Genomic DNA, 54509 nt, shown 5'->3' with positions numbered 1-54509 from the left:
GCGATGTCGGGGTGGACGAGAAACTGCGCAGCCGCCTGGGCCAGAGCTTTTTCCAGACCGCCGACTGGATGCGCAACCGCTGACAAGGCCCGCTCCCCCGCGATGCCTGCGCGGGTGGGTGCTGATCCCCGCGCTGTGGCGGCGAGCCCGCAGCCCAATACCTGATTTCTTGACATCTGTCATGCAGAAGGTTCACAAAATGCAACGGCCACCCTGGTTTGCATTCCCTATTGGGGCCCGGCGACGCTTTGGCCCATAATCAGGCCACTAAAAACAATGAGGGTGGATGAGGGTTATGAATACCAATTTGATGGTGGTCTCGGCGCTGGCCGCCGCCGTGCTGATCTGGGGCGTGCTGGTCTACAACCGCTTGATGACCTTGCGCAACCGCACCAGCAATGCGCTGGCGCAGATCGATGTGCAGCTCAAGCGGCGCTATGACCTGGTGCCCAACCTGGTGGCGGTGGCCAAGAAATACCTGGAGCACGAGTCCCAGACCTTGGAGGCGGTGATCCGCGCGCGCGGCCAGGCCCAGGCAGCGGCCAGTGCGCTGCGTGCCGCGCCCGGCAAGCCCGAGGTGGCCGAGGCGATGGTGGCTGCGGAGGGCGCGCTGGGGGGCGCGCTGGGCCGGCTGATGGTGCTGACCGAGAGCTATCCCGATCTGAAGGCCGATGACACGATGCGCTCGCTGAGCGAAGAGCTGGGCAGCACCGAAAACCGCATCGGCTATGCGCGCCAGGCCTATAACGACCAGGTGCTGGAATTCAACAACGCCTCCCGTGCCTTCCCGGCGATTGTCGTGGCCTCGATCCTCGGCTTCCATGCGATGCCGATGCTGCAGTCGACGCAAAGCGCCCAGGAACGCGAAGCCGTTCGTGTGCAGTTCTAAGGGCCATGGCCCGGTGCGCTGCCAAGCCGTAGCCGCCACCGCATGAAATTCTGGGATTTCCAAACCAGCGCAAGGCGCCGCACCTGGGGCCTGCTGGCCGCCTTTGCGCTGCTGGTGCTGGGCATTGCCGTGGGTGTGCACCTGGTGCTGGCGCTGGTGTTCTGGACGCCTGCGCTGGTGGCGGTGGCTTTCAGCCCACTGCGGCTGGAGCAGGTGGCGGTGCACTACCCGGCCGGTTTTCTGGCCACCAATATCGGCATTGTCACGTTGATGGTACTGGGCGGCGCCTGGATCAAGCGCAGCAACCTGCGCCAGGGCGGGCTGCACCTGGCCAGGCAACTGGGCGCGCGGGCGCTGCGCCCCTCGGTATCGCATGCCGAGCAGCAGTACCAGAACATCATTGACGAGCTTTGCATTGCCGCCGGCGCCCGGCGTCCCCAGGCCATGGTGCTGCCGCGTGACCTGTCATTGAACGCCTTTGCCGCCGCCTGGGAGGCCGAGGATGCGGTGATCGTCGTGTCGATGGGCGCGCTGGAGTACCTCAGCCGCGATGAGCTTCAGGCGGTAGTGGCGCATGAGCTGTCCCATCTGCACGAGGGCGATACCCGGCTCAACATGGAGTTGGCCGGCTATGTGTTCGGGCTGGAGATGCTGTTCAACTACGGGCGCGATTGGGTCGAGCGCGGCGTGTCGCTGTTTGGCAGGCCGTTGATGGCCGTAGGCTGGCTGGGCTGGTTGGCGGCGCAGGCGCTCAAGGCGGCGGTATCGCGCCAGCGCGAGTACCTGGCCGATGCCCGGGCCGTGCAGTGGACGCGCAACCCCGATGGCCTGGGCCGCGTACTGCGCAAGGCGCTGTGGCAGCAGGACTACCCGATGCAGGCCGGTGCGCTGCAATCCCGGGGCGGGGCAGCCGGCGCCTATGCGCCGCTGGTGGAGCACATGCTGCTGGTGGAGGTGCACAGCACCGAAGAGATGCACGACTTCTGGCACCTGGGCGGCGCGCGCTGGCTGGCCAGCCATCCCCGCCTGGAAGAGCGCATCGCCCGCATCTATGGCGAAGAAGATGCGCGCGAGGCGCTGCCGCTGCAGGACCCGGACAAGCGCTGGGTGAACCCCTTCACGGCCCCTTTGCCGCTGGGCAAGCCCGAGGCATCCTGAAAACGCGCGGTCAGCGCTTGGGCTTGGCGCTGCGGTACTGCGCCGCCCAGGATGCCACCTGCTGGGCCACCGGGTCGGGGGCGGGCACGGCGGCGGCCTGCCCGGCCAGCGCCTGCATCTCCAGCAGCGCATCGGCCACGTTGACGGCACTGGCCGTCATCGTGGCGGCACGCAGCAGCACCACCAGTGCGCCGGCGCCGCCTTCGGCCGGGCGCGCCTGCACAAAGGCCAGCACCTCGTTTTTTTGCACCAGCCAGCTGTGCACCCGGCCTTTGAGCACCGGCATGCGCCCGGGCGAGCCCAGGCCCTTGCCATGCACCACGCGCACGCAGCGCAGCCCCTGGCGTTGGGACTGGCGTATAAACGTACCCAGCGCCTGGCGCGCCTCGTCGGTGCGCAGACCATGCAGATCGATCTGGCGCTGGATGGTCCAGTGCCCGGCACGCAGCTTGTGGACCACATCGCGGCCAATGCCTTTGCGTCTGAAGCTCAGCTGGTCATCGGTATCGAGCAGGGTGCTGGCGTCGAACTCGTCGCTCATCGCTTCGAGCAGCACGCGTTTTTCATCAGCCCAGTGCTGCAGCGGCAGCGGATCGGGCAGCGCCATCTCGGCGTGGATCTGGCCACTGCTGGGCAGCGGGCGCACGGCGCCCACGGTCTGCCGGAACAGCAGGCGGTCGCGTTCGGTCTGGCGCAGCGCCTGTTGGCGGGCGGCTTCCTGCAACTGGCGCTGGGCCGCCTGCTCGGCCTGCAAGGCCGTTAGCGCCTTGCGCAGCTGCTTGAGCTCGCGCAACGATGAAGCGCCTCGGGCTTTGTCCTGTTTACTCACATCTCACCTTCCTCGGCCATCGACAGTGCAGCCCCGGGGCCCACAATGATATGGTCCAGCACACGCACATCGACCAGGGACAGGGCGGCCCGCAGGCTCTGCGTCAGTTGCCTGTCCGCCTGGCTGGGTGTGACCTGGCCGCTGGGGTGATTGTGCGCCAATATGACGGCGCCAGCGTGGTGGTGCAACGCCCGTATGACCACTTCGCGGGGGTAGACGCAGGCCTGGCCCAGGGTGCCCCGGAACAATTCCTCCAGCGCAATCAGCTGGTGCTGGCTGTCGAGAAACAGCACGGCAAACACCTCATGCTGCTTGTGGGCCAGGTGCAGCTGCACATAGGCTTTGACGGTGGCGGCACTGTCCAGCAGCCGGCGTTGTTGCAACTGCTGGGCCATCGCGCGGCGGGCCAGCTCCAGCACCGCGATCAGTTCAGCGCGCTTGGCAGGTCCCAGGCCCTTGACCTGGGAGAGCTCGGCGCTGCTGGCCTGCAGCAGGCCATTGATGCCGCCAAAGCTGCCAACACTGCCAAGAGCATCGGGCTGGCGCGGCGCCAGCAGCTCGGCCGCCCATTGCAGCACGCTTTTGCCGGCCATGCCGGTGCGCAGCAGGATGGCCAGCAGCTCGGCATCGGTGAGCGTGCCGGCACCTTTGGCGAGCAGTTTCTCGCGCGGCTGGCAGTCGGCGGGGAGGTCTTTGAGGGGCATGCAGTCCTTTCAATCGGGCTGGCCTGGCCCCGGGGGCGCGCCAGACGGGCGGGGCAGGGGTGGGGCATGCCATGCGCAGGCAGGGGCAAGGCAGCAACGATGGGTGTTCATGGGCACTCCTGGCGGTTCGCTGTCGGCCGGTGGCCTTTTGTCCGGGCAAAACTCCCCATTGGGTCGGGTTCTGCCGGGCATCTTTTGATATAGGTTGCATGCAGGGGTTTCACCCTACAACCTACAATACACCCCAGTTTATAGGGATTTGCATGACTACTCCGATGGCCCCCGTGACGCCGCTGCCTGTTGATGCGCCAGTGGTACAACCCGGATCGTTTCTGACCTTGCACTACCGCCTGGCTGGCCCGGCGGGCGATGTGATCAACACCTTTGAAGGCAAGCCCGCGACCCTGTCGCTGGGCATGGGCGAGCTCTCGCCTGCGGTCGAAAACCTGCTGCTGGGTCTGCCCGAGGGCACGCATGCGACTTTCCACGTGCCCGCTGGCGAGGCCTTTGGCGAGCGCAACCCCGAGATGGTGCAATGGGTGGCACGGCGCCTGCTCAATGAGCTGGGCGATCCGATGGAGCAGTACACGCTGGGCGATGTGGTGCAGTTCCCCACGCCTGATGGTGCCAGCACCTACGCCGGTGTGGCGATGCAGGTGCGCGACGATGGCGCCGTGCAATTCGACTTCAACCACCCGCTGGCCAGCCAGCCGGTGACCTTTGAAGTCCAGCTGATCGGAGTGCTCTGAGCATGTTGCGGCCCCAGGAAATCGTATTGGCTGAGCCGCGCGGCTTTTGCGCCGGTGTGGACCGGGCGATCGAGATCGTCGAGCGCGCGATCGAAAAGTTTGGCGCGCCCATCTATGTGCGCCACGAGATCGTGCACAACACCTATGTGGTCAACGACCTCAAGTCCAAGGGTGCGATCTTCATCGAAGAGCTCGATGATGTGCCCCCGGGCGCGACCTTGATCTTCTCGGCCCATGGCGTGAGCAAGGCCGTGCAGCTGGAGGCCGAGCGCCGCGGTTTCAGCATCTTCGATGCCACCTGCCCGCTGGTGACCAAGGTCCATGTGGAAGTGGCCAAGCTGGCCAAGGAGGGTTATGAGTTCATCATGATCGGCCACAAGGGGCATCCCGAGGTCGAGGGCACGATGGGCCAGCTGTCCGAAGGTATCCACCTGGTCGAAGAAGTCGGCGATGTGGCCCATGTCAACCCCGGCCAGACCGACAAACTGGCGGTGGTGACGCAGACCACGCTGAGTGTGGACGATGCCGCCGAGATCACTGCGGCCGTCAAGCGGCGCTTTCCGCAGATCCGCGAGCCCAAGCAGCAGGACATTTGCTACGCGACGCAGAACCGCCAGGATGCCGTCAAGGTGATGAGCAGCCAGGTGGATCTCGTCATCGTCGTGGGCAGCCCCACCAGCTCCAACAGCAACCGCCTGCGCGAGCTGGCCGTCAAGCTGGGCACGCCGGGCTATATGGTGGACAACGCCGACGAGCTCAAGCCCGAATGGTTTGACGGCATCGCCCGCGTGGGCCTGACTGCAGGCGCCTCGGCCCCCGAGGTGCTGGTCAAGCAGGTGATCGAGCGCATCAAGGTGCTGGGTGCCACATCAGTGCGCAAGATGGATGGCATCGAGGAGACGGTGAAATTTCCGCTGCCCAAGGGCTTGAAAATCGATGTCGGCGGGCTGGAGATTTCTGCACGATCTCCGGAGACGGGTCGCTGAACAAGGCCTGGTGGCCTGGCGGCTCGTCCACTTCCCTTTGATCGCGGTGGGCGGCGCCCACCTCACCCCCCTTTCATGGGCAGGCCTCGGCGCTGCCCCACCCCAAGAGGTTATTCATGCTTGATATTTTGTTGCTTCGCAAAGACCTGGATTCGGTCATCGCCCGCTTGCAGACCCGCAAGAGCCCCCAGCAGTTTCTGAATGTCGAGGCCTTCAAGGCGCTGGAAGCCGAGCGCAAGACCATCCAGACCCGCACCGAAGAGCTGCAGGCCAAGCGCAACCAGCTGTCCAAGCAAATCGGCATGCTGATGGGCAAGGGCGAGAAGGACGCTGCCGAAGCCGCCAAGGCCGATGTGGCCGCGATGAAGACCGAGCTGGAGCAGTCGGCCACGCGCCTGGATGAACTGCAGGCCGAGCTGCAGGCGATGCTGGTGGCCGTGCCCAACCTGCCGCACGAGAGCGTGCCGGTGGGTGAGGACGAATCGGCCAATGTTGAAGTGCGCCGCTGGGGCACGCCCCGCAGCTTTGATTTCGAGATCAAGGACCATGTCGATGTGGGCACGCCACTGGGTCTGGACTTTGAGGCCGGTGTCAAGCTGACCGGCTCGCGCTTCACGGTGATGAAGGGCCCGATCGCCCGCCTGCACCGCGCGCTGGCGCAGTTCATGATCGACCTGCAGACCGAGCAGCATGGCTACACCGAGTGCTATGTGCCCTATATCGTCAACAGCGACTCGCTCAAGGGCACGGGCCAGCTGCCCAAGTTCGAGCAGGACCTGTTCGCCGCCAACAAGGGCGGCCAGGATGCCGAGCCGGTGCCCGACACCGCAGCGCTCTACCTGATCCCGACCTCGGAAGTGCCGCTCACCAACCTGGTGCGCGACGAAGTGCTGAGCGAAGACCAGCTGCCGATCAAGCTGACGGCCCACAGCCCCTGCTTCCGCTCGGAAGCGGGCTCGGCCGGCCGCGACACGCGCGGTCTGATCCGCCAGCACCAGTTCGACAAGGTCGAGATGGTGCAGGTGGTGCACCCGGACAAGAGCTACGAGGCGCTGGAAGAGATGACGCGCCATGCCGAAGATGTGCTGCAGCGCCTGGGCTTGCCGTACCGCGTGCTGGCACTGTCGACCGGTGACATGGGCTTTGGCGCTGCCAAGACCTATGACCTCGAAGTCTGGCTGCCCGCGCAGAACACCTACCGCGAAATCAGCTCGGTCAGCAACTGCGAAGCCTTCCAGGCCCGCCGCATGCAGGCCCGCTTCAAGAACGCGCAAGGCAAAAACGAGCTGGTCCACACCTTGAACGGCTCGGGCCTGGCCGTGGGCCGCACCTTGGTGGCCGTGCTGGAAAACTACCAGAACGCCGACGGCTCGGTGACCGTGCCCGAAGCGCTGCAACCCTACCTGGGCGGCGTGGCCGTGCTGAAGGTCTAAGCGTTCAGGCCCTGCGTTCTACCAAGCCGGTGCAGCGATGCACCGGCTTTTTTGTTGCTGCCGCCTCATGCCAGCGCCAGGCGCGCCTCTCCCCAGACGGGCAGGTAGAACAGGCGTGGGCGCGGCAGCTGGGCCGTCCAGGCGCTGTAGGTGCGCGCGGCGATCTGGTGCAGCTGGCGGATATGCCAGGGCAATTGCGCCAGGATCTGCGCCCGGCTTTGCACGGCAGGGCCTGCAGCGCTGCGCAGCTCGGGCGCGCCTTCATCGCACCAGTCGCGCACGCTCTGGGCGGTGACCTCCAGATGGCCCTGGAAAGCCCAGTGCGGCCCATGCAAAAAGCCCTTGTTCAGGCAGTGGCGGCCGTACATGCTGCGGCTGGCGCCGTGCGGAATCTCAAAGCTGTCGTAGTGCCAGTTGAAGAGGGTGGCCTCGGCGGGCAGGTCCATGCAGGCCTGCGCGTCGGGGGTGATCCAGACACGGCTCCAGCCGATATTGGCGCAGGGGTTGCGCCATACGCGGGCCCCCATCGCGCGGGCCAGCATCTGCGCGCCAAAGCAGTGGCCGAGCACGGGCACCTCCGCCGCCAGGGCGCTTTGCAGCAGGCAGCGTTCCTGCTCGATCCAGCGCAACTGCTCATTGGCACAGTGGTTGCTGCCGAGCACGACGATGCCCCGGTAGTCGCGCGCCCGCATGGCCGCGATGCCCTTGTCGCAGGGCGTGATCAATGCATAGGGGATGCCTTGCTGCTGCAGGTGCGCGAGCAGCACGCCCGGGCCCTGCGAGGTTTCATGCTGGAGGATGGCGACAGGTTTCATGGAGGCTGGCTTGCGCTTCAAGCCCTGGGTGGAGAGGCCCCCACTGTAGAAAGCCCGGCATTGAGCGCATGTCTAGACTGTGCGGCCCGCCATCAAGATGGCATCAAGCTGCTGCCAACCTGCGTTGTGGTCTTTCACGGCGCCGCTGCAGTGCGCCGGGCTCCTCTCTATGATCGGCAGCAGGTGGCCCCCAGCACGCGCCAGCACCCTGCCGGGCCGCAGCGATGGGCCCCAGCCATGTACAGAAAGCTGAGGTAAAGCATGTCGGATCAACCGTACCAACCGCCCAAGGTCTGGACCTGGGACAAAGGCAATGGAGGCGCCTTCGCCCATATCAACCGCCCCGAAGCGGGCGCCACGCACGACAAGGTACTGCCGGTGGGTGAGCACCCCTTGCAGCTGTATTCGCTGGGAACGCCCAATGGCGTCAAGGTGACGATCATGCTCGAAGAGCTGCTGGAGCTGGGCATTGCCGAGGCCGAGTACGACGCCTGGCTGATCAATATCGGCGAGGGCGACCAGTTTGGCAGCGGCTTTGTCGAGGTCAACCCGAACTCCAAGATCCCCGCGCTGCTGGACCGCAGTGGCAGCACGCCCGTGCGGGTGTTCGAGTCGGGCTCCATCCTGCTGCACCTGGCCGAGAAGTTTGGCCAGTTCCTGCCCAAGGAGGCAGCGGCCCGCACCGAGGTGCTGAACTGGCTGTTCTGGCAGGTGGGCAGCGCGGCATTTCTGGGCGGCGGCTTTGGCCACTTCTATGCCTATGCGCCCGAGAAGATGGCCTACCCGATCAACCGCTATGCGATGGAAGTCAAGCGCCAGCTCGATGTGCTCGACCGCCAGCTCGCCGAGCACCGCTTTATCGCTGGACAGGTCTACAGCATTGCCGACATGGCTGCCTGGCCCTGGTATGGCGCGCTGCTGAACAACGAGGTCTACAACGCGGCCGAGTTCCTGGATGTCCAGTCCTACCAGCATGTGCGCCGCTGGACCGATGAGATCGCGCAGCGCCCTGCGGTGCAACGCGGCAAGCGGGTCAACAAGGTGCGCGGCAGCTCGCCGATGCCTGAGCGGCACAGCGCGGCGGATTTTCTGCGCTGATCACCCTGCTGGCGGGCTGGGCCGATCAGGCCCGCCAGAAATACCAACCCGCCAGCACCAGGACCAGCACCACCACGAAGACCGCCGTCCAGGCACCCGAGCTTTGCACCCGGCCGGGCTCATGGCCGGGTTCCATCCAGGCGGCCGCATCCGCGGGTGCGGATGCTGGATGGCTGGGGCTATTGGAGGTGTCGGGGGTGTGGGGCAAACGGGCTTCCACCTGCCACTGCTGCGGGTCGCCGGATTCAATGCGGTCCTTGGCGTCCTTCAGGCCGATGCCGGTCGCATCCTTGAGCAGCTTGATGGCGACGATCTTGTCGCCCCGGGCCAAGGCCGTCTCGATGGAGGTGCGCAGCGCCTCCCCCTCGCGTGGCGGCTCCAGCCCATCGTCGCCATCCAGCTGTGATTCCAGCGCCTGCTTGGCTTCTGCCAGGCCCATGCCGGTTTCTTCGCGCAGGCGCTTGATCGCGGCAATCTTGTCGTTGTTGCGCCAGAGCGACGCGATATGGGCAGGGATGGGAGCGGACATGGGCAAGGCTGCGAATGGTGAAGCAGCAGCCTTTGTACCCCGTTTGCGCCGCTGTGCTTATAGGACGGAGGCTGACATTACAGCCTCCCGGACCAGTGACTCAACCCGGTGTCCAACCCTTGGGCACGCGCGGCTTGTCAATGCCCGCCAGGCCGCAGAGCACATCGGCCATGCCGGAGAAATCGAGGCCGCCGTGCTGGCTGGCGCGGGCGAGGCTGTACGACTCATGCACCGCAGCGGCCACCGGCATCGGCACCTTGCTCGCATGGGCGGCGGCGATGACCAGCGACATGTCCTTGTGGGCCAGGTCGATCGTGAAGCCCGGCGTGGTGTCGCCCAGCAGCACCTTGTTGGCAAAGTTCATGCGCAGCTGGCCATTGGTGGCTGAGGTGCCCAGCAGCACCTGCAAGGTCTTGCCGATGTCCAGGCCAAAGCGCTGCGACAACGCCAGCGCCTCGGCATTCACCTGGGTCAGGGTGACGGCCAGGTAGTTGTTGACCAGCTTGGTGCGCCCGCCCGTGCCCACCGGGCCGCAGTGGTGGGTGGTGGTGCCCATCGCGTTCAGCAGGGGTTGCACGCGGGCCAGGTCGGCATCGCTGGCGCCGACCATGAAGAGCGATTCGCCCCGGTCGGCATGTTCGGCCAGCCGGCCCACCGGCGCATCCACCATCGACAGGCCCTTGGCAGCGGCCTGCTGCGCCAGCCGGTCGGTGGCCAGCGGATCGATGGTGCTCATGTCCATCAGGATGCTGCCGGGCTGGGCATGTGCAAAGATGCCGCCCTCGCCCAGCGCCGTTTGCTCCACCTCCACCGACGAGGGCAGCATCGTGACGATGATGCTGCAGTCGCGCGCCAGTTCGGGCACCTGGGCACTTTGCGCACCCATCGCGACCAGGTCCTTGACGGCCGTCTGGTTCAGGTCATGGACGACCAGTGCGAAACCCTTCTTGACGAGGTTGGCAGCCATGGGCTTGCCCATGCGGCCCAGGCCGATAAAACCGATCTTGTCTGCCATGCATGTCTCCTTGTTGGTATCCATCCATGATGGCAGGCGCGGGGCCCTGGCCCCTGTCAAACACAGGACATCAGCCCGGCAGCGCAAAGGCGGCCAGCACCGCCAGCACCGCAGCGGCTGCCGGGTTGTGGCTGCCATCGCGGCGGTGGGCCACGGCCATCGGGCGCATCAGGCGGGGCCAGAGATGGCGCACCTGCACGCCGGGCAGCTGCAGCTGGTCTTCGACCTCTTCGAGCGGCAGGATGACCGCGCTCTGGCTGGCGGCGGCCAGGCTTTTGAGGGCGCCGGGGTAGCTCAGGGTCAGAAAAGGCCGGGGGTGGTGGCCGGCCTGCCCGAACCAGCCGGCGATCAGCCCATGCATTTGTGTGGCTGGTGCAAACGAGGCCCAGCGCTTGCCGGCCAGCCAGTCCGGCGTTACCCGCTTGGGCGCTTTCCAGGATGCCGGCAGCAGCACCACCATCGGGTCATTGCGCCAAGGTGTCAGTACAATCTCGGCGCTGCTGGGCTGGGGGCTGGCCACAATGGCCACATCCAGCGAGCCGGCACGCAGGCGCTGCATCGCATCGGCCGAGCCCACCGCTTCGAGCTTGACTTCCACCCCCGGGCTGCGGCTGCTCAGTTGCTCCAGCATCATCGGCAGCAAGCGGGTGCTGACCCCTGCCGACACGCCCACCTTGACCAGGCCTTCGCGGCCGCTGGCGCGGCGCTGCACCAGGTCGATCAGCTCATCGCTGGCGTCGAGCAGCTTGCGGCCATGGGCCACCAGCAGCTCGCCCGCTGCTGTGAGCACCGCCTGGCGCCGGCCGCGCACCAGCAAGGCCGTGTCCATGCGCGTTTCCAGCTCCTTGATATGAAGGCTGATGGCCGGTGGCGACAGGTGCAGCGCCTGCGCTGCCGCCGCAAAGGTGCCCAGGTCGGCAATGGCGACCAGGGTCTGCACCTGGTCGAGGTTGAGGTTGCGCATCAGTTTTTCTGAAGTGAATGCATAGGAAATTCAACTTTACAGAAGTCTGGCCGGCGCCGAGCATCGGTGGCCATGCAAAACCCTCGACCACTGCCTGAACCCTTGCCCCATCCGCCACCGCCAGCGGCCCCGCTGCCGCGCAGCTGGCTGGCCCGGCGCTGGCATGGCTGGCTGAATCTATGCCATCGCGCCGAGCGCCGCATCAGCGAGAACTTCCGGGTACCACCAGGCGGAGGCTAGGACTGCGTACCGCTTCTCCATGGCGCCAACTCCCAGCGGTCACCGTCGAATGCCAGCCGGTGCGTCAAGGCCAGCGCATCGAGCAGCGCCTCATCGTGCGAGACGACGACCAGGCAGCCAGGGTAGCTGCGCAGCATCTGCTCCAGCGCTTGCAGCGCCGGCAGGTCCAGGTGGTTGTCGGGCTCGTCCAGCAGCAGCAGCTGCGCGGGCGCATCGCGGTACAGCGCGCAGGCCATGGCGGCTTTGAGCTGCTCGCCGCCGCTCAGCTCGCCGCTGGGCTGCAGAATGCAGCGCGCATCCAGCCCCAGCTGCGCCAGGCGCATGCGCAGTACGCCTTCCGGCGTCTGCTGGTTGCCTTGCTGCAGCTGGGCCAGCAGGCTGCGCGCGGGGTCGAGCAGGCTTTGCTGCTGGTCCAGCATGGCCCAGGGCACATGCAGCTGGCGCTGGCCTGCATTTGGCGCCAGCTGGCCGGCGAGGATCTGCAGCAGGCTGCTTTTGCCGCAGCCGTTGGGCCCGGTGATGGCCAGGCGCTGGCCTGCACGCAGCTGCAGGTTCAGCGGCTGCCTGCCCGCCAGGCGGGGGGACTGCAGGTCCTGCAGCTCGGCGACGAGGGCATCGCTGCTGCGGCCTTGCTCAAAGGCCTCGGGCGGCAGCTGCCAGTGGATGGGGCCGGCCTGCCAGTCGATCGCCTGCGCCGCTTCGCTGACGCGGGCGTTCAAGGCATCGCGGGCAGCGGCATGCTGGGCTACGAGCTTGCCCGAGCTGGCCTCGGCGCGCTGCTTGGCACGGCCCAGCAGGATCTTGGCCTGGTTGGCCTGCTTGCCCTGTTGGTGGCCTCTGGCCTGTTTGCGTTGCTGGCGCTCCTGCTGGCCCTGCAGCGCATGCTCGCTGCGCTTGCGCTCCTGCTTGCTGCGGGCCAGCGCATCCGCCGCATGCTGCGCGCGCTGCTGCTGCGCCTGCTGGTAGCCGCCAAAGGAGCCGCTGTACATGCGCAGCCCCTGGCTGCTCAGCTCGGCGATCACCTCCATCTGGGCGAGCAGACGCCGGTCATGGCTGATCAGCAGCAGGCCGCCGGGCCAGTGCTGCAGGCGCTGCGCCAGTGCGGCGCGGCCAGCGGCATCCAGGTGGTTGCTGGGCTCGTCCAGAATCAGAAAATCGGCCTGGGCCAGTTGCGCGCCCAACAGCGCCACGCGCATCGCCTGGCCGCCGCTCAAGGTGTGGGCCGGGGTCTCGGCGGGCAGCGCGGGCAAGCCGCTGTCCTGCAGCAGGGTCTGGAACTGCTGGCGCAGATCCCAGCGCTCGGCCAGCAGCGCAAAGTCCTGCGGGTCGCTGCTGCCTTGCTCGATGCGATCCAAAGCGGCCAGCGCAGGCGCCAGGCCGGCCAGCTCGGCAATGCTTTGCGCGGGGTGCTGCACCAGCAGGTCCTGCGCCAGGTAATGGATGCGGCCTGCACGGCTGATGCGGCCGCTGGTGGGCTCCAGCGCGCCAGCCAGCAGCTGGGCCAGCACCGTTTTGCCCACGCCATTGCGGCCGACCAGCGCGGTGTGCTGGCGGTCAAAGCGGGCGTGGAGATCGGAGAAAAGCTGCCGGCCTTGCGGCAGCGAATAGGAGACGCCATGCAGCGTCAAATGCGTGTCTGTCATACCACCCGTGCGATTCATCGATGCCGAACATCCCCGAGCCATGGCTGGTGAGCCTGCAGCTTTGGCCATCGTGAGAGATAGGGCAGCCGCTGCGATCAAGGGGCGGGACGTGGGGCCGTCAGCAAGACGGCAGCATCAATAGCGCATCGGTAGAAGACCTCGCACAGGTAAGAAAGCAGCCCATTGTAGGCCGCATGGCGCAGCGGTCAAGAGCCGCCGCTGCCTGACCCTCAGCCCATCATCGATGCAAAAGCCTGCTGGTACTGCTGCAGCTTGTGCGGGAAATGGGCAGCGCCGGTGTCGAACACCCAGTGCTCGATGGCGGGCGCGGCTGCCAGCCCCAGGCTGTGGAGCTGGTGCAGGGCATCGAGCTGGGTTTTGAAGCCATGCAGCATGGGGCCGTTGACGTCCTCATCGGAGTGGATGCCGGTGTCCAGAATGCTGGGCGCGATCGCCACGCTGCGCGCACCGCGCAGGTGGCCGACCCGCAATGCGCAGGCCACCGCAGCGGCACTGGTCGCGGGGCTCCAGTCCTCGGGGTGGCCCATGCCGATCACCACAATGGCGGAGGCTTGCGCGGCGCCTGCTGGCGGTGTGATCAGCAGCGTCTCCAACGGTTGGGCGCGGAACGCGCCATCGCGCCGGGCCTGGGCCAGCTGGCCGCCCAGGGCGGCATCCAGGTGGGCCAGGCCGCCTGCCATGGGCTGGTGGTCCACTTCATGCGTGAACATGCAGGCGCAGGACAGATCGACCTGCGCGCCGGTGGCATCGACCGTCACCAGCTCCAGCCGCACCCCACGGTACTGCCCGATATCGCTACGTTCTTCTGCTGCTGCCATTGGGGATATCTCCTGTCAGAGAGGGTTGCGCGGCGGCTGGATGCCGCCCAGGGTGTCGGCCCATCCTAACAAGCGCGTCAACCGGCTGCTGCCGGAGGGCCTCCGGCTTTGGCGTCTTGCTGCGCCAGCTGCTCTTGCAGCAGCTCGACAAAGGCGCGCACCTTCACCGGGCGAAAGCGCGCGGCGGGAAACACGGCATGGATGCCACCCGAGGGCAGCTTCCAATCCGGCAGTACCTGCAGCAGCCGGCCGCTGTGCAGGTCATCGGCGACGGCATAGTCGGGCAGCACCGACAGGCCTGCGCCGTGGCGCACCGCCTCGCGCACGGCCATCGTGGCGTTGAGCGACAGCACCGACGGCATGCTGACGTTCTGGCGCTCCAGAGCCGTGCGCGAAAAGCTCCAGTGCAGCGGATCGCGCAGCGCCGTATTGGCTACAAAGGGCAGGGCGGCCAGTTGCTGCGGCTCCTCCATGCTGGCCAGCTGTGGCTTCCAGGCAGGCGAAGCCACCAGCAACTGGCGAAAGCTGCCGACCTGGCGCGCCTGCAGGTGCAGCTCGGTCAGCCAGCCCACGCGGATGGCCAGCTCCACCTGCCCGTCCATCAGGTCCAGCGACTGGTCGCTGAGCGAGGCGTCGACCTTGCACTGCGGGTAGCGGCGGCAGAAGGCGGTGATGGCCGGCACGATGGCCGCAATGCCGTAATCGAGCGGTGCCGTCAGCCGCAAGGTGCCCGTGGGCGCCTCGGCCCCCTGGGCCAGCTCGTCAAAGGCGTCGGCCGCTTCCTTGAGGATCAGCGCGCAGCGCTGGTAGAAGGCCTGGCCCGCATCGGTGGGCACCACCTTGCGGGTGCTGCGCGTCAGCAGGCTGGTGCGGAAGTCGGCCTCCAGCCGCGCCACCTGCTGGCTGACCACCGCCTTGGTGATGCCCAGGCGCGCGGCGGCGGCGGTGAAGCTGCCGGTTTCCACCACGGCACTGAAATAGGCCAGGCGCTTGAGGTTGGAGAAGTGGCCCATCGCCGCATCATCAAGATTGTTTGCTTTTTGCATACGAGTTATCTATTTGATTGCGGTTTATTTGTCAATCCAAATTGACTACTATGGCGCCATCGCATTCGATAAGCAATGGATATGAAACGCCTCTATTACCTCTTTGATCCTCTTTGCGGCTGGTGCTATGGCGCAGGCCCGGTGCTGGAAAGCCTGGCGCAGCAAGGCGGCGAGCAGCTGCAATTGCTGCCCAGCGGACTTTTCTCGGGCGAAGGCGCCCGCCCGATGGACGAGGCCTTTGCCGCCTATGCCTGGAGCAATGACCAGCGCATCGAGCGCCTGACCGGCCAGCCTTTCAGCCAGCGCTACCGCAGCGAGGTGCTCGAGAAGCCGCAACAGATGTTTGACAGCGGCCCCGCCACGGTGGCGCTGACTGCCGTGCACCTGACGGCACCAGAGCGCGAGGCCGAAGCGCTCAAGGCCATCCAGCATGCGCGCTATGTGGATGGGCTGGACAACACGGCCATTCCCGTGCTGCTCGATCTGCTGCGCGGCCTGGGCCTGAACGACGCTGCCGCCCGGCTGGCGCAACCCGATGCCGCGCTGATGGACGCCAACAACGCCCGAATGGCCCAGGCCCGGCAGCTGATGCGTGCGCTGGGTGCGCAAGGTGTGCCCAGCTTTGTGCTGGAGCGCGATGGCCAGCGCCAGCTGCTGAACGCCAGCGCGGCTTTCTCCAACCCCCAGGCCTTTGTGGCGCAGTGCCTGGCTGCCTGAATCTGTACGGAGACTCTCAATGACCACCCGCAACCTGGACACCATTCGTGCCACCTATGAAGGCAGCCCCGAGGACAACGCCCGCCATTTGATGGCGGCGCTGGCGCCCGATGTGCGCTGGATCGAGGCGGCCGGATCGCCCTATGCCGGCGAGTATGTGGGTGCCGCGCAGATCGTGGAGGGTGTGTTTGCGCGGCTGGGCAGCGACTGGGCAGACTTCCGCGTCCACGTGCACAGCTACCTGGCCGATGGCGACCGGGTGGCCGCCTTTGGCCGCTACACCGGCACCCACCGCGCCAGCGGCCGGGCGATGGAGGCGGGCTTTTCGCACCTGTACCAGCTGCGCGGTGGCCAGATCATCCGCATGGAGCAGGTGGTGGACAGCGCTGCGATGCGCCAGGCGATGCAGCCATGACGGCCATGCATACGCCGGACGAACTGCGCCAGTTGCAGGGGCTGGCGGCCCAGTTGCAAGCGGGTGACTGGCATGCCGCCCACGATGGCGTGCAGCGCATTCCCGGCCTGCTGGCCGCCTGGTTGCACGGCATCGTGCATTTGCAGGAAGGCGATCTGGAAGACGCCGAGAACTGGTACGAGCGCGCCGGCAAGCGTTTTCGCCAGCGCGAAAGCCTGGCGCAGGAACTGGCCCAGTTCCACGCAGCCCTGGCGCAAGCGATGGCAGACGGGGCTGCTGCCGGAGCCTGAATCACCGGGTTGCAGCCTGGCCTGCGCCCACCTTTGTTGAATCCCTTTTTGAAAGCAAACCAGACCATGAAACAACGCTACTACACCCTGTCCGCCTGTGCGCTGGCCGCTGCCCTGTTGGTGGGCTGTGAGCGCAGCAGCACCCAGCCGGCGCCCGCTGCGCCGGCCGCCAGCGCGCCTGCGGCCCCCGCGCCGGCCGATACCCAACAGGCGACCCTGACCACCGAGGTCTTCAATCCTGGCGAACAAGCGATCTTTGCCGTCTCGTCGGTGCTGGTGCAGGGCAAGACCGAGGCGGTGCTGATCGATGCGCAGTTCTCGGCCGAGCAGGCGCGCAAGCTGGCCGACAAGATCAAGGCCAGCGGCAAGCGCCTGACGACCATCTACATCAGCCATGGCGACCCGGACTTCTACTTTGGTCTGGACACCTTGCAAGCCGCGTTCCCGGACGCCAGGATTGTGGCGACCCCGCAGACCATTGCCCATATCGAGGCCACGAAGGACGAGAAGCTCAAGGTCTGGGGCCCGAAGCTGGGCGAGAACGCGCCCAAGCAGCTGGTGGTGCCCCAGCCGCTGCAGGGCGACAGCCTGCAGGTGGATGGCCAGGCCTTGCAGCTGATTGGCCTGGACGGCCCGACGCCGGACCGCACGGTGGTCTGGATTCCGTCGATCAAGACGGTGGCCGGTGGCATCCCGGTGATGGCCGGTGAGCATGTCTGGATGGCCGATACCCAGACGCCGCAGTCGCACAGCGACTGGCTGGCGACGCTGGCGCGCATCAAGGCGCTGGGCCCCGATGTGGTGATCCCCGGCCACTTTGCCGGCACGATGCCCGCGGGCACGGCGGCCGTGGACTTTACCGCCGATTACATCCGCGCCTTTGACGAAGAAACGGCCAAGGCCAAGGACGGCGCTGCGCTGGAAGCGGCGATGAAGCAGCGCTTTCCCCACCTGGGCAGTCTGGAAGGCCTGGCGCTGAGCGCCAAGGTGGCCAAGGGCGAGATGCAGTGGCATTGATGAGGGGCTGATACGGCCCACAGCACCGCACCCCGGCGGGATCGGCTATCCCCGCTGGGGTGCATTGCTTTTTGCCTACAATGCGTGTTTTGGCTGGAATCTCCAGCCCCCTTTGGCGTGCGCGCCCGATTCCAGGCCTTTTTCCGTTGTTTGTTAATGCAGCACATTCGTAATTTTTCCATCATTGCCCATATTGACCATGGCAAGTCGACCTTGGCGGACCGCCTGATCCAATATTGCGGAGGCCTGGCCGAGCGCGACATGGAGGCACAGGTGCTGGACTCGATGGACATCGAGAAAGAGCGCGGTATCACCATCAAGGCGCAGACGGCGGCCCTGCACTACAAGGCCAAGGACGGCCAGGTCTACAACCTGAACCTGATCGACACCCCCGGCCACGTGGACTTCTCCTATGAAGTCTCGCGTTCGCTGTCGGCCTGCGAAGGCGCGCTGCTGGTGGTCGATGCGTCGCAAGGCGTGGAAGCCCAGACGGTGGCCAATTGCTACACCGCGCTGGACCTGGGCGTGGAAGTGTTCGCCGTGCTCAACAAGATGGATCTGCCCAATGCAGACCCGGACAATGCCAAGGCCGAGATCGAAGATGTGATCGGCATTGATGCCAGCGACGCGATTCCCTGCTCGGCCAAGACCGGCATGGGCATTGAAGACATTCTGGAAGCCGTGGTGGCCAAGGTGCCGCCACCCAAGGGCGAGCCCGAAGCGCCCCTGCGCGCGATGATCGTGGACAGCTGGTTTGACCCCTATGTGGGCGTCGTGATGCTGGTGCGCGTGGTCGATGGCCAGCTCAAGAAGAACGAGCGCTTCAAGATGATGGCCACCGGCGCGGCCTATGAAGCCAACAGCCTGGGCGTGTTCACGCCCGCCAATGAGCCGCGCGATGTGCTCAAGGCCGGAGAGGTGGGCTACATCATTGCCGGCATCAAGGAGCTGAAGGCCGCCAAGGTGGGTGACACCATCACGTTGGAAAAGAAGCTGCCCAACAACCTGGGCCCCGCCAGCGCGCCGCTGCCGGGCTTCAAGGAAGTCAAATCCCAGGTGTTTGCCGGTCTGTACCCGACCGAGGCATCCGAATACGACCAGCTGCGTGACGCGCTGGAAAAACTGCAGCTCAACGATGCAGCACTGCATTACGAGCCCGAGGTGTCGCAGGCGCTGGGCTTTGGCTTCCGCTGCGGCTTCCTGGGCCTGCTGCACATGGAAATCGTGCAGGAGCGCCTGGAGCGCGAGTTCGACCAGGACCTGATCACCACCGCGCCCAGCGTGGTCTACCAGGTGCTCAAGGCCGATGGCGAACTCATCGATGTGGAAAACCCCTCGAAGATGCCCGATGCCGGCCGTCTGGAAGAGGTGCGGGAACCGATTGTGACCGTGCACCTCTATATGCCCCAGGACTATGTAGGCCCGGTGATGACCCTGGCCAACCAGAAGCGCGGCGTACAGATGGACATGGCCTACCACGGCCGCCAGGTGATGCTCACCTACGAAATGCCGCTGGGCGAAATCGTGCTGGACTTCTTTGACAAGCTCAAATCGGTCTCGCGCGGCTATGCCTCGATGGACTACGAGTTCAAGGAATACCGGGCCTCCGACGTGGTCAAGGTCGACATTCTGCTCAACGGCGAGAAGGTGGACGCGCTGTCCATCATCGTGCACCGTTCGCAGTCGGTCTACCGGGGCCGTGCGGTGGTGGCCAAGATGCGCGAAATCATCAGCCGCCAGATGTTCGACGTGGCGATCCAGGCGGCCATTGGTGCCAACATCATCGCCCGCGAAACCGTCAAGGCGATGCGCAAGAACGTGCTGGCCAAGTGCTATGGTGGCGACATCACGCGTAAGCGCAAGCTGCTGGAAAAGCAGAAGGCCGGCAAGAAGCGCATGAAACAGATCGGCTCGGTCGAAGTGCCCCAAGAGGCGTTCCTGGCGATTCTGCAAGTGGACGATTAAGAAGAGAAGAAGCCAAAAGCAAAGCTATGCAACTCCTGACAACACTGATTCTGGCCGCCTTTGTGGCCTATATGGGCGCCTGGTACAGCGGCGCGATCGAAGGCAATTTTGCACTGCTGCTGTTTTTGGCCACGGTGATCACCGGCGCCTACTGGGTGGCGGAGCGCTTTTACTTCTTCCCCCGGCGCCAGGCGGCCGCCGCGCAGCTGGAAGTGTCGGCGGCCGAGCGGCGCCGGCAGCTCGATGCCCAGGGGATCGACAAGGTCGATGGCATCGACGTGCAAGAGGGCAAGACGCGCCTGCTGATGCAGCCCTGGTGGCTGGACTGGACCGCAGGCCTGTTCCCGGTGATCGCCGTGGTATTCATCCTGCGCTCCTTCCTGTTCGAGCCGTTCAAGATCCCGTCGGGCTCGATGATCCCGACCTTGCAGGTGGGCGACCTGATCCTGGTCAACAAGTTCACCTATGGCGTGCGCCTGCCGGTGATCAACAAGAAGATCACCGAGGGCACGGCGCCCAAGCGCGGTGATGTGATGGTGTTCCGCTACCCGCCACAGCCCAGCATGGACTACATCAAGCGTGTGGTGGGCGTGCCCGGTGACGAGGTGGCCTACATCAACAAGCGCCTGACGATCAATGGCAAGGTGGTGCCGACGACCAACCAGCCCGATTATTTCGAGCAGGATGCGATGCGCTACTTCAAGCAGATCGAGGAGCAGCTGGGTGACAAGACGCACCGCGCCATCATCAACCCGGATGTGCCCAATTTTGTCCAGGGCGTGACGGATTTCAAGTACAAGGACAACTGCCGCTACAGCGTCGAAGGCGTGACCTGCAAGGTGCCTGAAGGCCATTACTTCATGATGGGCGACAACCGCGACAACTCGCTCGATTCCCGTTACTGGGGCTTTGTGCCGGATGCCAACATTGTGGGCCGGGCCTTCTTTGTCTGGATGAATTTCGGTAACATCAAGCGTATCGGACCGTTTAACTAAAAAAGTTTTCTAAGAGGGATTGGCTATGCAGACTATGAAACAAGCACCAAGGCACCGCCAGCGCGGCATGTCGTTCATCGGTGTGGTGCTCTGGGGTTTCATCATCGTGGCCTTGGCCATTGTGGGCAGCAAGGCCGTCCCGATCGTGATCGAGAACATGAACATCAAGAAGGCCGCGGTCAAGGCCGCGCGCCAGGGCACCACGGTGCAGGAAGTGCGCGCCATCTATGAGCGCTCGCAGGCCATTGATGACATGACCTCGGTCAATGCCAATGATCTGGAAGTGACCAAGGACACGGACGGCAAGATTGTGGTGTCGTACAGCTACGAGCGCGATATCCCGCTGTACGGGCCGGCCTATCTGGTCTTCCGTTTTAACGATAGTGTGAAGTAGGTGGAATCAGAACTCAGCCGATTGCAGGAACGCCTGCAGTATTCCTTTGCGAACGGTGCGTTGCTGCAGCGAGCGGTAACGCACCGTAGTTTTTGTGCGGATCACAATGAGCGCCTGGAGTTTCTGGGTGACTCGGTGCTGGGCCTGGCGGTATCGACGATGCTGTTCCAGAAGCTCAAGGGCACCCCGGAGGGCGAGCTCTCGCGCATGCGGGCCAACCTGGTCAAGCAGGACACCTTGCACCAGATTGCGCTGCGCCTGCAGCTGGCCAAGGTGCTGCGTCTGGGGGAGGGCGAGTCCAAATCAGGCGGACGCGAGCGTCCTTCGATCCTGGCCGATGCGGTCGAGGCGATTATTGGAGCGGTTTACTTGGATGCCGGCTATACGCAGGCCGAGGCGATCGTGCATCATCTCTATGAGCGTGTCGAGATCTCGCAGCACATGCCCGCCGCGTCCAAGGATGCCAAGACGGCGCTGCAGGAGTGGCTGCAGGCACGCAAGAAATCGGTGCCGGAGTATGTGGTGACCGGCACCACCGGTGCTGCGCATGCGCAGACTTTCCATGTCGACTGTGTGGTGCCGGCCTTCCAGGCCCGCAGCGAAGGCGCTGGCGCATCGCGCCGCGCGGCCGAGCAGGCGGCAGCCGCCATCATGTTGCAAAAACTGCAGACCCAGCATCGCTAAGCTTTTATGACCTCGAAAAAATCTCCTTCTCCAAGCGCTGCTGGCCAAGCCCCTGCAGAGCTGTTGCCTTCGGGCCAGACCCTCTCCGACCTGGACGCGATGCTGGCCGCCGCCAAGCCCGGTGCGACCGTGGCGCGCGTCAGCGCCCCCGATGCCGGCCAGGCCGAGGCGCCTGCCGCGCCAACCGGCCCGCAGCGCTGCGGCCTGATCGCCATCGTTGGCAAGCCCAATGTGGGCAAGTCCACGTTGATGAATGCGCTGGTCGGCCAGAAGATCTCGATCACCTCGCGCAAGGCGCAGACCACACGCCACCGCATCACCGGTATCCGCACGCAGGACAACACCCAGTTCGTGTTCGTCGATACGCCCGGCTTCCAGACCCGCCATTCGCGCGCGTTGAACAAGTCGCTCAACAAGACGGTGATGGGCGCCATCGGTGATGTGGACCTGATCCTGTTTGTGGTCGAAGCGGGCAGCTTTACGCTGGCCGATGCCAAGGTGCTGTCGCTGTTCAAGCCCGGCATTCCGACCTTGCTGATCGCCAACAAGCTCGACACCGTGCACCGCCGCCACGAGATTGCGCCCTGGCTGCGTGACATGCAGGAGCGCCACCCCTTTGCCGAGTTCGTGCCGATGTCGGCCAAGAACAAGGGCGATATCGAGCGCCTGTTCGGCATCTGCGAAAAATACCTGCCCGAGCAGGCCTGGTTCTACGGTCCCGAAGAGCTGACCGACCGCAGCGAGAAGTTCCTGGCGTCCGAGACGGTGCGCGAAAAGCTCTTCCGCTTTACCGGCGATGAGCTGCCCTACACCTCGACCGTTGTCATCGACAAGTTCGACGAAGAGCCCAGCAAGACGCATGGCCGCTTCATGCGCATTGCCGCGACCATCGTCGTCGAGCGCGATGGCCACAAGGCGATGGTGATTGGCGAGAAGGGTGAAAAGCTCAAGCGCATCAGCACCGAAGCGCGCCAGGAGCTGGAAAAGCTGCTGGACGCCAAGGTGTTCCTGGAGGTCTGGGTCAAGGTCAAGTCCGGCTGGGCCGATGACGAGGCCCGGGTCAAGTCCTTCGGCTACGAATAAGCGCAACCCTGGCGCACCGTCTGCTATGCACCGGTTGCGCGCCCCGTGCGTGATACCGACCTCTTCTGTGGCCCCGCGCGGGCCACGCAATGCAACCCCCTGAGCCATGGCTGTCAAGCGCGTCAACGAGGAACCGGCCTATATCCTGCACCGGTATGACTGGAGTGAATCCAGCCTGGTGCTGGAGTGCTTTACCCGCCACCGGGGGCGCGTGGCGCTGGTTGCCAAGGGCGTCAAGAAACCCACTTCCAACTTTCGTCCGGTGCTGCTGGCCTTGCAGCCGCTGCGCCTGTCCTGGGGCATCGCGGGCGAGGGCGGCTCGGACATCCACACGCTCAAAAGCGCTGAATGGGTGGGCGGCCACACGATGCCGGTGGGCGGTGGCCTGCTGTCGGGACTCTACCTCAATGAGCTGCTGATGCGGCTGCTGGCGCGCGAGGACCCCTTTGCCAACCTGTTCGACATCTATGCCGGTGTGGTGCGCGTGCTGGCCACCGACCATGGCGATGTGCTCGAACCCGTGCTGCGCGCCTTCGAGCTGCTGCTGCTGCGCGAGCTGGGGCTGCTGCCCTCGCTGGCGGCGCAGACGCTGTCGCTGCAGCCGCTCCAACCCGGCACGCGCTATGTGCTGGTGCCCGATGCCGGCCTGCGCGAGGCCCATGGGCAGGACAGGGCGGGCCTGACCGGTGCACAATGGGAGGCGCTGGAGGAAGCGCTGTCGGCGGCAAATCCCTATCCGGCTGTTCTGAGGGCTTGCGTGTTGTGTGCCGGCGAGTTAAAAGTTCAGTTGCGTACGCTGCTGCAACACCACTGTGGTCAGCCGGTATTGCGTACGCGCCAGTTGATGATGGATATCCAATCGCTATGACTACCCCCGTGAAAACTGCCCTGTCTATCAACCTCAACAAGGTGGCACTGGTACGTAACACCCGCCACCTGGAGATTCCCAGCGTGACGCGTGCGGCACGTCTGTGCCTGGAAGCGGGCGCGCAGGGGATCACCGTGCACCCCCGGCCGGACGAGCGCCACATCCGCCCCGGCGATGTGGAAAAGCTCGCGGGCGTGATCGCCACCTGGCCGGTCAAGCGCGAGTACAACATCGAAGGCAATCCCTTCCAGAATCTGATGGACTATGTGCGCAAGTACCGTCCGCACCAGGCCACCTTTGTGCCCGATGGCGAGGACCAGTTCACCAGCGACCATGGCTGGAGCTTTCCGCAGGATGCCGAGCGCCTCAAGCCGCTGATTGACGAGTGCAAGGCCTTGGGTGTGCGCGTGAGCCTGTTCATGGACCCGATCCCGGAGCAGATGGCCGCTGCCAAGGCTGTGGGCGCAGACCGGGTCGAGCTGTACACCGAGCCCTATGCGGCCGCCTTTGGCACGCCCGAGCAAAGCACGCAGCTGGCGCGCTACGTGGCAGCCGCCAAGGCCGCGCAGGCGGTGGGCCTGGGCGTCAATGCCGGCCATGACCTGAGCCTGCGCAACCTGACCCCGTTTGTGACCCATGTGCCCCAGGTGCTGGAAGTGTCGATCGGCCACGCCTTTGTGACCGATGCGCTGGAGATGGGTTACGCCGAGGCCGTGCGTGCCTACCGCCGCTCGCTCGACGCGCGCGCCGATGGCGTGCTGCTGTAATCGCCCGCCCAGGTCTGTGACAGCATGATTTACGGTATTGGCACCGACATCTGTGATATCCGCCGCATCCGTGCGACCCTGGAGCGCCAGGGCGAGCGCTTTGCCCACAAGGTGCTCGCCGAGGGGGAGCTGGCTGTCTGGCGCCGCCGCAGCGAGCGCTGGCCCGACCGGGGCGTGCGCTACATGGCGACGCGCTTTTCGGCCAAGGAGGCCTTCAGCAAGGCCGTGGGCCTGGGCATGCGCATGCCGATGACCTGGCGCCACTGCGAGGTCATCAACCTGCCCAGCGGCAAGCCCGGCATCCGGCTGCATGGCGAGCTGGCCGCCTGGTTCGAGGCGCAAGGCCTGACGGCGCATATCACCGTGACCGACGAGGTCGACTACGCCGCCAGCTTTTGCGTGGTCGAGAAGCTCTGATTTCCGATCCTCCGGGCCCTGCCAGGGCCCGTTTCTGACTCTTTCGCATCCATCCATGCACGCTCCTCTGATCATTGATATCGCCGGCACGGCCCTGACCGATGCCGACCGCGCCCGTCTCGCACACCCGCTGGTGGGCGGCATCATCCTGTTTGCCCGCAACTGGGAGAGCCGCTCGGCGCTGGTGCAGCTGTGCGCGCAGATCAAGGCCATCAAGCCCGACCTGCTGATCTGTGTGGACCACGAGGGCGGGCGCGTGCAGCGTTTTCGCACCGATGGCTTCACACACCTGCCATCGATGCGGCATTTCGGCCAGATGTGGATGGACGACGGCCAGGGCAGCCGCCAACGTGAGGGCAGCGGTGCGATGCGGGCGATGAATGCCGCCACCGCTGCCGGCTATGTGCTGGGCGCCGAGCTGCGGGCCTGCGCGGTGGATTTCAGCTTCACGCCGGTGCTGGATCTGGACTATGGCGAAAGCTCGGTCATCGGTGACCGCAGCTTTCACCGCGACCCGCGCGTGGTGGCGATGCTGGCCAAGAGCCTGATGCATGGCCTGCTGCAGGCCGGCATGGGCAACTGCGGCAAGCATTTCCCCGGCCATGGCTTTGTCAAGGCCGATTCGCATGTTGCCATCCCCATCGATGGGCGCAGCCTGAGCGCCATCCTCGCCGAGGATGCCGCGCCTTACCCCTGGCTGAGCAGCGTGCTGACGGCGGTGATGCCCGCCCATGTCATCTACCCCAAGGTGGACAAGCGCCCGGCCGGCTTCAGCGAGAAATGGCTCAAGGACGTACTGCGCACGCGCCTGCGCTATGACGGCGCGATCTTCAGCGACGACCTGAGCATGGAAGGCGCGCGCCGCATCAATGGCAGCGTGATCAGCTATACCGAGGCCGCGCTGGCCGCGTTGTCTGCTGGCTGCGACATGGTGCTGCTGTGCAACCAGAGCCTGGGCCTGGGCGCCCATGTGGACGAGTTGCTCGACGGCATGGACGATGCGCTGCGCAGCGGCCGCTGGCAGCCGGACGAGGATTCGGAATCGCGCCGCCTGGCGCTGCTGCCCGAGACGGTGCCCCAGCCCTGGGATGAGCTGATGCGCCAGCCGGCCTACCAGGACGCGCTGGACCTGCTGGGCTGAACCGCTTGTTGACAGAGGCGGCGGTTTAAGCCTCGCCTCAGCCCCGTCCTCTAGATTGCTCTCGTCCCCCTAGCTGGCAGAGAGCGATGCCCCTTCACCACCCTTTGCGCCGTGTGGCGCTGGCCGGCCGCGAGGCGCTGGCGCTGACCCGGCCGTATTTTGTATCCGAGGACAAGGTCCGCGCCTGGGGCCTGTTGGCCGCCATCGTCGCGCTCAACCTGGCGGCCGTGTTCATGCTGGTGCAGATCAACAGCTGGAACCGGGTGTTCTACGATGCGCTGCAGAACAAGCAGGCCGATGTGTTCTGGCACCAGCTCTGGCGCTTTCTGTGGCTGGCGCTGGTCTACATCGTCATTGCGGTCTACAAGTTCTACCTCACCCAGCTGCTGCAGTGGCACTGGCGCCGCTGGCTGACCGAGCACCTGCAAGGCCGCTGGCTGGCCCACAAGGCCTTCTACCGCATGGAGCTGGGCCGCTACAGCGGCAGCCAGCAGATGCCGGACAACCCCGACCAGCGCATCCAGGAAGACATCAACCTGTTCAGCAGCTACACCGTGGCGCTCAGCATGGGGCTGCTCAACGCCCTGGTCACCTTTGTCAGCTTTGTCGGCATCCTCTGGGGGCTGAGCGCGGCGATGGACCTGGATCTGCCTGCCATGCTGGGCGGCGGCAGCCTGCATATTCCCGGCTTTATGGTCTGGATGGCCGTCGTGTACTGCCTGGTCGGCAGTGCGGTATCGCTGTGGCTGGGCAAGCCGCAGGTGGGTCTGAATATCCAGCAACAGCGCCTGGAGGCCAACTACCGCCACCACATGGTCCGGGTGCGTGAGCATGCCGAAGCCATTGCGATGGATGGCGGCGAGCGGGTAGAGGGCGAGCAGCTGCGCCAGCGCTTTGGCGATGTGCTGGGCAACTACCTGCTGCTGATCCGCCAGCAAAAGAAGCTCGCCTGGTTCACCAATTTCTTTGGCCAGGCCGCCGTGGTGTTTCCCTTCATCATTGCCGCGCCGCGCTTTTTCAGCGGCGCCATCCAGCTGGGCCAGCTGATGCAGATTGCCTCGGCCTTCAACCAGGTGCAGGACGCGCTCAGCTGGATCGTCAACAACTACAGTGATATAGCGGCCTGGCGGGCCACCACGCGGCGTCTGGCGAGCTTTGAGGCCGGTCTGCAGGCCCAGGCCCAAGCCCAGGGCCCGTCGCTGGAGGCGGCCGACCATCTGCAAACCCAGGGGCTGCAGGTGGCGCTGCCCGATGGCCGGGTGGTGATCGACAATGCGGCCTTGCAGCTGGCGGCCGGCGAGGACGTGCTGATCAGCGGGCGCTCGGGCAGTGGCAAGTCGACCTTGCTGCGCAGCCTGGCCGGCATCTGGCCGTTTGCGCATGGACGGGTGCAGCGGCCGATGGACAGCATGTTCATTGCGCAGCGCCCTTATTTCCCCGATGGCAGCCTGCGCCAGGCCCTGGCCTACCCGCAGCCGGCAACCGACTATGACGATGCGCAGCTGCAGGCGGCCTTGCGCGCCGCGCAGCTGGCCCCGTTGGTGGAGCGGCTGGATGAGACTGCCGCCTGGAACGCCGTGCTCTCGGGCGGGGAGCAGCAGCGCCTGGCGATCGCGCGGGTGCTGCTCCAGCGCCCGGCCTGGGTGTTTGCCGACGAGGCCACCAGCGCGCTGGACCAGGCGACCGAGGCCGAGGTCTATGCGGCGCTGGTAGCGCTGGTGCGTGCGCGCGGCGGATCGCTGGTGTCCGTCGCCCACCGGGACAGCGTGCAGGCCTTCCACAGCGGGCGCTGGCAGCTCGATGCGGAGCAGCATGCGGTGCGGCCCGGGACGGGCAGGCGCTAGCCCGTGCCCTGGGCCGCCGCAAGGCGACCCGGCTGCGGCGGACCAAAAAAATGCCTGCACGGGGCAGGCATTCGTCAGCGATGGCTGGTAAAGGCGGAGGTCAGGCGACGGCGCCGACACCCAGCAGGGCGATCACCAGGAAGATCACCGTGATGGCGATGAAGATGAAGAAAAGGATCTTCGCGATTCCGGCGGCGCCAGAGGCTACACCGGTAAAGCCGAACACACCGGCCAGCAACGAGATCACCGCAAAAATAATGGCCCACTTAAGCATCGAACACCTCCTGTTGTCATGTGATGGTTGATCTTAAGCAGGGGGGCGAATCAGCGCCGTGGGCCGAAGAGGCAAGTACCGGTAGGCTGGCGCTGACAGCCGCCTGGAATGCACGGTGTCATGGCACGGCGGGCGTATCGGCTGGCGCAGCCGGGCTGGCCTCTGGCGGCTGTTGGGGCGGGGGATCATCGGTCCAGCGGCGCACCACCTTCTGGAAGATGTGGGTGTTGGGGATTTGCAGCACCACGCTTTGGCTGCGGTCCGCCACAAAGTCTTCGAGTGTCGTGTAGAGCATGTTGATATCGACCACCCGGCCCTTAGCACCGGGCTTGTCCAGACCGTCCAGCACCTCGATGTAGTCGCCCAGCCGGTAGGGCCGCACGGTGAAGATCAGCACCGCGCAGAAGAAGTTGGACAGCACGCTCCAGGCAGCGAAGAAGGCCACGGCGCCGACCGCGGCAAAGCCGGAGAACGCCGTCCACAGCACCGTGGCGCTGACCCCCAGGCGCTCCAAAATCAACAGGCAGGTGCCGCCAATGATGAGCCAGCGCACCAAGCCCTTGACGGGCACGGCCAGCTCCAGCGGCCAGTGGTAGTGCTGGGCCACGCGGGTGATGAGCTTGCGCGTGACGTAGTTGAGCGTGATGGCCAGCAGCAGGATCAAGGTGATCTGTATCGCAGGCACGATGATGTCCACCCATTCGGTGGCCCATTCGGGAATCAGGAGTTTGAGTCGGTTCATGGCGGGAGCAGGGCGCGCAACGGGCGCCAGATGGGCCCGTGGTGGGGGATGCGCTGATTATCGATGACGATGGAGCGGGCTTCAGGCCAGCGGCAGCTGGCTTTGATGGGCGCGGCAGGCTTCGTCATGCCAGTCGACCAGGGCCTGGATGTCCATGCCTATGCGGGACTGGCCCAGCTGCGCAATGAACTGGCAGGCGCTGTACCGCGCTGCCTGCTGGTCGTAGACATGCGTCCATTCAGCGCGTGCTGCCAGTTGGCTGGCAGCCACCGGCCAGCGCCGCACCTGCGGGCTGGGGCCGGACAGGCCCATGCGCCAGGGCTTGCCGGTCACGCGGGCGCGAAAGCACTGCTGCTGCAGGCACAGGCGCTGGTAGACCGGATCGACCTGCAACGCAGAGAACAGATCCTGCACCGCGCTGTCGCCGGGCCGCAAGGCCTCGTGGGTGACGATGATGCGCAGCCCCTTGGGCGTGCTGTAGACGCGCAGACCCCATTCGGGGTGCTGCTGGCTGAAGGCGGTGACCCGCTCCAGCGCCAACTGCCGGGGATCGGCGCTGCCGGCCTGTTTTTGGCGCAGGTTCAACCAGCGCCGCAGCCACAGCACCAGGACCACGGCCCCGCCCGCCAGCACCGCCATCGCGGGCAGCACGCCACCCTGCGCAAAGACGACGAAGCCCACCGCTAGCGCCAAGACAGCTGCGACCAGCAGCGGTGCCGCACTGGGTGGCTGGGGTTGCGGCGGGAAGTCCATGTCGGCGATGGCGACATCGGGGGTGTTGAGGCAGTGCGCGCCGTAGCTGTTGCGCGTCATCACGGTCTGGCCGCGCTGGCCCAGGATCTCCTCACGGATGGGGGTCTGGCCATTCAGGCCGTATTCACCGAGCCGTTCCATGCGCTGAAAGCTGGCATCCAGATGGCGCAGTTGCGGGGCGCTGAGCACCTGGTCGAGCGCAGCCTGGGCGCGCTGTTGGGCATGGGCCTGTGCGGCTTCGGGGCTCTGGTCGGACCAGCCCCAGCGTTGCACGGTGGCGCCATGGCGCGGACTGGTTTCATGGCGCAGGCGTGATTGCGCCCAGTAACGGGGTATCTGCATGCAGGCCAGTATATCGGCGGCGGCAAGCCAAGAAAAAAGCGGCACAGGCTCTGGGCAGAGCCTGTGCCGCTGGGCGCTGTGGGCAGGCCAAGGGCCTGCCGCGCGCTTTATTGCTCCCGGCGCAGCGCGGGGAACAGGATGATGTCGCGGATGCTGGCGCTGTCGGTCAGCAGCATCATGAAGCGGTCGATACCGATGCCGCAACCGCCGGTGGGTGGCATGCCGTACTCGAGCGCGCGCACAAAGTCGTGGTCGTAGTACATGGCTTCGTCATCGCCGCCATCCTTGGCAGCGACCTGGGCATTGAAGCGCGCGGCCTGGTCTTCGGCATCGTTCAGCTCCGAGAAGCCGTTGCCGAACTCGCGGCCGGTGATGTAGAGCTCAAAGCGCTCGGTCACTTCGGGGCGGTCATCGTTGGCGCGGGCCAGCGGGCTGATCTCGGTCGGGTGCTCCATGATGAAGGTGGGGTTCCAGAGCTTGTCCTCGACCACTTCCTCAAAGTACAGCACCTGCAGGCTGGCCAGGGTGCGGCCTGCCAGCTTGTCCTTCTCTTCCTTCATGCCCAGCTTCTTCAAGGCATTGGTGAGCCATTCGCGGTTGCCCACGTTCTCGCCGGCATCGGTGTACTTGACGATGGCTTCGGTGATGGTCAGGCGCTCGAAGGGCTGGGTCAGGTCCACCGGCTTGCCGCCATAGCTCAACTCCAAGGTGCCCACGGCCTTCATCGCGGCATCGCGGATCAGCGCTTCGGTGTAGTCCATCACGTCGCGGTAGTTCCAGTAGGCCGCGTAGAACTCCATCATCGTGAACTCAGGGTTGTGGCGTACCGACACCCCTTCGTTGCGGAAGTTGCGGTTGATCTCGAACACGCGCTCGAAGCCACCGACGATCAGGCGCTTGAGGTAGAGCTCCGGAGCGATGCGCAGGTACATCTCCTGGTCCAGCGCATTGTGGTGGGTGATGAAGGGCTTGGCATTGGCGCCACCGGGGATCGGGTGCAGCATCGGGGTCTCGACTTCGAGAAAGCCGTGCTCGACCATGAACTCGCGGATGCCGGAGACTGCCTTGGAGCGGGCCACAAAGCGCTTGCGTGCGTCTTCGTCGGTCATCAGGTCGACATAGCGCTGGCGCACCTTCTGCTCCAGATCGGCCATGCCGTGGAACTTGTCGGGCATGGGGCGCAGGCTCTTGGTGAGCATGCGGATCTTGGTCACCTTGATCGACAGCTCGCCGGTCTTGGTCTTCATCAGCTGGCCTTCGGCACCGATGATGTCGCCCAGATCCCATTTCTTGAAATCGGCGTACAGCTCCTCGCCCACCGCATCGCGGGTGACGTAGAGCTGGATGCGGCCGGTGGCATCCTGCACGGTGGCAAAGCTGGCCTTGCCCATCACGCGCTTGAGCATCATGCGGCCGCCGACGCTGACCGTCAGCGCGGCAGCGTCCAGGTCGGCGGCGTCCTGCTCGGCGTGGGCCGCAATCAGGTCGTCTGCGCGGTCGGCGGGCTTGAAGTCGTTGGGGAAAGCCACACCTTTGCCTTGGCGCTGTGCTTCGCGCAGGGCTTTGAGTTTTTCGCGGCGCTCGGCAATCAGTTGGTTTTCGTCGTGCGCAACCGGCGCGGTCTCGGGAGTGGTGTGGTTTTCAGACATGAAGAGGCCAGCATTGCGCTGGTAAACGGCCAAAACCTGTCATTTTAAGATTTTTAGCGTGCCCTGTGCCGGCAAAAGCCGTAGTGTCCGACTGCTGCACCGCTTTTCGTCCCTGGCGCGCTGGGGGATTTGGTGACACGGGACCTGGCAGCGGCCCTAGAATAACAGCTTGAAGCCCTTTGTCATTGGTCTGTTAGCTTCGTTTTTAATAGCAAATTTCGCATTCTCGGGATCGCTCCCGACTGGAAACACCGATGCTTTTTCAAATCCTGTCCCTGCTGCTCAATATTGCAGGTGGTCTGCTGACCGGTGCCTGCCTGCTGCGCTGGTACATGCAGTACCAGCGCGTCTCCTTCAACAACCCGCTGGGGCAGCTGGTGCTGGCACTGACCAGCTGGCTGGTGCTGCCGTTGCGCAGGATCACCAAGGGCTTGCCCGGCGGCGACTGGGCCAGCATCCTGGGCGCGTGGTTGGTGCAGGTGGTCCAGTTTGTGCTGCTGTGGCTGGCGGCGGGGGGCCTGTCATCGCTGCTGTCGGTGCTGGTGGTCGCCACCATTGGCGTGGCCAATATCGGCATCTCCACGATGGTGGTGGTCACGCTGGTGCATGCGGTGCTGTCCTGGCTGTCGCCGGGCAACGCGGTGATGAATGCCGTGTTCTACCAGTTGACCGCACCGCTGCTGCGCCCGCTGCGCAAGATCATCCCGCTGGTTGGCGGTGTGGACCTGTCGCCCATCGTGCTGCTGGTGGGGTTGCAGATCATCTCCATCATGCTCGCGCACCTGCAGTCGCGGCTGCTGCTGGCGGTGTGATGTGATGCTGGGGGCGCAAGCCCGGACGCAAAAAAACCGCCCTGGGCGGTTTTTTTGTGGGGGTAGCGGTCCTGAGTAGACCGCTGGGGTATCGGGCCGATCAGGCCACCGCATCCGCGGGCAGGCGCTGCAGCATGGCCAGGCTGCTGGCGATGCGGTCGCGCAGCTCGCGGCGGTCGACGATCATGTCCACGCCGCCCTTTTGCTGCAGGAACTCGGCGCGCTGGAAGCCTTCCGGCAGCTTCACGCGCACGGTGTTCTCGATCACGCGCGGACCGGCAAAGCCGATCAGCGCCTTGGGTTCGGCCATGACGATATCGCCCATGAAGGCAAAACCGGCAGACACGCCGCCCATCGTGGGGTCGGTCAGCACGCTGATGTAGGGCAGGCCCTTCTTGGCAAAGCGGGTCAGCGCGGCATTGGTCTTGGCCATCTGCATCAGGCTGAGCAGGCCTTCCTGCATGCGCGCACCACCGGTGGCGGTGAAGCACACAAACGGCACCTTTTGCTCGATGGCGGTTTCGACGCCGCGCACAAAGCGCTCGCCGACGACCGAACCCATCGAGCCGCCCATGAATTCAAACTCGAAGCAGGCGACCACCAGGTTGACGCTCTTGACCGAGCCCCCCATCACCACCAGCGCATCGGTCTCGCCGGTGTTTTCCAGCGCTTCCTTGAGGCGCTCTGGGTACTTGCGGCTGTCCTTGAACTTCAGCGCATCGACGGGCAGCACTTCCTGGCCAATCTCGTAGCGGCCTTCGGCGTCCAGAAACTGGTTCAGGCGCGCGCGCGCCGACATGCGGTGGTGGTGGCTGCACTTGGGGCAGACATTGAAGTTGTGCTCCAGGTCGGCCTTGTACAGCACGGCTTCGCAGGCTGGACACTTGATCCACAGACCTTCGGGCATCTGGCGACGCTCGGCCGGGTCGGTGTGCTGGATCTTGGCGGGTAACAGTTTCTCTAGCCAGGACATGGTTGTTTTCCTTTGCTCTCGCACTCGTCGGGCTGCGCACGGCGCAGCCCAGGAGGCGCATTATGCGTCAAGCGCCTTGCGGATGCCACGCAAAAAATCGGAGACCAGCGCCACGACTTTCTCGTGCGGCTGGTTTTCGATCAGCTGGATGATGCGGGTGCCGATCACCACGGCATCGGCCACCTTGCCGATGGCCTGGGCCGTCTGCGCATCGCGAATGCCAAAGCCTACGCCCACAGGGATATGCACATGCTGGCGGATTTGCGGCAGCATCGCTTCGACGGCGCCGGTATCGAGCGTGCCCGCACCGGTAACGCCCTTGAGCGAGACGTAGTACACATAGCCGCTGGCCACGCGCGCCACTTGCTGCATGCGCTCCGGCGTCGAGGTGGGCGCCAGCAGGAAGATCAGGTCCATGCCATGCGCACGCAGATCGGCCGCAAAGGCTTCGCATTCTTCGGGCGGGTAGTCTACCACCAGCAGGCCATCGACTCCGGCGGCAGCGGCATCGCGCACAAAAGCGCCTTTGCCGTGCACCTGTTCGTAGCGCTCGACCGGGTTGGCATAGCCCATCAGCACCACCGGCGTGGTGTTGTCCTTCACGCGGAACTCGGCCACCATCGCCAGCACCTGCTTCATGCCAATGCCCAGTGACAGGGCCTTCTCCCCGGCTTTCTGGATGACGATGCCGTCGGCCATCGGGTCCGAGAAGGGCACGCCCAGCTCGATCACATTGGCGCCTGCATCGACCATGCCATGCATCAGCGCCGGCGTGATGTCGGCAAAGGGGAAGCCTGCGGTGACATAGGGAATCAAGGCCTTGCGGCCAGCCAGCTTCAACTGGTCAAACGTTGCGGCGATGCGGCTCATTTGGTATAGCTCCCCTTGACGGCCACGCCGCGGCTGGAGGGTTGGGCATAAAAGTCGACGCCCGAGAGATCGGCCACCGTGCCAATGTCCTTGTCGCCCCGGCCCGACAGGCTCACGAGGATGGACTGGTCCTGGCGCATGGTCTTGGCCAGCTTCATCGCATAGGCCACGGCGTGGCTGGATTCCAGCGCCGGGATGATGCCTTCGGTGTGGCACAGGTAGTGGAAGGCATCGAGCGCCTCCTGGTCGGTGATGCCGACATACTGGGCACGGCCGATTTCCTGCAACCAGGCATGCTCGGGGCCGACGCCGGGGTAGTCCAGGCCGGCGCTGATGGAATGGGTTTCGGTGATCTGGCCGTTGTCGTCCTGCAGGATATAGGTGCGGTTGCCATGCAGCACACCGGAGGATCCCCGCTGCAGCGATGCGGAGTGCTTGCCGCTGTCCAGGCCTTCGCCGGCCGCTTCGACGCCGATCAGGCGCGTGTTCTCATAGGGGATATAGGGGTAGAAGATACCCATGGCATTGCTGCCGCCCCCGACGCAGGCAATCACTGCATCGGGTTGCTCAGCGGCCATGTTCTGCTCCTTGAACAGCGCCGGCATCTGGGACAGGCACTCGTTGCCGATCACGCTCTGGAAATCGCGCACCATCATCGGGTAGGGGTGGGGGCCGGCCACGGTGCCTATGATGTAGAAGGTGTTGTCCACATTCGCCACCCAGTCGCGCATGGCCTCGTTGAGCGCGTCCTTCAAGGTCTTGCTGCCCGACTCGACCGGCACCACGGTGGCGCCCAGCAGCTTCATGCGGTAGACGTTGGGGCTTTGGCGGCGCACGTCTTCGCTGCCCATGTAGACCACGCATTCGAGGCCATAGCGGGCGCAGATGGTGGCAGTGGCCACACCGTGCTGGCCGGCGCCGGTCTCGGCAATGATGCGCGGCTTGCCCATGCGCTTGGCCAGCATGGCCTGGCCGATCACATTGTTGATCTTGTGGGCACCGGTGTGGTTGAGGTCCTCGCGCTTGAGGTAGATCTGCGCGCCACCCATCTCGCGCGACATGCGCGCTGCGTGGTAGACGGGCGAGGGGCGGCCGACATAGTGGGCCAGCTCGTACTGGAATTCGCGCAGGAACTCCGGATCGTTCTGGTACTTGTCATAGGCCTCGCGCAGCTCGACCAGGGCGTGGGTCAGGGTTTCGCTGGCAAAGCTGCCGCCATAGGGGCCGAAATGGCCCGCAGTATCGGGTTGCTGGTATTCAAACATGGAAGGGATTCTTGGCAAGTAGTGTGTCAGCGGCACGCACGGCTGCGACAAACTGTTGGATTTTTTCGGCGTCCTTGGTGCCCTTGATGGCCTTGCCATCGGCACCGGTCCTCTCAACGCCGGAGCTCACATCCACCGCGAGCGAGAGGCAGCGCGGTCTGACTTGCACAATGCCATCGGTCACGTTTGCAGGCGTGAGTCCACCAGACAAAACGAGATGAGAGGCTACGTTTGTTGGAAGCAGTGACCAATTGAATGCTTTGCCGCCACCGCCGAACCCCTCGACATGGGCGTCGAGCAGGATGGCCTTGGCGTGTGAATATCGATGGGCATATTCTACGAGGTCGAACTGCACCGCAGCGTCGCCAAGGGGTATGCGTGCGGCACGCAAAAAGCTGCGCTCGCCGCCGCCGGTCGATGCCAGGCATTGCTCCGGGGTTTCATCGCCATGGAACTGCGCGATCGCGCCGGGCACCTTGCCACAGGCCGCCATCACCTGGGCAGGCGTTTCATTGACAAACAGCAGCACCGGCGTCACAAAGGCCGGCAGGCGGCGCGCCAGCTCGGCGGCGCGCTCGGCGGTCACGGCCCGGGGGCTGGCGGGGTAGAGCACAAAGCCAATGGCATCCACCCCGGCGGCCACGGCCGCGTCCACGTCCTGTTCACGCGTCAGGCCACAGATCTTGATGCGGGTGCGGCCCGCAGTTGCTTGCATCGCAGTCAATGGAACTCCTTGTTCAGGCAAACCAGTCAAAAGAAATGGCCTCGGTGGGCAGGCCCCAGTGCGCATCGTACTGGGGGCCCAGAAAGTACAGGCCGTCGGGCGAGAAGGTGGGGGCGGCGGTCTCGCGGCTGCGGGCCTGCAGCACCTCCTGCATCCATTGCGGCGGCTTGGTGCCCTGGCCAATCACGACCAGGCAGCCCATGATGTTGCGGATCATGTGGTGCAGAAAGGCGCTGCCCTGAAAGTCAAAGCGCCAGTAGCACGAAGGCACGCCGTCGCGGGAGGCACTGGGGCGCTGGGCGCTGCGGCCAATGTGGATCGCGTACAAGGTCTTGACCGGCGACTTGGCCTGGCAGCCGGCAGCGCGAAACGACGAGAAATCATGCTCGCCCAGCAGGTACTGCACCGCGCGCTCCATGGCCTGCAGGTCGAGCGGCTGGAACACCCAGCCGACCCGGCCGGCCTCGACGCTGGGGCGCACCGGCGACTGCAGCAGCGCATAGCCATAGCGGCGCGATGTGGCACAGGCCCGGCTGTGAAATGCGTCCGGCACGGTCCGCGCCCACTGGACGGCGATGTCCTTGGGCAGAAAGGTGTTGGTGCCGCGCACCCAGGAGGCCTCGGTGCGTTCCACTGGGGCATCGAAATGCACCACCTGCATGAGGCCGTGCACACCGGCATCGGTGCGGCCTGCGCAAATGGTGGAGATGGGGGAGGCGGCAAAGCGGCTCAGCGCCGCTTCGAGATGGTCTTGGACAGTGTTGCCGCTGGGCTGGCTTTGCCAGCCCTGGTAGGCCTGTCCGTTATAGGTGATGCCCAGGGCGATTCGCATGGCGCCATCATAAAGCGGCTGGCGCACCCGGCCATGAAAAAGCCCCGCAGAGCGGGGCTTGCCGGGGAGGGCCCTGCCGCTCAGCGGCTTTGGTCCAGCAGGCGCTGGGCCTGGGCCTTGACCGTGGCGCTGGACGATTCAGCCATGACTTCCTCGGCCAGCGAACGGGCGCCTTCCTTGTCACCGATGGCCAGGAATTCCTGGGCCAGGGTCAGCTTGGTGGCCAGCGGGTCGCTGTCATCGATCTCCAGACCGGCCATGTCATCGGCCAAGGTGACCGGATGCGTATGGTCTGGCTCGCCGGAGCCGGGCAGATCCAGCGACAGCGAGGTCATGTCGAAGTCCATCGTCGGCATGCTCTTGTCGCTGATGGGCATCTGCGCGGTGCTCTGGCTGTCGAAGTCGCTCAGCTGGAAGTCCAGTGCGCCGGGCTGGGTCTCCAGACTCTGGGCGGCGCTGTGGCTGGCGCTGGGCGACAGCTCCGACGGAATGCTCAGCGCTTCGGCCAGCTGGCGGTCAAAGTCTTCCATCGACAGCGCGGGCTTGCCAGCGGCAGGCGCCAATGCCTCGAAGGCCAGGCCTGCGTCGGTTGCAGGGACGGGCGCCGCTGCCACGGGGGTGGCAGGTGCTGCCGATGCCTGGAACTTCGAAGCCGCATCCGGGGTTTCGGTCAGCTGGCTGCTCATCGCGAAATCCAGACCCGTGGAGGGGCTGAAGGCACTGGCTGGGCTGGCATCAGCAATCGTTGTCGGTGGCAGCGTGTTCTCAAACGGAATCGGTTCGGCGCGCGCAGCAGCGGCAGCGGCGGCCAGGGCGGCAGGCGTGGCGATCTCGGTAGCAGACGGCACCGCAGCGGTGTTGTTCTGGTAGACCGGGTTGGCGGCGTCCAGCTCCTGGCCGAGCGCGGCAATGCGCAGCCAGTCAGGGCCGGCGCCACCCGTGATCTGGCGGGCATCCTTGGCAATGCTCTCCAGCGCCAGGCGGTCCTTGCGCTTGGCATAGATCTCGGCCAGCTTTGCATGCAGGGCGCTGCGGGTCGGGCTGGTGCGCAGCGCTTCCTTGAGGATTTCCTCGGCCTGCAGATCACGGCCATAGGCCAGATAGACATCGGCCTCGGCCACCGGGTCCACATCGCCAGCGTCGAGCTGGCTGGGCGTGTAGGCGAGCGAGGAGTTGCCGGTGGTCATCGCGCTTACCGAGGTGTCGATGTGCTGGCCGCCGCTGGCGCCAAAGAACGAGTCCTGGGCCAGGCTGCTCTCGAGCACGGAATCGGTGGCCGCGTGGACCCCTTCCTTGCGCTTTTTGTTGCGGTACCACAGGCCGCCCAGCAGCGCCAGGATGGCCAGGCCGCCCGCTGCTGGCAGCAGCGGGTTGTCCAGCAGCTCATCGACAAAGCTGGGCTCTTCGACGGGCGCAGGTGCTGGTGCAGGCGCGGGCTTGGGGGCAGGAGCCGGTGCAGGCGCGGCAGAGTCGCTGGCAGCCGCAGCAGGCGCGGGCGCGGTGGCTGCTGGGGTGGCAGGTGCTGCCGGTGCAGGCGCGGATGCAGCAGGGGCCGGAGCCGCAGGCGTGGCAGCAGGCGCTGCAGCCGCAGCGGTCGTGCCTGCAGCAGGGACAGTCGCCGTACCGGCGGGCTTGCTGTCTGCGGTCGCAGCAGCGGATGCCCCGGCGGCGGCAGAGCCTGCAGCGGCTTGCTTGAGCTTGTTCAGCTCCTCGATGTTCTTGTTCAGCTCGGAGGTGCGCTCCTGGGCGGCATTGGCCTGCTGGGCACTGGCAACGCTCGCTTCCGCGGACTTGGTGCCCTTGGCGGCTTCCTTGCTGAGCTTGAGCTGGTCCGGTGCCACGCTCTGGGGCTTCTTGTCGTCGACCGAGGCTTCCACCTTGCCGCTGGCGGCACGGGTATCGGTGGCGACCTGGGCCGGCGCTGCCTTGGCGGCGAGCTGGCTGCGGTAGCTGTTGAAATCGCGGCTTTGTGCGGCCACCATCTGGCGTGCCTGGCGCGGCGAGACGGCGCGGGCCTGCTCGGCCGATGGCATCGTCAGGGTCACGCCGGCCTTCATGCGGTTGACGTTGCCGCCTACAAAGGCATGGGGGTTGCTTTGGACCACCGCAATCAGCATCTGGTCCAGCGAGATATCGGCGGGCTTGTTCTGGGCCGCAATGCGGCCTAGCGTGTCACCCCGCTGGGTGCGCACGGAGTCGCCGCCGGCATTGTTGCTGGCGGTGGCAGGAACATTGGCGCGCGCCGGGGCCGCAGGGCGCGGTGCGGCGGCGGTGCGTGCGGCCGGTGCAGGTGCTGGCGTCGCAGAGGCCAGCGGCTCCTCGATCACCCGCACGGGAGGCGCGGGCGCGCGGGCGGCTGGCGCGGCGGCAGCGCTGAGCTGCGGGGCCACGGTGACGGCTGGTTCAGACTTGCGCAGGTTGGGTGGATCGAACAGCATCGTGTAGCTGCGCACTACCTGGCCGGAGTTCCAGTTGGCGTCGATCACATAGTCGACAAAGGGGTCGTTGACGGGGCGCTGGGTGGTCAGCACGATGACGGCCGTGCCATTGGCGCGGCGCTGAAGCTGGGCGCGCACGGCGCTGGCGGTGCCGGAGTAGTCCATGCCCTGGGTGCGGAACACGGCCGACGAGGCCGTCTTGACCTGCAAGGTGTCGGCCTCGGCGTCCGTGATCTGCGGCACTTCGATTTCCGCGCGCAGCGGTTCGCCCAGTGCAGATTTCACATTGATCTTGCCCAGCGCGAGTGCTGATGCTTCCCCTGTGTACAGGCCAAAGGCTGCCATGGCGGCGGCAAGCGCAGTGATTTTCCAGCGATGCATAGTGCTATTTGATTGAATAGTAGAAGCGTGCGGGGTTGTTTTTGTACCCATGAGAAAGCCCTCCCCCTAAGACGCGAAATCGGTAATTATCAGTAAAAAGAACCTTAACAGTAATGTCTTGGGGTGACAAGTTAAGGAGCGGGCTTGCCTTTTGATAGGCAGCCTGGGCTGGCCCCGGCCTGCATGAATGTTGTGCTGGAGCAACTTTTCAGAGGGCGGCGCCTGCACACCCCGATCCCTCGGCCCTGGGCCCGATCACCAGAAAAAACACCTTCCGGCTGCATCGGGCAGATCCGGAAGGTGTGGTGTGGGTTGGCGGGGAATCAGCCGGCCATCAAGCGGCGAGCAGGATGCGCAGCATGCGGCGCAGGGGCTCGGCAGCGCCCCAGAGCAGCTGGTCGCCGATCACGAAGGCCGACAGGTACTCGGGGCCCATGTTCAGCTTGCGCACACGGCCGACAGCGACTTCCAGGCCGCCGGTCACGGCTGCGGGGGTCAGCTCCTTGACCGTCACGGCACGCTCGTTGGGCACCCACTTGACCCAGTCGTTGCCGCCCTTGATCAGCGCTTCGATCTCGGCGAGCGGCAGGTCCTTGTTGAGCTTCAGGGTCAGCGCCAGGCTGTGGCAGCGCATCGCGCCAATGCGCACGCACAGGCCATCGACGGGGATCGTGGCATCGGTGCCCAGGATCTTGTTGACCTCGGCCTGGCCCTTCCACTCTTCCTTGGACTGGCCGTTGTCGAGCTGGGCGTCGATCCAGGGAATCAGGCCGCCGGCCAGGGGTGCACCGAAGAATTCGGTGGGCACATCGCTGCGGATGGTCTGCGCGACCTTGCGGTCGATGTCCAGAATGGCCGAAGCGGGCGTGGCCAGCTCATCGGCCACGGCGGCATGCACGACGCCCATGCCCTTGAGCAGCTCGCGCATGTGGTTGGCACCGCCGCCGGACGCAGCCTGGTAGGTCATCGACGAGACCCATTCGACCAGACCGGCGTTGAACAGGCCCGACAGGCCCATCAGCAAGATGGAGTTGGTGCAGTTGCCGCCGATCCAGTTCTTGCCGCCTGCGGCCAGCTTGCGCTGGATCAGTGCGTCATTGACAGGGTCCAGCACGATGACGGCGTCGTCTTGCATGCGCAGCGATGAGGCGGCATCGATCCAGTGGCCGTTCCAGCCGGCAGCGCGGATCTTGGGGAAGACTTCCTTGGTGTAGTCGCCGCCTTGGCAGGTGATGATGATGTCGCACTTGGACAGCTCGGCGATGTCATTGGCATCCTTGAGCTGGGTGTGCACGGTGGCCATCGCAGGGGCCTTGCCGCCGGCGTTGGAGGTCGAGAAAAACACCGGCTCGATCAGCGCGAAGTCACCCTCGGCCTGCATGCGGTCCATCAACACCGAGCCGACCATGCCGCGCCAGCCCACCAAACCTACCAATTGCTTGCTCATAAAACGCCCTTGTCTACCTAAACGAAAGGAAATGCCACGGGGGCTGAGGGCCTGGCTCGTCGGCCAGTTGGAGGCGCACGACGAACCAGGCTGGATCAGCCGGTAATCTTCGTGGTGGTTGTGAATGTGTATGCGCGCGCAGCCATACCCGCCTCAATGGGGGTGATGGTGTTCAGCCAAGAAATAGGGCGGTGCGCAGACATGGGAAGCTATTCTAGCGTCAATTTTTAAAACCTGTGCAAGAAATTTTATAAATTTCGAGTGCTGGCGCATCGAAGCGCATGCATATATGACGTTAAAAACTATTTTTTGACTATTTATGGTTTTTTAATTCGTCGAAATGACCAAAGTCGAAAGCGAGCCGTGCTTCTGTCGTCGTTTTGGTGCTGAAACGGGGCAGGGGTTTGCGCGGTGGATGCGGATCGTTCTTGCGCTGGCGCAAAAAAGCGACCCGCAGGTCGCTGTCAGAGACGCAAGCTGAAGACCGCTGCTTACAGCGCAGCCACCACGGCATCGCCCATCTGCTGGGTGCCGACCTTGGTCGTGCCTTCGCTGTAGATGTCGGGCGTGCGCAGGCCCTTGGCCAGCACCTTTTGCACAGCCGCTTCAATCTTCTGGGCAGCGGCTTCCTGGCCCAGGCTGAAGCGCAGCATCATCGCGGCCGACAGGATGGTGGCCAGCGGGTTGGCGACGCCCTTGCCGGCGATGTCCGGTGCCGAGCCGTGGCTGGGCTCATACAGGCCTTGCTTCTTGTCGTTGAGGCTGGCCGAGGGCAGCATGCCGATCGAGCCGGTCAGCATCGAGGCTTCGTCGCTCAGGATGTCGCCAAACATATTGCCGGTGACGACGACGTCGAAACGCTTGGGTTCCTTGACCAGCTGCATCGCGGCGTTGTCGACATACATGTGGTCCAGCTGCACATCGGGGTACTGCTTGCCCACTTCGGTCATCACGTCCTTCCACAGCTGGAAGGTCTCCAGCACATTGGCCTTGTCGACGCTGGTCACGCGCTTGCTGCGCTTTTGCGCGGCCTGGAAGGCCACATGGCCGATGCGCTCGATCTCGGGGCGGGTGTAGCGCATCGTGTCGAACGCTTCTTCGGCGCCGGGGAAATGGCCGTCCGGTGCGCTGCGGCGGCCGCGTGGCTGGCCGAAGTAGATGTCGCCCGTCAGCTCGCGGATGATCAGGATATCGAGACCGGACACCAGCTCAGGCTTGAGGCTGGAGGCGTGGGTCAGCTCCTTGTAGCAGATCGCGGGGCGGAAGTTGGCAAACAGGCCCAGCGCCTTGCGCAGGCCCAGAATCGCTTGCTCGGGGCGCAGTGCGCGCTCGAGCGTGTCGTACTTCCAGTCGCCCACGGCGCCAAACAGGATCGCGTCCGATGCCTGGGCCAGCTCCAGCGTGGCGGGTGGCAGCGGGTGGCCGGAGGCCTCATAGGCGGCGCCACCGACGGGTGCGCTTTGCAGGTGCAGGTCCAGCTTCAGGGCGTCGAGCACCTTGACGGCTTCTGCAACGATTTCTGGACCAATGCCGTCTCCGGGCAATACAGCGATTTTCATGGTTTTTTCTCAGTCAGGATGGCAGGGCCGCGCCCGGTGGGGCGCAGCGGGGATGGCGGTGAACCGCCTCTCGCGGCGCTCAGGCCTTGGCTTGCACCAGGCTGTGCGCCAGCCAGGGCTTGGTCGCCAGGCGGTTGGCTTCATAGGCCTGGATCTTGTCCTTGTGGCGCAGGGTCAGGCCAATGTCGTCAAAGCCGTTGAGCAGGCAGTACTTGCGGAAGGCGATCACATCGAAGGGGATGGTTTCGCCGCCGGGACGCAGGATGACCTGCTGGTCCAGGTCGATGGTCAGGCTGTAGCCGGGGTGCACTGCGACTTCGTTGAACAGCATGTCGATCGTGGCCTCGGGCAGCACGATGGGCAGCAGGCCGTTCTTGAAGCAGTTGTTGAAGAAGATGTCGGCAAAGCTGGGCGCCAGGATCGCGCGGAAGCCGAACTGGTCCAGCGCCCAGGGGGCGTGCTCACGGCTGGAGCCGCAGCCAAAGTTCTTGCGGGCGATCAGGATGCTGGCACCCTGGTAGCGCTGCTGGTTGAGCACGAAGTCCGGGTTGGGCTTGCGCGCGGACTCGGGCACGCCGGGCTGGCCGGGCTGGTCCAGATAGCGCCATTCGTCAAACGCATTGACGCCAAAGCCGGTCTTCTTGATCGACTTGAGAAACTGCTTGGGAATGATGGCGTCGGTGTCGACGTTCTCGCGGTCCATGGGTGCCACGAGGCCGGTGTGGATGGTGAATTTCTGCATGTTCTAGCCTTTGGGCTGCCCGCATTCATGGACTGAGCGCGGGCAGCGGTATGAGTGATGGTTTAGCGTGCTGCGCGAGAGATGGCGTTGCCCGCCCCCTGCACATCCTGGCCAATGCCGTGGACGGTGTTGCAGCCCGACAGCAGCGCGGCGAGCACGATGGTGATGAAGGCAAAACGGGTTTTCATCGCAGGGCTCCTGGGGTCATGCAAAACGGCGGATATCCACAAAGTGGCCGTGCACCGCAGCGGCTGCAGCCATCGCGGGGCTGACCAGATGGGTGCGGCCACCGGCGCCCTGGCGGCCTTCAAAGTTGCGGTTGCTGGTCGATGCACAGCGCTCGCCGGGCTCCAGGCGGTCGGCGTTCATCGCCAGGCACATCGAGCAACCGGGCTCGCGCCACTCAAAACCGGCAGCGGTGAAGATCTGGTCCAGGCCTTCGGCCTCGGCCTGGGCCTTGACCAGGCCCGATCCGGGAACCACCATGGCCAGCTTCACATTCTTGGCCACTTTCTGGCCCAGCTTCTTGATGACGGCTGCGGCTTCGCGCATGTCCTCGATGCGGCTGTTGGTGCAGCTGCCGATGAACACCTTGTCGACGAAGATGTCGTTGATCGGCTTGCCTGGCTCCAGGTTCATGTAGGTCAGTGCCCGCTCGATGGCGCCGCGCTTGTTCGGGTCCTTTTCCTTGTCTGGATCGGGCACGGTCGCATCGACGCCCAGCACCATCTCGGGGCTGGTGCCCCAGGTGACCTGGGGAACAATGTCTTCGGCGCGCAAGGTGACCACGGTGTCGAACTTGGCATCGACATCGGAGTGCAAGGTCTTCCAGTAGCTGACGGCCTGGTCCCATTCCACGCCGGTGGGCGCCAGCGGGCGGCCCTTGACATAGTCGATGGTCTTGCTGTCCACGGCCACGAGGCCGGCGCGGGCACCAGCTTCAATCGCCATGTTGCAGACCGTCATGCGGCCTTCGATGGACAGGTCACGGATGGCCGAGCCGGCGAACTCGATCGTGTAGCCGGTGCCGCCTGCGGTGCCGATGCGGCCGATGATGGCCAGCACAATGTCCTTGGCGGTCACGCCGGGGGCGACCTTACCGTCCACCTTGATCAGCATGTTCTTGGCCTTCTTGGCCAGCAGGGTCTGGGTGGCCATCACGTGCTCGACCTCGGAGGTGCCGATGCCGTGGGCCAGCGCGCCAAAGGCGCCATGGGTGCTGGTGTGGCTGTCGCCGCAGACGACGGTCATGCCGGGCAGGGTGGCGCCTTGCTCAGGCCCCATCACGTGGACGATGCCCTGGCCCTTGTCCATGAACGGGAAGAAGGCGGCTGCGCCGAATTCGCCGATGTTGTCGTTCAAGGTGACGATCTGCTCCTTGCTGATCGGGTCCTCGATGCCGTCATAGCCGCGCTCCCAGCCGGTGGTGGGCGTGTTGTGGTCGGCGGTGGCGACCACGGAGCTGACACGCCAGAGCTTGCGGCCCGCCATGCGCAGCCCTTCGAACGCCTGGGGGCTGGTGACTTCGTGCACCAGATGGCGGTCGATATACAGCACGGCAGTGCCATCCTCTTCGGTGTGGATGGTGTGCTCGTCAAAAATCTTGTCGTAGAGGGTGCGTCCGGTCATCGTGGTTCTCTTTGGGTCAAGGGTCTCATCAAGGGGCTAAATACGAAATATCAGAGATGGGCAAAGGTCTGCAGGTGCGCGGCCAGGTCGGCGTCTTGCTGGTCTGCGGCCTGGGCCTCATCGGCGGGCCGGGGGCTCAGATGCTCGACCAGCAGGCGGGCGGTCACCGGCAGCGCCTCAAAATCGCGGGCCATCAGGCGCAGCTCGCGGTGCGCCCAGGCGTCGGCCAGGCGGATGCCGCGCAGGTTGCCCACGCCATGCATCAATGCAAAGGCGCGGTCCGGCAGCAGGCCTATGCCCAGGCCGTTGTCGATCATGCGGCACATGGCATCCAGGCTGGTGACCTGGATGCGCTGGCGCAGTGGCCGGCGCAGCTGGGCCGATGCCGTGCGCATTGCCTGGCTGATGCTGCTGCCCGATTGCAGGCCGACGATGTCCCACTCCAGCGCTTCTTCAAAGCTGATCGTGTTGCGCTGGGCCAGCGCATGGTCCAGCGGTACGACCAGCATCAGGTGGTCGCTGCGGTAGGGGCGCGACTGCAGATCGAGCTCGGCGGTGTTGGCGACGGCATCGGGGTTGCAGATGCCCAGATCGGCCGTGCCTTCGTGCACGGCCTGGATCACCTGCGCGCTCAGGTGCTCCTGCAGGTCGATCTTGATCTGGCTGTGTGCGCGCGCAAAGCGGCCCAGGTCCTCTGGGAGAAACTGCACAATCGCGGAAATATTGGCATGGATGCGCACATGGCCGCGCACGCCATCGGCGTACTCACTCAGCTCGCCTTGCATGCGCTCCAGTCCGAACAGCACATTGCGGGCATGGTGCAGCAGGCTCTCTCCGGCCGGCGTCAAGGTGACGCCACGGCTGTGGCGGTACAGCAGCTGGGTGTCGACGGCCGTTTCCAGGTCCGACAGCCGCTTGCTGACAGCCGACGCTGCAATGAACTCCCGCTCCGCCGCCCGGCCAATGCTGCCCAGCTCGCACACCGCCACAAACAGCTGGAGCGAGGTCAGGTCAATGCGGCGCGCAAAACTGCGCTCTGAGCTTTTCATGGCGGGGAGGTATCGTGTTTTTAGAAATCAGCAGCCATTTTATAGGCAAATAGCGCAACTGGTATCGCGAATGACGATGGCTGATGTGTCATTTGCATGAAAACGTAGCCAGGCCCCCAACCAGGATTTTTCGCCAGCGGGTGCGGAATATGTTCGTTTTTGTAAAGGCTTGACCCCATTCGGCAGGCCCACAGCGATTGAGCAGACATCGCAAGCAGCGATGCTCTAGAAACGGAATGACCGATGTTTTCTCGCTCCCCTTCTTCTGGCCTGTTCAATGCGCGTTCGGGTGGCCTGGCGGCCATTGCCATCGCGGTGGCCGCCTTGCTGGCCGGCTGCTCGCCAGATGCCGGGCAGAGCGCGCCGCCTGCAGAGGTGCAACTGGCGGCCCCGGCTGCACCTGCACCGGCAGCGCCGATGGCGGCGCGCTCCGCGGGCAAGATGGCCAGCATGGAGATGGCGCCCGCCGCCGATAGGGCCATGGGGCAGGGCGGTGCGGCCGCGCCCAGCGCGCGCTTTTTGGCGATCAGCCACCGCATCCAGGTGGAGACGCCTGCTGCCGAGCTGGCGGCACTGTGGGAAGAGGTCAAGGCGCGCTGCGAGCGGCTGGACTGCTATGTAGAAGGCTCGCAGCTGCGGCGCGAAACCCCGCAGTCGGCTGCCGAAGCCATGCTGGCGATGCGGGTCAGCCCCCAGGATTTTGCTGCGCTGACCTCGTCGCTGGGCGCTGGCGCTCGGGTGCTCAACCACCAGACCACGACCGAGGACAAGACCTATGAGGTCGTGGATGTAGAGGCGCAGATCAAGAACCGCACCGAATACCGCGACAGCCTGCGCGCGCTGATGCTGGAGAAGAATGTCAAACGCAGCCTGCAGGATCTGATGGCCATCCGCGATACGCTCTCGCAGGTGCAGGCCGAGATCGACGCGGCCAACACCCACCGTGCGCTGCTGCAGCGCGATACTGCCAAGCAGTTCGTGCAGATGCGGTTCCAGCCCGCACGCGCGATCGTCAGTGGCACCTACAGCCCCTGGCAGCAAACCTGGCAACGCAGCTGGGATGGCCTGACGCGCAGCGTGCAGTCACTGATTCTGACTGCCGCGCAAGCGCTGCCCTGGTTGCTGGCGCTGGCCCTGGTGGTGCTGCTGCCGCTGCGCTTGGCCATCCGGCGCTGGATGCGCCGCAGCGCTGCCCGGGCGCAGGCTGCAAACCAGGCAGCAACCCAGGACTAAGAAGCGCAGCGGCCATGAAAAAAGCACCAGCGAGGCTGGCGCTTGGCACAAGAGACGCCGCATCGGAGGGATGCGGCGTTTTGCTTGATCAGGTGAACAGGTTCTTCAGGCGGTCGGCCCAGGACTGGTTATTGGGCGTGTGCTTGGCGCCGCCCTTTTTCAGCGACTCATCGAGCTCCTTGAGCAGCTTGCGCTGGTGCTCGGTGAGCTTGACGGGCGTCTCGACGACGATGTGCACATACAAGTCACCGGGGTAGCTGGCGCGCACGCCCTTGATGCCCTTGCCGCGCAGGCGGAACTGCTTGCCGGTCTGGGTGCCCTCGGGGATGTCGATCGCAGCCTTGCCGCTCAAGGTGGGCACTTCAATCTCGCCGCCCAAGGCGGCAGTGACCATGCTGACGGGCACCTCGCAGTGCAGGTCATCACCATCGCGCTCGAACACCTCGTGCTTGCGCACGCGGATCTCGATGTACAGGTCGCCGGGCGGGCCGCCATTCTGGCCGGGTTCGCCATCGCCGGTCGAGCGGATGCGCATGCCGTCGTCGATACCGGCGGGGATGCTCACTTCCAAGGTCTTTTGCGACTTGGTGCGGCCCTGGCCGTGGCAGCTGGTGCAAGGCTCAGGAATGATCTTGCCGGTGCCTCGGCAGTGCGGGCAGGTTTGCTGCACCGCGAAAAAGCCCTGGCGCATCTGGACCTGGCCGCTGCCGTGGCAGGTGCTGCAGGTCTTGACCTGGGTGCCGGGCTTGGCGCCGCTGCCGTGGCAGGTGTCACACTCGTCCCAGGAGGGAATCTTGATTTGCGCGTTCTTGCCCGCAGCGGCTTCTTCAAGGCTGATGTCCATCGCGTAGGACAGGTCGTTGCCCCGGTAGACCTGGGGGCCACCACCACCACGGCGCCCGCCGCCGAACATTTCGCCAAAGATGTCGCCAAACGATTCGGCAAAACCACCAAAGCCCTCGCCGCCCATGCCCGAACGCATGTTGGGGTCGACACCGGCGTGCCCGTACTGGTCGTAGGCACTGCGCTTCTGGCTGTCGGAGAGCATTTCGTAGGCTTCTTTGCACTCCTTGAACTTCTCTTCCGCTTCCTTGGCCTTGTCGCCCTGGTTGCGGTCGGGGTGGTATTTCATGGCCATCTTGCGGTAGGCCGTCTTGATGTCGACTTCCGTGGCGGATTTGCTCACGCCGAGGACTTCGTAGTAATCGCGTTTGGACATGGTGTTCTTCAATTCTGTGGGTAATTAACCAGCGGCGTTCAGGTACGCCCGGGCATGTGTGCCCACAAAGCTGCGGCCGGGATTGTCGCCGTCAATCCATTGCTGCGGTGGAAATAGCTCAAACAACCCCACCTTGAACAGCGTGGGGATCGCCATCTTCAGCTCTGCTTCGACGGCACCGCGCTCGCCGGCATTGTAGAGAGCGATGTTGTAGAGCATCGTGGCCACGGTGCCGGTCTGCACCCGGCTGCCGTCCTTGAGCGTGACGGCGGGCAGGTCTGCCGCGCCATCGGTGATCTTCTGGTTGACACGGCTGAGCTCTGCAACATGCAGTGCGTCGGTCGCAGGTGCTGTGGTAGATGTCATCGTGTGCCTTTGGATGCTTGCATGAATGAGAGACGGGGTCTGCGTTGACCCGGCCGCGGTTGCGGGCGACCAGGGAAAGAGCGATGCTGCAGAAAAGCCATGCCGGAGTGCGGCGATGCGAACTCCGGCATGGGTGCTTGGCAGCGGCTGGCTCCAGGCCCGTCGGAAGGCGTTTAGTCCTTCTTCACTTCCTTGACTTCGGCATCGACGACGTTGTCATCGGCTGCCGCAGCACCGGCTGCGCCACCCGCTGCTGCACCGGCGGCGCCCGCCTGTGCGGCCTGGGCGTCGGCATACACCTTCTCGCCCAGCTTCTGGCTGGCGGTCATCAAGGCCGTGGTCTTGGCTTCGATGGCGTCCTTGTCCTCGGTCTTCAGCGCTTCTTCCAGCGCCTGCACTGCGGTGTCGATGGCCGACTTCTCAGCGGCATCGAGCTTGTCGCCATGCTCGCCCAGGCTCTTCTTGACGCTGTGCACGGCAGCTTCGCCCTGGTTGCGCGCCTGCACCAGCTCCAGCTTCTTCTTGTCGTCGGCCGCGTTCAGCTCGGCGTCCTTGACCATCTTCTGGATCTCGTCCTCGGACAGACCGGAGCTGGCCTTGATGGTGATCTTGTTTTCCTTGCCGGTACCCTTGTCCTTGGCAGAAACGTTCAAGATACCGTTGGCATCGATGTCGAAGGTCACCTCGATCTGTGGCGTGCCACGGGGTGCAGCAGGGATGCCTTCGAGGTTGAACTCACCCAGCAGCTTGTTGGCGCTGGCGATTTCACGCTCACCCTGGAACACCTTGATGGTCACCGCAGGCTGGTTGTCCTCGGCGGTCGAGTAGGTCTGCGCGAACTTGGTCGGGATCGTCGTGTTCTTCGTGATCATCTTGGTCATCACGCCGCCCAGGGTTTCGATACCCAGGGACAGTGGCGTCACGTCCAGCAGCAGCACGTCGGAGCGGTCACCGCCCAGCACCTGGCCCTGCACGGCAGCGCCCACGGCCACGGCTTCGTCAGGGTTCACGTCCTTGCGGGGATCCTTGCCGAAGAATTCCTTGACCTTCTCTTGCACCTTGGGCATACGGCTCATGCCGCCCACCAGGATCACGTCGTCGATATCGGACACAGCGATGCCAGCGTCCTTGATCGCGGTGCGGCAAGGGGCGATGGTGCGCTCGATCAGCTCGTCCACCAGGCTTTCGAGCTTGGCGCGGGTGAGCTTGATGTTCAGGTGCTTGGGGCCCGACGCGTCAGCGGTGATGTATGGCAGGTTGATGTCGGTCGCCGCCGAGCTGGACAGCTCGATCTTGGCCTTCTCAGCCGCTTCCTTCAGGCGCTGCAGGGCCAGCACGTCCTTGGACAGGTCCACGCCTTGCTCTTTCTTGAACTCGGCAATGATGTATTCGATCACGCGTTGGTCGAAGTCTTCGCCGCCCAGGAAGGTGTCGCCATTGGTCGACAGCACTTCGAACTGCTTTTCGCCGTCCACATCGGCAATTTCGATGATGGACACGTCAAAGGTACCGCCGCCCAGGTCATACACGGCGATCTTGCGGTCACCCTTGCCGCCCTTGTCCAGGCCGAAGGCCAGGGCTGCAGCGGTAGGCTCGTTGATGATGCGCTTGACTTCCAGACCGGCGATGCGGCCAGCGTCCTTGGTGGCCTGGCGCTGTGCGTCGTTGAAGTACGCAGGCACGGTGATCACGGCTTCGGTGACGGGCTCGCCCAGGAAGTCCTCGGCGGTCTTCTTCATCTTACGCAGCACTTCTGCGGAGATCTGTGGCGGGGCCAGCTTCTGGTCGCGCACTTGCACCCAGGCGTCGCCGTTGTCGGCCTTGACGATCTGGAACGGCATCAGGTCGATGTCCTTTTGCACTTCCTTCTCGTCGAATTTGCGGCCGATCAGACGCTTGGCAGCGTAAATCGTGTTCTTGGGGTTGGTGACGGCCTGGCGCTTGGCAGAAGCGCCCACCAGGATTTCACCATCTTCCTGGTATGCAACGATCGACGGCGTGGTGCGTGCACCTTCGCTGTTTTCGATCACACGGGTGGTGTTGCCTTCCATCACGGCCACGCAGCTGTTGGTCGTGCCCAAATCAATACCGATAATCTTTCCCATTTCTCTACTCCTGTATTCTTGAGGCGGCGTTGCGCCCTAATTGACTGTTATTTGTGGCTTTTTTGGTGTTGTTCAAGTGCGCAACGCAAAAAAGCCGGGAGGTGCGTTTTATTGTGGTGCGGCAACGGTCACCAGGGCCGGACGCAGCACGCGCTCGGCAATGGCATACCCCTTTTGCAGCACCGCCACCACTGTGTTGGGATCCTGGGCCGCGGGGACGGCAGAGATCGCCTGGTGGTGGTGGGGGTCGAACTTGTCGCCGGCCGCCGGGTTGATGGCAACCACCTTGTTGCGTTCCAGCGCGGAGACGAGCTGGCGCAAGGTGGCATCCGAGCCTTCGCGCAGTTGCTCGGGGCTGGCATTCTGGATCGCCAATGCGGCGTCCAGGCTGTCGATCACCGGCAACAGGCTTTCGGCAAAGCTTTCAACGCCGAACTTGCGGGCCTTGGCCACTTCATCATCGGCGCGGCGGCGGGCGTTCTCGACTTCGGCCTTGGCGCGCAGGTACTGGTCGGCCAGTTCGGCATTCTTGGCCTTCAACTCCGCCAGCTCTGCTTCCAGTTGCGACTGGTTGGCAGCGGCAGCGGCTTCCAGCTCTTCGGCGGACATGGGATTTTGGCCTTCGGGGTGGAGCTTGTCTGACATGGTGCTGTTCGTATTTCGTTAACAAAAAGGACTCTTGTGGCCGCACCTGGGGGCATTTCCTTGCTTTTCAAGGGGCTTATTTGCGGTTCGGGCCGGAGCCCTCGCTCCCGGGTGCTTTGGTGGCTGCCGGGGCCCGTGTTTATAAACCATGTTTGACGGTTTTTGAATTGGTTTGTATAATCCCTGGTTTCCCTTGCCACACCGTGCTGCGTTCTTTGCGAAAAGGTGCACTAGCGGGTGGCGCAATCCACAAGGAGTTTGCATGCGTCACTATGAGATCGTGCTGCTGATCCACCCCGATCAGAGCGAACAAGTTCCAGCTATGCTGGAGCGTTACAAAGGCATGATTACCGCCGGCGGCGGTAAGATCCACCGCGTTGAAGACTGGGGCCGCCGTCAACTGGCCTACATGATCAACAAGCTGGCCAAGGCCCACTATCTGTGCCTGAATATCGAAGCCGACCAGGCTGTGATGGCTGAACTGGAACACGCGTTCAAGTTCAACGACGCTGTGCTGCGCCAACTGACTGTGCAGAAGAAGAAGGCTGAAACCGCTCCTTCCGCCATGATGAAGACCGTGGAACGCGAAGAAGCGCGCAAGGCCAACCAGGCTGAGCACGCCGCTGCAGAGCGTTAATCACACAGGAGGTGGAGAACCGCGTACTTGTCACCGCCGTCATCGCTGAAATCAAGATTTTGCGATACACGCCGGCTGGGCTACCTGCTGTAGATGTCGTGCTGGAGCACCGCTCCACCCAGACCGAAGCAGCCCAACCCCGACAAGTCAATGCCGTGCTCAAGGCGGTTGCCTTTGGTGCACTGGCAGAGCGAATCGCTCGGCAGGCTGTAGGGAGCACCTGGACATTCCAGGGTTTTCTGGCCACACCGCGCAACAGCAAATCGCTGGTTCTGCACATCCAGGATATTCAACAAGATACTTATTGAGAGGTCCGAAAATGGCCACGTTCAAGAAATTCAACAAAGACAAGCGCCCAAAGCGCAACACCCAGTCGCTGCTGTTCAAGCGCAAGCGTTTCTGCCGCTTCACCGTGGCTGGCGTCGAAGAAATCGACTACAAGGATGTCGACACCCTGCGTGACTTCGTTGCTGAAAACGGCAAGATCATCCCAGCACGTCTGACCGGCACCCGTGCCATCTACCAACGTCAGTTGAACACTGCCATCAAGCGCGCTCGCTTCCTGGCCATGGTTCCTTACTCTGACCAACACAAGATCTAAGGAGCACGAACATGCAAATCATTCTGCTCGACAAGGTCGTGAACCTGGGCAACCTGGGTGAAATCGTCAAGGTCAAGGACGGCTATGCACGTAACTTCCTGATCCCTTCGGGCCGCGCACGCCGCGCTACCGAAGCTGCCAAGGCTGAGTTCGAAGCCAAGCGCGCTGAGCTGGAAAAGGCTGCTGCTGAGAAGCTGGCTGCTGCACAAGCCCAAGGTGAGAAGCTGGCCGGCCAGACCGTGAAGCTGACCCAAAAGGCAGGTGTCGATGGCCGTCTGTTCGGCTCCGTCACCAACCACGACATCGCTGATGAACTGGGCAAGATGGGCTTCCAAGTGGTCAAGTCGCAAGTGCGTCTGCCTAACGGCCCTATCAAGACCGTGAGCGAGACCGCTGTGGAAGTGGCTCTGCACACCGACGTGGTGGTGGAAGTGACCGTGTCCGTCTACGGCGAACACGTGTAATTTCTCACGCTTTGCGTTGGAAGCCGCCTTCGGGCGGCTTTTTCGTTCCCGGCCGCAGCGTCTCGCCGGGATGCGGGTTTTGCGCGCCGCTGCCAGCCTTGCGCGGCATCTGCGCTATTCTTGTGGATTGCTGGCTGCCAAGCTGGCGTTTGCTCATTTGGATTCCCCATGTCAGAGACCTTTCCTCCCCTGGATGACGCTGCCTTCATCACCCCCGACAAGCAGGTGGCACAGCTGCGCATACCGCCGCATTCGATCGAATCGGAGTCCAGCGTGCTCGGTGGCCTGCTGCTGGACAACAATGCCTGGGACCGCGTCGGCGATGTGCTGGCCGAGGACAACTTCTACCGCCATGAGCACAAGCTGATCTTTGCGGCGATGGCCAGCATGATCAATGCCGGCAAGCCCGCCGATGTGATCACGGTCTATGAGCACTTGCAAAGCATCGGCAAGGCCGAGGAAGTGGGCGGGCTGGCCTACCTGAACCAGCTGGCCCAGTATGTGCCCAGCGCCACCAATATCCGCCGCTATGGCGAGATCGTGCGCGAGCGCTCGATTCTGCGCAAGCTCGTCACCGCCAGCGACGAGATCGCCACCAATGCCTTCAACCAGCAGGGCAAGACGGTGGACCGCATTCTGGACGAAGCCGAGCAGAAGATCTTTGCCATCGGTGAAGAAGGCTCGCGCATGAAGCAGGGCTTCCAGTCGCTGGACAACCTGGTCGTGGACTTGCTCGACCGGGTGCAGGAGATGGCGGACAACCCGGTCGACGTGACGGGTGTGCCCACCGGCTTTGCCGACCTGGACCGCATGACCAGTGGCCTGCAGGCCGGCGACCTGGTGGTGCTGGCGGCGCGCCCTTCGATGGGCAAGACCTCGTTTGCGGTGAACATTGCCGAGCATGTGGCGCTCAACGAAGGCCTGCCGGTGGCCATCTTCTCGATGGAAATGGGGGCCGCCCAACTGGCGGTGCGTATCGTGGGCTCGATCGGCCGGGTGAACCAGGGCAATCTGCGTACCGGCAAGCTGACCGATGAAGAGTGGCCTCGGCTGTCCGAGGCCATCGAGCGGCTGCGCACCGTCTCGCTGCACATCGATGAGACCCCGGGCCTGACGCCGTCGGAGCTGCGTGCCAATTCGCGCCGCCTGGCCCGCCAGTGCGGCAAGCTCGGCCTGATCGTCGTCGACTACCTGCAGCTGATGAGTGGCTCGGGCTCGGCCGCC

56 protein-coding genes and 2 pseudogenes (2 of these 58 only partly in view) are annotated in these 54509 nt (G+C 64.6%); 28 read left to right on the top strand and 30 right to left on the bottom strand.

Annotation, left to right across the window (positions count from 1 at the left end):
• From ACHWUQ_RS04730 to ACHWUQ_RS04720, 3 genes are all read left to right on the top strand, one after another.
• On the top strand, nucleotides 1–83 hold the 3' portion of the coding sequence (locus ACHWUQ_RS04730; RefSeq protein WP_239809213.1) for a group II truncated hemoglobin. It extends 316 nt beyond the left edge of the window; 83 of the gene's 399 nt are visible here — the last part of the coding sequence; its start codon lies off the left edge, out of view; its stop codon occupies nucleotides 81–83.
• Between the two features lie 212 nt (nucleotides 84–295).
• Nucleotides 296–889 (top strand): LemA family protein, encoded by a 594-nt coding sequence (locus ACHWUQ_RS04725; RefSeq protein WP_394680475.1) that lies wholly within the window; start codon nucleotides 296–298, stop codon nucleotides 887–889.
• 42 nt (nucleotides 890–931) lie between these two features.
• Nucleotides 932–2047: a M48 family metalloprotease gene (locus ACHWUQ_RS04720; protein ID WP_394680474.1), complete on the top strand. Its 1116-nt coding sequence runs from the start codon at nucleotides 932–934 to the stop codon at nucleotides 2045–2047.
• A 169-nt stretch (nucleotides 2048–2216) separates the two neighbouring features.
• Here ACHWUQ_RS04720 and ACHWUQ_RS04715 read toward each other — a convergent pair.
• Nucleotides 2217–2876: pseudogene (locus ACHWUQ_RS04715) on the bottom strand (Smr/MutS family protein); the annotation flags it as partial.
• A complete protein-coding gene (gene radC, locus ACHWUQ_RS04710) occupies nucleotides 2873–3580 on the bottom strand; it encodes a DNA repair protein RadC (RefSeq protein ID WP_312453065.1) in 708 nt (235 codons plus the stop codon). The pseudogene ACHWUQ_RS04715 and the gene radC, both read right to left, overlap by 4 nt.
• Before the next feature lie 263 nt (nucleotides 3581–3843).
• On the opposite strand from radC, the gene ACHWUQ_RS04705 reads away from it, so the two are divergent.
• From ACHWUQ_RS04705 to serS, 3 genes are all read left to right on the top strand, one after another.
• Nucleotides 3844–4329, top strand: a complete 486-nt coding sequence (locus ACHWUQ_RS04705; protein ID WP_230775199.1) for a peptidylprolyl isomerase — start codon at nucleotides 3844–3846, stop codon at nucleotides 4327–4329.
• Nucleotides 4330–4331: 2 nt separating this feature from the next.
• Nucleotides 4332–5315, top strand: a complete 984-nt coding sequence (gene ispH / locus ACHWUQ_RS04700; RefSeq protein ID WP_239809210.1) for a 4-hydroxy-3-methylbut-2-enyl diphosphate reductase — start codon at nucleotides 4332–4334, stop codon at nucleotides 5313–5315.
• A gap of 116 nt (nucleotides 5316–5431) precedes the next feature.
• Nucleotides 5432–6748, top strand: a complete 1317-nt coding sequence (serS, locus tag ACHWUQ_RS04695; RefSeq protein WP_312413021.1) for a serine--tRNA ligase — start codon at nucleotides 5432–5434, stop codon at nucleotides 6746–6748.
• 65 nt (nucleotides 6749–6813) lie between these two features.
• Here serS and ACHWUQ_RS04690 read toward each other — a convergent pair whose 3' ends face one another.
• Nucleotides 6814–7563: a type 1 glutamine amidotransferase gene (locus tag ACHWUQ_RS04690; RefSeq protein WP_394680473.1), complete on the bottom strand. Its 750-nt coding sequence runs from the start codon at nucleotides 7561–7563 to the stop codon at nucleotides 6814–6816.
• Between the two features lie 261 nt (nucleotides 7564–7824).
• Between ACHWUQ_RS04690 and yghU the strand changes: the two genes are divergently transcribed.
• Nucleotides 7825–8661 carry a glutathione-dependent disulfide-bond oxidoreductase gene (yghU, locus tag ACHWUQ_RS04685; RefSeq protein WP_394680472.1) on the top strand — a complete coding sequence of 279 codons (837 nt, stop codon included), beginning with the start codon at nucleotides 7825–7827 and terminating at the stop codon, nucleotides 8659–8661.
• 25 nt (nucleotides 8662–8686) lie between these two features.
• On the opposite strand, the gene ACHWUQ_RS04680 is transcribed toward yghU, so the two are convergent.
• The 6 genes from ACHWUQ_RS04680 to ACHWUQ_RS04655 form a co-directional block, all read right to left on the bottom strand.
• Nucleotides 8687–9190, bottom strand: coding sequence for a hypothetical protein (locus tag ACHWUQ_RS04680; protein ID WP_394680471.1), 504 nt, complete (start codon nucleotides 9188–9190; stop codon nucleotides 8687–8689).
• A 100-nt stretch (nucleotides 9191–9290) separates the two neighbouring features.
• Complete coding sequence (locus ACHWUQ_RS04675; RefSeq protein WP_312453103.1) at nucleotides 9291–10205, bottom strand: NAD(P)-dependent oxidoreductase; 915 nt, start codon at nucleotides 10203–10205, stop codon at nucleotides 9291–9293.
• A gap of 70 nt (nucleotides 10206–10275) precedes the next feature.
• Nucleotides 10276–11169 carry a LysR family transcriptional regulator gene (locus ACHWUQ_RS04670; RefSeq protein WP_394680470.1) on the bottom strand — a complete coding sequence of 298 codons (894 nt, stop codon included), beginning with the start codon at nucleotides 11167–11169 and terminating at the stop codon, nucleotides 10276–10278.
• A 236-nt stretch (nucleotides 11170–11405) separates the two neighbouring features.
• The gene (locus ACHWUQ_RS04665) at nucleotides 11406–13052 is read right to left on the bottom strand and encodes an ABC-F family ATP-binding cassette domain-containing protein (protein ID WP_394680469.1); all 1647 of its coding nucleotides are present in this window, start codon (nucleotides 13050–13052) and stop codon (nucleotides 11406–11408) included.
• Nucleotides 13053–13282: 230 nt separating this feature from the next.
• On the bottom strand, nucleotides 13283–13891 hold the full coding sequence (locus ACHWUQ_RS04660) for a M17 family peptidase N-terminal domain-containing protein (RefSeq protein WP_394680468.1): 609 nt from the start codon (nucleotides 13889–13891) through the stop codon (nucleotides 13283–13285).
• Between the two features lie 77 nt (nucleotides 13892–13968).
• Nucleotides 13969–14937, bottom strand: coding sequence for a LysR family transcriptional regulator (locus tag ACHWUQ_RS04655; RefSeq protein ID WP_394680467.1), 969 nt, complete (start codon nucleotides 14935–14937; stop codon nucleotides 13969–13971).
• Nucleotides 14938–15012: 75 nt separating this feature from the next.
• On the opposite strand from ACHWUQ_RS04655, the gene ACHWUQ_RS04650 reads away from it, so the two are divergent.
• The 14 genes from ACHWUQ_RS04650 (at nucleotide 15013) to ACHWUQ_RS04585 (ending at nucleotide 27534) form a co-directional block, all read left to right on the top strand.
• Nucleotides 15013–15654 carry a DsbA family protein gene (locus ACHWUQ_RS04650; protein WP_394680466.1) on the top strand — a complete coding sequence of 214 codons (642 nt, stop codon included), beginning with the start codon at nucleotides 15013–15015 and terminating at the stop codon, nucleotides 15652–15654.
• Nucleotides 15655–15673: 19 nt separating this feature from the next.
• Entirely contained in the window at nucleotides 15674–16069 is a 396-nt protein-coding gene (locus tag ACHWUQ_RS04645) for a nuclear transport factor 2 family protein (RefSeq protein ID WP_239809198.1), read from the top strand.
• Nucleotides 16070–16074: 5 nt separating this feature from the next.
• On the top strand, nucleotides 16075–16359 hold the full coding sequence (locus tag ACHWUQ_RS04640; RefSeq protein ID WP_394680481.1) for a hypothetical protein: 285 nt from the start codon (nucleotides 16075–16077) through the stop codon (nucleotides 16357–16359).
• A 66-nt stretch (nucleotides 16360–16425) separates the two neighbouring features.
• Entirely contained in the window at nucleotides 16426–17376 is a 951-nt protein-coding gene (locus tag ACHWUQ_RS04635; protein WP_394680465.1) for an MBL fold metallo-hydrolase, read from the top strand.
• Between the two features lie 156 nt (nucleotides 17377–17532).
• Entirely contained in the window at nucleotides 17533–19341 is a 1809-nt protein-coding gene (lepA, locus tag ACHWUQ_RS04630; protein WP_312833853.1) for a translation elongation factor 4, read from the top strand.
• 26 nt (nucleotides 19342–19367) lie between these two features.
• On the top strand, nucleotides 19368–20336 hold the full coding sequence (lepB, locus tag ACHWUQ_RS04625) for a signal peptidase I (RefSeq protein ID WP_394680464.1): 969 nt from the start codon (nucleotides 19368–19370) through the stop codon (nucleotides 20334–20336).
• A gap of 25 nt (nucleotides 20337–20361) precedes the next feature.
• Complete coding sequence (locus ACHWUQ_RS04620; RefSeq protein ID WP_373449979.1) at nucleotides 20362–20730, top strand: DUF4845 domain-containing protein; 369 nt, start codon at nucleotides 20362–20364, stop codon at nucleotides 20728–20730.
• Nucleotides 20731–21414 carry a ribonuclease III gene (gene rnc / locus ACHWUQ_RS04615; protein ID WP_313332436.1) on the top strand — a complete coding sequence of 228 codons (684 nt, stop codon included), beginning with the start codon at nucleotides 20731–20733 and terminating at the stop codon, nucleotides 21412–21414. It abuts the gene before it with no gap.
• Between the two features lie 6 nt (nucleotides 21415–21420).
• Entirely contained in the window at nucleotides 21421–22497 is a 1077-nt protein-coding gene (era, locus tag ACHWUQ_RS04610) for a GTPase Era (protein ID WP_394680463.1), read from the top strand.
• A 106-nt stretch (nucleotides 22498–22603) separates the two neighbouring features.
• A complete protein-coding gene (recO, locus tag ACHWUQ_RS04605) occupies nucleotides 22604–23365 on the top strand; it encodes a DNA repair protein RecO (RefSeq protein WP_394680462.1) in 762 nt (253 codons plus the stop codon).
• Nucleotides 23362–24132 carry a pyridoxine 5'-phosphate synthase gene (locus tag ACHWUQ_RS04600; protein ID WP_239809192.1) on the top strand — a complete coding sequence of 257 codons (771 nt, stop codon included), beginning with the start codon at nucleotides 23362–23364 and terminating at the stop codon, nucleotides 24130–24132. The genes recO and ACHWUQ_RS04600 overlap by 4 nt, the downstream gene beginning before the upstream one ends.
• 24 nt (nucleotides 24133–24156) lie before the next feature.
• Nucleotides 24157–24549 carry a holo-ACP synthase gene (gene acpS / locus ACHWUQ_RS04595; RefSeq protein WP_239809191.1) on the top strand — a complete coding sequence of 131 codons (393 nt, stop codon included), beginning with the start codon at nucleotides 24157–24159 and terminating at the stop codon, nucleotides 24547–24549.
• Between the two features lie 55 nt (nucleotides 24550–24604).
• Nucleotides 24605–25690, top strand: a complete 1086-nt coding sequence (gene nagZ, locus ACHWUQ_RS04590; RefSeq protein ID WP_394680461.1) for a beta-N-acetylhexosaminidase — start codon at nucleotides 24605–24607, stop codon at nucleotides 25688–25690.
• A gap of 86 nt (nucleotides 25691–25776) precedes the next feature.
• Nucleotides 25777–27534, top strand: a complete 1758-nt coding sequence (locus ACHWUQ_RS04585) for an ABC transporter ATP-binding protein/permease (protein ID WP_394680460.1) — start codon at nucleotides 25777–25779, stop codon at nucleotides 27532–27534.
• A 100-nt stretch (nucleotides 27535–27634) separates the two neighbouring features.
• Here ACHWUQ_RS04585 and ACHWUQ_RS04580 read toward each other — a convergent pair whose 3' ends face one another.
• From ACHWUQ_RS04580 to lysS, 4 genes are all read right to left on the bottom strand, one after another.
• On the bottom strand, nucleotides 27635–27808 hold the full coding sequence (locus ACHWUQ_RS04580) for a DUF1328 domain-containing protein (RefSeq protein WP_021026435.1): 174 nt from the start codon (nucleotides 27806–27808) through the stop codon (nucleotides 27635–27637).
• Nucleotides 27809–27926: 118 nt separating this feature from the next.
• On the bottom strand, nucleotides 27927–28550 hold the full coding sequence (locus ACHWUQ_RS04575) for a mechanosensitive ion channel family protein (protein ID WP_239809188.1): 624 nt from the start codon (nucleotides 28548–28550) through the stop codon (nucleotides 27927–27929).
• Nucleotides 28551–28631: 81 nt separating this feature from the next.
• Nucleotides 28632–29645, bottom strand: coding sequence for a hypothetical protein (locus tag ACHWUQ_RS04570; RefSeq protein WP_394680459.1), 1014 nt, complete (start codon nucleotides 29643–29645; stop codon nucleotides 28632–28634).
• A gap of 107 nt (nucleotides 29646–29752) precedes the next feature.
• Nucleotides 29753–31294 carry a lysine--tRNA ligase gene (lysS, locus tag ACHWUQ_RS04565; protein WP_394680458.1) on the bottom strand — a complete coding sequence of 514 codons (1542 nt, stop codon included), beginning with the start codon at nucleotides 31292–31294 and terminating at the stop codon, nucleotides 29753–29755.
• A 254-nt stretch (nucleotides 31295–31548) separates the two neighbouring features.
• Here lysS and ACHWUQ_RS04560 point away from each other — a divergent pair, with 254 nt between their 5' ends.
• Nucleotides 31549–32106 (top strand): YggT family protein, encoded by a 558-nt coding sequence (locus ACHWUQ_RS04560; RefSeq protein ID WP_394680457.1) that lies wholly within the window; start codon nucleotides 31549–31551, stop codon nucleotides 32104–32106.
• Nucleotides 32107–32206: 100 nt separating this feature from the next.
• Here ACHWUQ_RS04560 and accD read toward each other — a convergent pair whose 3' ends face one another.
• From accD to ACHWUQ_RS04500, 12 genes are all read right to left on the bottom strand, one after another.
• Nucleotides 32207–33079 (bottom strand): acetyl-CoA carboxylase, carboxyltransferase subunit beta, encoded by an 873-nt coding sequence (gene accD / locus ACHWUQ_RS04555; protein WP_133855407.1) that lies wholly within the window; start codon nucleotides 33077–33079, stop codon nucleotides 32207–32209.
• A gap of 60 nt (nucleotides 33080–33139) precedes the next feature.
• Nucleotides 33140–33949 carry a tryptophan synthase subunit alpha gene (trpA, locus tag ACHWUQ_RS04550; protein ID WP_312413093.1) on the bottom strand — a complete coding sequence of 270 codons (810 nt, stop codon included), beginning with the start codon at nucleotides 33947–33949 and terminating at the stop codon, nucleotides 33140–33142.
• Entirely contained in the window at nucleotides 33946–35214 is a 1269-nt protein-coding gene (trpB, locus tag ACHWUQ_RS04545; protein WP_239809183.1) for a tryptophan synthase subunit beta, read from the bottom strand. The genes trpA and trpB overlap by 4 nt, the downstream gene beginning before the upstream one ends.
• Entirely contained in the window at nucleotides 35207–35929 is a 723-nt protein-coding gene (locus ACHWUQ_RS04540) for a phosphoribosylanthranilate isomerase (RefSeq protein WP_239812756.1), read from the bottom strand. The genes trpB and ACHWUQ_RS04540 overlap by 8 nt, the downstream gene beginning before the upstream one ends.
• A gap of 22 nt (nucleotides 35930–35951) precedes the next feature.
• A complete protein-coding gene (gene truA / locus ACHWUQ_RS04535; RefSeq protein WP_239809182.1) occupies nucleotides 35952–36770 on the bottom strand; it encodes a tRNA pseudouridine(38-40) synthase TruA in 819 nt (272 codons plus the stop codon).
• Nucleotides 36771–36850: 80 nt separating this feature from the next.
• Nucleotides 36851–39589: a FimV/HubP family polar landmark protein gene (locus tag ACHWUQ_RS04530; RefSeq protein WP_394680456.1), complete on the bottom strand. Its 2739-nt coding sequence runs from the start codon at nucleotides 39587–39589 to the stop codon at nucleotides 36851–36853.
• 334 nt (nucleotides 39590–39923) lie between these two features.
• Nucleotides 39924–41036 carry an aspartate-semialdehyde dehydrogenase gene (gene asd / locus ACHWUQ_RS04525; RefSeq protein WP_239809180.1) on the bottom strand — a complete coding sequence of 371 codons (1113 nt, stop codon included), beginning with the start codon at nucleotides 41034–41036 and terminating at the stop codon, nucleotides 39924–39926.
• A 491-nt stretch (nucleotides 41037–41527) separates the two neighbouring features.
• Nucleotides 41528–42595, bottom strand: a complete 1068-nt coding sequence (gene leuB / locus ACHWUQ_RS04520; protein ID WP_394680455.1) for a 3-isopropylmalate dehydrogenase — start codon at nucleotides 42593–42595, stop codon at nucleotides 41528–41530.
• Nucleotides 42596–42674: 79 nt separating this feature from the next.
• A complete protein-coding gene (leuD, locus tag ACHWUQ_RS04515) occupies nucleotides 42675–43337 on the bottom strand; it encodes a 3-isopropylmalate dehydratase small subunit (protein ID WP_116924768.1) in 663 nt (220 codons plus the stop codon).
• Between the two features lie 62 nt (nucleotides 43338–43399).
• Nucleotides 43400–43525 carry an entericidin A/B family lipoprotein gene (locus tag ACHWUQ_RS04510; RefSeq protein ID WP_239809178.1) on the bottom strand — a complete coding sequence of 42 codons (126 nt, stop codon included), beginning with the start codon at nucleotides 43523–43525 and terminating at the stop codon, nucleotides 43400–43402.
• A 16-nt stretch (nucleotides 43526–43541) separates the two neighbouring features.
• Nucleotides 43542–44966, bottom strand: a complete 1425-nt coding sequence (leuC, locus tag ACHWUQ_RS04505; RefSeq protein WP_239809177.1) for a 3-isopropylmalate dehydratase large subunit — start codon at nucleotides 44964–44966, stop codon at nucleotides 43542–43544.
• A gap of 50 nt (nucleotides 44967–45016) precedes the next feature.
• On the bottom strand, nucleotides 45017–46015 hold the full coding sequence (locus tag ACHWUQ_RS04500; protein ID WP_312833846.1) for a LysR family transcriptional regulator: 999 nt from the start codon (nucleotides 46013–46015) through the stop codon (nucleotides 45017–45019).
• 243 nt (nucleotides 46016–46258) lie between these two features.
• Here ACHWUQ_RS04500 and ACHWUQ_RS04495 point away from each other — a divergent pair, with 243 nt between their 5' ends.
• The gene (locus ACHWUQ_RS04495; RefSeq protein ID WP_394680454.1) at nucleotides 46259–47248 is read left to right on the top strand and encodes a DUF4349 domain-containing protein; all 990 of its coding nucleotides are present in this window, start codon (nucleotides 46259–46261) and stop codon (nucleotides 47246–47248) included.
• A gap of 88 nt (nucleotides 47249–47336) precedes the next feature.
• Here ACHWUQ_RS04495 and dnaJ read toward each other — a convergent pair whose 3' ends face one another.
• From dnaJ to grpE, 4 genes and pseudogenes are all read right to left on the bottom strand, one after another.
• Entirely contained in the window at nucleotides 47337–48467 is a 1131-nt protein-coding gene (gene dnaJ / locus ACHWUQ_RS04490; RefSeq protein WP_239809174.1) for a molecular chaperone DnaJ, read from the bottom strand.
• 24 nt (nucleotides 48468–48491) lie between these two features.
• Nucleotides 48492–48833, bottom strand: coding sequence for a hypothetical protein (locus tag ACHWUQ_RS04485; protein ID WP_239809173.1), 342 nt, complete (start codon nucleotides 48831–48833; stop codon nucleotides 48492–48494).
• 173 nt (nucleotides 48834–49006) lie between these two features.
• Nucleotides 49007–50944, bottom strand: a pseudogene (gene dnaK / locus ACHWUQ_RS04480) (molecular chaperone DnaK); the annotation flags it as partial.
• A gap of 102 nt (nucleotides 50945–51046) precedes the next feature.
• Entirely contained in the window at nucleotides 51047–51583 is a 537-nt protein-coding gene (grpE, locus tag ACHWUQ_RS04475) for a nucleotide exchange factor GrpE (protein ID WP_239809171.1), read from the bottom strand.
• A 262-nt stretch (nucleotides 51584–51845) separates the two neighbouring features.
• On the opposite strand from grpE, the gene rpsF reads away from it, so the two are divergent.
• The 4 genes from rpsF to rplI are packed head-to-tail and all read left to right on the top strand — an operon-like array spanning nucleotide 51846 to nucleotide 53285.
• Nucleotides 51846–52220: a 30S ribosomal protein S6 gene (gene rpsF / locus ACHWUQ_RS04470; RefSeq protein ID WP_230775490.1), complete on the top strand. Its 375-nt coding sequence runs from the start codon at nucleotides 51846–51848 to the stop codon at nucleotides 52218–52220.
• An 11-nt stretch (nucleotides 52221–52231) separates the two neighbouring features.
• On the top strand, nucleotides 52232–52528 hold the full coding sequence (gene priB, locus ACHWUQ_RS04465) for a primosomal replication protein N (RefSeq protein WP_230775098.1): 297 nt from the start codon (nucleotides 52232–52234) through the stop codon (nucleotides 52526–52528).
• Nucleotides 52529–52539: 11 nt separating this feature from the next.
• On the top strand, nucleotides 52540–52821 hold the full coding sequence (rpsR, locus tag ACHWUQ_RS04460; protein WP_021028346.1) for a 30S ribosomal protein S18: 282 nt from the start codon (nucleotides 52540–52542) through the stop codon (nucleotides 52819–52821).
• Between the two features lie 11 nt (nucleotides 52822–52832).
• Nucleotides 52833–53285 (top strand): 50S ribosomal protein L9, encoded by a 453-nt coding sequence (gene rplI, locus ACHWUQ_RS04455; RefSeq protein ID WP_239809169.1) that lies wholly within the window; start codon nucleotides 52833–52835, stop codon nucleotides 53283–53285.
• A 4-nt stretch (nucleotides 53286–53289) separates the two neighbouring features.
• Here the strand turns inward: rplI and ACHWUQ_RS04450 are convergent, their stop codons facing one another.
• Entirely contained in the window at nucleotides 53290–53442 is a 153-nt protein-coding gene (locus tag ACHWUQ_RS04450) for a hypothetical protein (RefSeq protein WP_239809168.1), read from the bottom strand.
• 11 nt (nucleotides 53443–53453) lie between these two features.
• On the opposite strand from ACHWUQ_RS04450, the gene dnaB reads away from it, so the two are divergent.
• Nucleotides 53454–54509 carry the 5' portion of a replicative DNA helicase gene (gene dnaB, locus ACHWUQ_RS04445; protein ID WP_133855424.1) on the top strand. 357 nt of this gene lie beyond the right edge of the window, so 1056 of the gene's 1413 nt are visible here — the first part of the coding sequence; the start codon lies at nucleotides 53454–53456; its stop codon lies beyond the right edge, outside the window.

Origin of the sequence: uncultured Comamonas sp. (genome assembly GCF_964277875.1) — a bacterium.
Taxonomy (GTDB): Bacteria; Pseudomonadota; Gammaproteobacteria; order Burkholderiales; family Burkholderiaceae_C; genus Comamonas; species Comamonas sediminis.
Note: the sequence above shows the minus strand (reverse complement) of the source record. Positions and strands in the feature narration are given on the sequence as shown.

Excerpts from the sequence above, each read along its gene's own strand:
- ACHWUQ_RS04485 (WP_239809173.1), bottom strand. The coding sequence starts at position 48,833 with ATGACATCTACCACAGCACCTGCGACCGACGCACTGCATGTTGCAGAG.
- leuC (WP_239809177.1), bottom strand. The coding sequence starts at position 44,966 with ATGACCGGACGCACCCTCTACGACAAGATTTTTGACGAGCACACCATC.
- lepB (WP_394680464.1), top strand. The coding sequence starts at position 19,368 with ATGCAACTCCTGACAACACTGATTCTGGCCGCCTTTGTGGCCTATATG.
- recO (WP_394680462.1), top strand. The coding sequence starts at position 22,604 with ATGGCTGTCAAGCGCGTCAACGAGGAACCGGCCTATATCCTGCACCGG.
- dnaJ (WP_239809174.1), bottom strand. The coding sequence starts at position 48,467 with ATGTCCAAACGCGATTACTACGAAGTCCTCGGCGTGAGCAAATCCGCC.
- ACHWUQ_RS04540 (WP_239812756.1), bottom strand. The coding sequence starts at position 35,929 with ATGCAAGCAACTGCGGGCCGCACCCGCATCAAGATCTGTGGCCTGACG.
- ACHWUQ_RS04500 (WP_312833846.1), bottom strand. The coding sequence starts at position 46,015 with ATGAAAAGCTCAGAGCGCAGTTTTGCGCGCCGCATTGACCTGACCTCG.
- ACHWUQ_RS04575 (WP_239809188.1), bottom strand. The coding sequence starts at position 28,550 with ATGAACCGACTCAAACTCCTGATTCCCGAATGGGCCACCGAATGGGTG.
- acpS (WP_239809191.1), top strand. The coding sequence starts at position 24,157 with ATGATTTACGGTATTGGCACCGACATCTGTGATATCCGCCGCATCCGT.
- ACHWUQ_RS04725 (WP_394680475.1), top strand. The coding sequence starts at position 296 with ATGAATACCAATTTGATGGTGGTCTCGGCGCTGGCCGCCGCCGTGCTG.
- accD (WP_133855407.1), bottom strand. The coding sequence starts at position 33,079 with ATGTCCTGGCTAGAGAAACTGTTACCCGCCAAGATCCAGCACACCGAC.
- ACHWUQ_RS04690 (WP_394680473.1), bottom strand. The coding sequence starts at position 7,563 with ATGAAACCTGTCGCCATCCTCCAGCATGAAACCTCGCAGGGCCCGGGC.
- ACHWUQ_RS04640 (WP_394680481.1), top strand. The coding sequence starts at position 16,075 with ATGCATACGCCGGACGAACTGCGCCAGTTGCAGGGGCTGGCGGCCCAG.
- yghU (WP_394680472.1), top strand. The coding sequence starts at position 7,825 with ATGTCGGATCAACCGTACCAACCGCCCAAGGTCTGGACCTGGGACAAA.
- ACHWUQ_RS04570 (WP_394680459.1), bottom strand. The coding sequence starts at position 29,645 with ATGCAGATACCCCGTTACTGGGCGCAATCACGCCTGCGCCATGAAACC.
- trpB (WP_239809183.1), bottom strand. The coding sequence starts at position 35,214 with ATGTTTGAATACCAGCAACCCGATACTGCGGGCCATTTCGGCCCCTAT.
- leuD (WP_116924768.1), bottom strand. The coding sequence starts at position 43,337 with ATGCAGAAATTCACCATCCACACCGGCCTCGTGGCACCCATGGACCGC.
- lysS (WP_394680458.1), bottom strand. The coding sequence starts at position 31,294 with ATGTCTGAAAACCACACCACTCCCGAGACCGCGCCGGTTGCGCACGAC.
- ACHWUQ_RS04675 (WP_312453103.1), bottom strand. The coding sequence starts at position 10,205 with ATGGCAGACAAGATCGGTTTTATCGGCCTGGGCCGCATGGGCAAGCCC.
- ACHWUQ_RS04665 (WP_394680469.1), bottom strand. The coding sequence starts at position 13,052 with ATGACAGACACGCATTTGACGCTGCATGGCGTCTCCTATTCGCTGCCG.
- ispH (WP_239809210.1), top strand. The coding sequence starts at position 4,332 with ATGTTGCGGCCCCAGGAAATCGTATTGGCTGAGCCGCGCGGCTTTTGC.
- trpA (WP_312413093.1), bottom strand. The coding sequence starts at position 33,949 with ATGAGCCGCATCGCCGCAACGTTTGACCAGTTGAAGCTGGCTGGCCGC.
- ACHWUQ_RS04585 (WP_394680460.1), top strand. The coding sequence starts at position 25,777 with ATGCCCCTTCACCACCCTTTGCGCCGTGTGGCGCTGGCCGGCCGCGAG.
- ACHWUQ_RS04450 (WP_239809168.1), bottom strand. The coding sequence starts at position 53,442 with ATGAGCAAACGCCAGCTTGGCAGCCAGCAATCCACAAGAATAGCGCAG.
- ACHWUQ_RS04620 (WP_373449979.1), top strand. The coding sequence starts at position 20,362 with ATGCAGACTATGAAACAAGCACCAAGGCACCGCCAGCGCGGCATGTCG.
- truA (WP_239809182.1), bottom strand. The coding sequence starts at position 36,770 with ATGCGAATCGCCCTGGGCATCACCTATAACGGACAGGCCTACCAGGGC.
- ACHWUQ_RS04660 (WP_394680468.1), bottom strand. The coding sequence starts at position 13,891 with ATGGCAGCAGCAGAAGAACGTAGCGATATCGGGCAGTACCGTGGGGTG.
- ACHWUQ_RS04705 (WP_230775199.1), top strand. The coding sequence starts at position 3,844 with ATGACTACTCCGATGGCCCCCGTGACGCCGCTGCCTGTTGATGCGCCA.
- ACHWUQ_RS04680 (WP_394680471.1), bottom strand. The coding sequence starts at position 9,190 with ATGTCCGCTCCCATCCCTGCCCATATCGCGTCGCTCTGGCGCAACAAC.
- rpsF (WP_230775490.1), top strand. The coding sequence starts at position 51,846 with ATGCGTCACTATGAGATCGTGCTGCTGATCCACCCCGATCAGAGCGAA.
- grpE (WP_239809171.1), bottom strand. The coding sequence starts at position 51,583 with ATGTCAGACAAGCTCCACCCCGAAGGCCAAAATCCCATGTCCGCCGAA.
- era (WP_394680463.1), top strand. The coding sequence starts at position 21,421 with ATGACCTCGAAAAAATCTCCTTCTCCAAGCGCTGCTGGCCAAGCCCCT.
- rpsR (WP_021028346.1), top strand. The coding sequence starts at position 52,540 with ATGGCCACGTTCAAGAAATTCAACAAAGACAAGCGCCCAAAGCGCAAC.
- leuB (WP_394680455.1), bottom strand. The coding sequence starts at position 42,595 with ATGAAAATCGCTGTATTGCCCGGAGACGGCATTGGTCCAGAAATCGTT.
- ACHWUQ_RS04670 (WP_394680470.1), bottom strand. The coding sequence starts at position 11,169 with ATGCGCAACCTCAACCTCGACCAGGTGCAGACCCTGGTCGCCATTGCC.
- lepA (WP_312833853.1), top strand. The coding sequence starts at position 17,533 with ATGCAGCACATTCGTAATTTTTCCATCATTGCCCATATTGACCATGGC.
- serS (WP_312413021.1), top strand. The coding sequence starts at position 5,432 with ATGCTTGATATTTTGTTGCTTCGCAAAGACCTGGATTCGGTCATCGCC.
- rplI (WP_239809169.1), top strand. The coding sequence starts at position 52,833 with ATGCAAATCATTCTGCTCGACAAGGTCGTGAACCTGGGCAACCTGGGT.
- ACHWUQ_RS04655 (WP_394680467.1), bottom strand. The coding sequence starts at position 14,937 with ATGCAAAAAGCAAACAATCTTGATGATGCGGCGATGGGCCACTTCTCC.
- ACHWUQ_RS04600 (WP_239809192.1), top strand. The coding sequence starts at position 23,362 with ATGACTACCCCCGTGAAAACTGCCCTGTCTATCAACCTCAACAAGGTG.
- ACHWUQ_RS04635 (WP_394680465.1), top strand. The coding sequence starts at position 16,426 with ATGAAACAACGCTACTACACCCTGTCCGCCTGTGCGCTGGCCGCTGCC.
- ACHWUQ_RS04645 (WP_239809198.1), top strand. The coding sequence starts at position 15,674 with ATGACCACCCGCAACCTGGACACCATTCGTGCCACCTATGAAGGCAGC.
- ACHWUQ_RS04650 (WP_394680466.1), top strand. The coding sequence starts at position 15,013 with ATGGATATGAAACGCCTCTATTACCTCTTTGATCCTCTTTGCGGCTGG.
- ACHWUQ_RS04560 (WP_394680457.1), top strand. The coding sequence starts at position 31,549 with ATGCTTTTTCAAATCCTGTCCCTGCTGCTCAATATTGCAGGTGGTCTG.
- ACHWUQ_RS04495 (WP_394680454.1), top strand. The coding sequence starts at position 46,259 with ATGTTTTCTCGCTCCCCTTCTTCTGGCCTGTTCAATGCGCGTTCGGGT.
- nagZ (WP_394680461.1), top strand. The coding sequence starts at position 24,605 with ATGCACGCTCCTCTGATCATTGATATCGCCGGCACGGCCCTGACCGAT.
- ACHWUQ_RS04510 (WP_239809178.1), bottom strand. The coding sequence starts at position 43,525 with ATGAAAACCCGTTTTGCCTTCATCACCATCGTGCTCGCCGCGCTGCTG.
- ACHWUQ_RS04530 (WP_394680456.1), bottom strand. The coding sequence starts at position 39,589 with ATGCATCGCTGGAAAATCACTGCGCTTGCCGCCGCCATGGCAGCCTTT.
- ACHWUQ_RS04720 (WP_394680474.1), top strand. The coding sequence starts at position 932 with ATGAAATTCTGGGATTTCCAAACCAGCGCAAGGCGCCGCACCTGGGGC.
- ACHWUQ_RS04580 (WP_021026435.1), bottom strand. The coding sequence starts at position 27,808 with ATGCTTAAGTGGGCCATTATTTTTGCGGTGATCTCGTTGCTGGCCGGT.
- asd (WP_239809180.1), bottom strand. The coding sequence starts at position 41,036 with ATGAGCAAGCAATTGGTAGGTTTGGTGGGCTGGCGCGGCATGGTCGGC.
- radC (WP_312453065.1), bottom strand. The coding sequence starts at position 3,580 with ATGCCCCTCAAAGACCTCCCCGCCGACTGCCAGCCGCGCGAGAAACTG.